Below are 49,496 nucleotides of genomic sequence, written 5' to 3'. Positions count from 1 at the left end.
CCCCTACTCCCCTACTCCCCTACTCCCCTCTTCCGCCGCAGCCTGCCGCAAATCGGCAATCACCGCGCGCCGGTCATGACGCCGCCAGGCGAGATGGAGTGAAACCGTGCGGTCGAACCACGGCAGGTCGCGAAACACGATCCGCGGCGGCGCGGCGGCACGCAGGCTGGCTTGCACCGTCGCCAAGCCGAGACCCGCGCTGACAAGGCCGAGCGAGGTCAGCGGGTCCGCCGTCTCATAGGCGATGTCGGGCAAAAAGCCGGCTTTGGCGCAGGCGGCAAGGAACTGGCCGCGATTGGTGTCGTCCGGCTGGCGCACGACGGTGATCCAGGTGCGACCGTCAAGATGGTGAGGCCCGATCTCTGGCACTTCAACGAGTGGGTCATCTTCGGGGATCGCCAGCACCAGCGGCTCATGCCGCAGCGCCATGGCGGCGACATCCGGATCATCATCGGGTGGCGACGAGTAGACAAAGCCCAGATCCAGCGACCGCTGCCGTAGCCCTTCCAACTGCGCCGCCGAACGCAGGCTTCTCAGCTGCAGGTGGAAATCCGGCCGATCGCGACGGAACTGGCGCAGCATCCCGGCGACAAGCCCGGCATGAACGGCCCCTTCGACATAGCCGATGGCGAGCCGGCCGACGGCGCCGCTGGCCAGGTTGCGGCCGAACTCCTCCACACGTCGCGCATTGGACAGCAGCGCGCGGGCCTCGGTGAGGAAGGCGCGGCCCTCGACGTTGAGATGGATCCGCTGCTTCGACCTTTCAAAGAGGGAAACACCCAACTGCTCCTCGAGCTGGATGATCTGCCGGCTGAGTGGCGACTGGGAAATATGCAGCATTTCGGCTGCGCGCCCGACATTTCCGGTTTCGGCGACCGTGACGAAATAGCGAAGCTGGCGCAGGTCGAACATTTATCCTCCAAGGCTCAAGTCCCCTTAGGTCTCAACTTTAACCTAATCAGTCTTGGACTGTCTGACCAGCCAAAAGCGATAATCGGCCATCCAACCAAAGGAGACCGCCATGCAGTTCTTTGCCCTTCTCGCTCGCAACACCGAAAAATTTACCGATGCCGATTTCGCTCCGCTTCTGCCCGGCGAAGCCGAACAGCGGCGCACGCTCTACGCCGAAGGGGCGGTACGTCAGGTGTGGAACCGAGGCGACATCCCGGGCAGCGGCATGATGCTCGAGGCTGCTGATGATGCTGAGGTTCGCGGCCACCTCGCCACCTTGCCGTTGGTCAAGGCCGGCATGATGGACATTGCCGCAATCGTGCCCCTCAAGCCCTACCCCGGCTTCGGCCCGAAGCACTGACAGGGCACATCCGGGGGTGACGAAGGCGTCACCCCCGGATTGACACGGGGGATCGACAGACTGTGATCGGCTGTCAAGAAACCGTCACACGAAACCGGCTTCGCGCGTGCTGGAATCAGTATCAGGCAGCCGCCGTGCGGCGCCATCTTCGGAACATGCATCTGGCACCGCCCATGGACATCACTCTCGCCCCGGAAGGCACCGATCTGTCGCCCTACCTGCCCGACGAGCACGGACTGTTCTTCATCTATCACTTCACCGCTGAGGGCGTGCGAACCAGGGACGCCGCCGCCGCGCACTGGACATGGCGCAGCTACCAGCTTTCCGACATGCGGGCCCGCCACGAAATCGGCGCCGATCGGGCTTTGCCGGCACCCGTGCGTGAAGCTTTCCTATCCGCCAGCCATGGCTGCCACATCGACCTTGAGGACGACTGGCTCTATGGCGATCTGCCGGACCTGCGCCATGACTATTCGGCGGAAGCGGGCGGGCTTGGCCATTTTCGCTTCGCGCTCAATGACACGATGCTGGTCGGCGCCCGCAAGCAACCGCTGCAATCGGTCGACAACATCCGCAAGGCGATCGAGAATGGATCGCGCAAGTTCCGCTCGCCAGCCGAGTTGATCGAGGCTGTCGTCGGCCAGTCGTTCGATGGCATGGTGGCGGAACTTGCGGCACTCGGCGACAGTCTCGATGGCATCGAAGACCGTATCGTCTGCGACGCATGGCACAATGAACGGCAATCCCTGGTCGACGCGCGCCGGCATCTGGTGGTGATCCACAGGCAGATGGCGACGCTGACCAATCTGTTCCGTCACCTTGATCATTCGCACCGCAACGACCTGCCAGACAGCATCAACGACATGGCCGCGCGCCTTTCACACCGGGCGCAGACGCTGCACTATGACGGGGAGCAGTTGCAGGCGCGCGCCCGGCTATTGCAGGACGAGCTTATGGCAAAGCTGACGACGCAGTCGAACCGGCTGCTGTACGTCCTGTCGGTGATGACGGCGGTGCTGTTGCCGATGACCATCATCTCAGGCCTGTTCGGCATGAACGTTGGGGGCCTGCCGCTGGTCGACACGCCAATGGGCTTTTGGGTGGTGACGGCTGTGTCGATGGTGATCGCGGGCGCGACCTATCTCTTTGTCAGGCGGCTCGGACAGATGTAGCACCCGCCGGCAGCTTTCACGCAGTGGCGCGAAGATCCTCGATGATGGTGCCGGCGGCGGCCACTTCCGCTTCGTGATCGGGCTCGCGCCAGGTCTCGGCAAGCCCAGCCGCATGCCATTCGCGCATCGCCGGCAGAGCAAGCAACTGCGCCGGATACGCTGCAGCCGCACCCTCGAAGGAGAGCCCATAAGACTGTGCGCGGAACGCCACCGGGGCAAAGAAAGCATCTACTGCGGTGAAATGAGCGCCCGCCAGAAATGGCCCGCCGAAACGAGCAAGACCATCATTCCAGAGGTCGTCGAGGCGAAAGAGATCCTGCTTCAGCGCATCGGACATCGGAAACGGCTCTACCCGCACGCCGCAACTCATCGGACAGGCGCTGCGCAATGCGGTGAAGCTCGAATGCATCTCGGCGGCGGCCGAGCGCGCCCAGGCGCGCGCCTTGGCTTCGACGGGCCACACGCCATGGTGGCGTTCGGCCAGATATTCGACGATGGCCAGCGAATCCCAGACCGCCCAGCCGTCGTCGACCAGGCACGGCACGCGGCCGCTCGGTGAGAAGGAACGGTACAGATCCCAGCTCGATCCGGTCGGGAATGGCGTCAGCCGTTCCTCGAATGGGATATCCAGCGCGCGCATCAGCACCCAGGGCCGCAGCGACCATGAGGAATAATTTTTGTTGGCGATATGCAGCAGGTACATCGAACCCCCTTACCGTGCGGGCTGCGGCGCGGCGCGTCGCGCTGTCGTCAACATCGACCAGGAATAGACTGCCAAAGCCGCCCAGATCAGCGCAAAGGCGATGGCCTGGATGGTGCCGAAAGGCTCGTCGAAGATCAGAACGGCGATCAGGAACACCATGGTCGGCGCGATATATTGCATGATGCCGATGGTTGACAGCCGCAGCAGCTTGGCGCCGAAGGCGAACAGCAACAACGGCACCGATGTGACTGGACCGCAGCCGATCAGCAACGCCGTGTCCGTGCCACTGCTGGATACGATGTGGTCCTGTCCGGTCGCGATGAGATAGACTATGTAGCCAAGTGCCGGCACCGACAGCAGAAGGACTTCGAGCAAAAATCCCTGGCTCGGGCCGATCGGCAGCGTCTTGCGGAAGAAGCCGTAGGCGGCGAAGGAAAACGCCAGTGCCAACGACACCCAGGGCAGCTTGCCGCCTTCGATGGTCAGCACGGCGACGGCGACGGCCGCCAGCACCACCGCCGCGATCTGCAGCCGGTCGAGCCGCTCGCCGAGCAGCAGCGCGCCGACAACGACGCTGACCAGGGGATTGATGTAGTAGCCGAGCGCGGTTTCGACGGTGCGGTCGACCGCGATCGCCCAGACATAGATGCCCCAGTTGACCGAGATCAGCGCCGCCGTCAGCGCGGCCATGGCGATGGTGCGCGGCGAACGAAGCGCCGCCTTGAAATCCGCCGTGCGGCCGGCCCAGATCAGAACGGCGGCGGCGATCGGCACCGACCAGACGATGCGATGGGCAATGACTTCCGCGAGCGGCAGATGAGCGACCGCCTTCATGTAGAAGGGCAGCAATCCCCATAGCAGATAGGCGCCGAGCGCCAGCAGAAAGCCGCGCCGGGCCTTGGACTCTGCATCCAGGGTAATTGCTTCAGTGGCCATGGGCCAACGCTATGGCCCAGTCACCTTGGCAAGACCATCGCAAAGTTCTGATGGATCAATGGACTTTCGCTGATGGTTCAACCCTATTCGGCGGCCACCAGTCCGGCCATCTCGCGGTTCTTCATCAGCTTGTAGACGATGGAATCCATCAGCGCCTGGAACGAGGCGTCGATGATGTTCTCGGAAACGCCGACCGTCCACCAGCGCGCGCCGGTGCCGTCATGCGATTCGATCAGAACGCGGGTGATCGCCTCGGTACCGCCATTGAGGATACGCACCTTGAAGTCGGCCAGCTCCATGTCGGCGATCTCGCCCTGGAATTTGCCGAGGTCCTTGCGCAGCGCGATGTCGAGTGCGTTGACCGGGCCATGCCCCTCGGCCACCGACATCTTCTCCTCGCCATCGACCACCACCTTGACGATCGCTTCGGAGACCGTCTTCAACTGGCCGTTGGCGTCGAAGCGGCGCTCGACCATACAGCGGAACGAGGTGACGTTGAAGAATTCCGGCAGGCCGTGCAGCATCTTGCGGGCGAGGAGTTCGAAGCTGGCATCGGCGCCTTCATAGGCATAGCCCTCGGCCTCGCGCTCCTTGACCCCGGATATCAGCGCGTCGAGCCGGTGATCGTCCTTCGGCACCTCAATGCCGCGTCGCCTCAGCTCGGCGAGGAAATTGGCCTTGCCGCCCTGGTCCGAGACCATGACACGGCGGCGGTTGCCGACCGTTTCGGGGGGGACGTGCTCGTAGGTCGCCGGCTCCTTGGCCAGTGCGGAGGCATGAATGCCGGCCTTGGTGGCGAAGGCGGAAGCGCCGACATAGGGCGCTTGCGCCTCTGGCGCTCGGTTCAGGAGTTCGTCGAATGCGCGCGACAACCTGGAAATGCCTGTCAGCGCCTCAGCCGAAATGCCAGTTTCGAAACGATCGGCGAAGGCCGGCTTTAGCGCCAGCGTCGGCACGATCGAGATCAAATTGGCGTTGCCGCAGCGCTCCCCGATGCCGTTGAGCGTGCCCTGGATCTGGCGCACGCCAGCCTCGACAGCGGCGAGGGAATTCGCCACGGCCTGGCCGGTGTCGTCATGGGCATGGATGCCGAGATGATCGCCTGAAATGCCTGATAAAATAACCTTCTCGACGATGGCGCGGACTTCCGATGGCTGCGTGCCGCCATTGGTGTCGCACAGCACCACCCAACGCGCCCCGGCATCATAGGCGGTCCTGGCGCAGGCCAGCGCATAGTCGGGATTGGCCTTGAAGCCATCGAAGAAATGCTCGCAGTCGACCAATGCCTCCTTGCCGGCGGCGATCGCCGCCTCGACGGAGGCCTTGATGGCATCGAGGTTCTCCTCATTGGTGCAGCCGAGCGCGACACGGACGTGGTAGTCCCAGCTCTTGGCGACGAAGCAGATGGCATCCGATTTCGATTGCACAAGAGACGCTAGGCCGGGATCGTTGGACGCCGACACCCCTGCCCGCTTGGTCATGCCGAAGGCGACGAATTTGGCGCGCTCCGTGCGCTTCTCCTGGAAGAAGGCGGTGTCGGTCGGGTTCGCGCCGGGATAGCCGCCTTCGACATAGTCGAGGCCAAAAGCGTCAAGCAGTTTTGCGATGGCGATCTTGTCCTCGACGGAAAAGTCGATGCCCGGCGTCTGCTGGCCATCGCGCAACGTGGTGTCAAAGAGATAGAGGCGCTCGCGGGTCATGGTCATTTGCCTGCAAACTTGTCCGTCGCGCGGATCAGCCGGTCGAGGATACCCGGCTCCGAATAAGCATGGCCGGCGCCCTCGATCAGATGGAAATCCGCCTTTGGCCAGGCCTTGTGCAGCGCCCAGGCATAGCGCGCCGGGCATGGCATGTCGTAGCGGCCATGGACGATGGTGCCGGGGATGTCGCTCAGCCTGTGCGCGTCGCGCAGCAATTGTCCCTCTTCCAGCCAGCCGGCATGGACGAAATAGTGGTTCTCGATGCGGGCGAACGCGACGGCATAGTCGTCCTGCCCAAACGGACCGCTTGTCTCAGGCTCCGGCAACAGCGTGATCGTTTCGCCTTCCCACAGGCTCCAGGCGCGGGCCGCCTCGATCTGCGCCTTGCGATCCGTGCCGACCAGCCGCTTGCGATAGGCGGCCATCATGTCGCCGCGCTCGGCCTCCGGGATCGGCGCCAGGAAGCGCTCCCATTTGTCCGGGAACATTTCCGAGACGCCGAACTGATAATACCATTCCAGTTCCGCACGCGTCAGCGTGTAGATGCCGCGCACCACCAGTTCGCTGACGCGTTCTGGATGGGTCTCGGCGTAGGCGAGCGCAAGCGTCGACCCCCAGGAGCCGCCGAACACCAGCCATTTGTCGAAGCCGGCCATTTCGCGCAGCCGTTCGATGTCGGCGACCAGGTGCCATGTCGTATTGGCTTCGAGCGAGGCGTTGGGCGTCGATTTTCCGCAGCCACGCTGGTCGAACAGGATGACATCGTAGAGCTTCGGGTCGAACAGCCGCCGGTGTTTTGGCGAAATGGTGCCGCCCGGCCCGCCATGCAGGAACACCGCCGGCTTGGCGCCTTTAGTGCCGGAACGCTCCCAGTAGACCTGGTGGCCGTCGCCGACATCGAGCATGCCGGAATCGAACGCCTCGATCTCGGGATAAAGCGTACGCAATTGACTGCTCATAGTTGTAAACCTTTGGTCGGCCAGTCCGGCGTTTCATGGTCTGGGTGCTGGAAGGAGATGATGGATTCCTGCCTGTTGTAATAATCAGGATCCTGGTGGACGGGCTGATCGAAGATCGTCTCCACCCAGGGCAACCGCGCGGCATAGTTGACCTGGATCTGCGGTGCCAGGTCCGAACGGTCGTCGAAGGCACCGATCGCGATTTCCAGCCCGCCGGGCTGCCGATATGTCAGCGGCGTGCCGCAGCGGGCGCAGAAACCACGATCGATGTTGACCGACGACTGGAAGTAACTCGGCTCTTCATGGGTCCATTCGACTCCTTCCCTGGGCACCGTGACCAGCGCGCCGAAGAACGAGCCGAACTGCTTCTGACACATGCGGCAATGGCAGATGGACGGACGGCCGAGCGCTCCATGAACGCGGAAGCGCACGGCGCCACACTGGCAGCCGCCGGTTCTTACCTGATCGGTCATGATCTTTCCTTTGGCGGCCATTGTTCGGTGTCGTGGTCGGGGTGCTGGTAGGAAACGAGATCGGCCAGATAGGAGGCCGACGACATGTCGGCCATGGTGTCCTCGCCCGGCAGTTGCGGGATCGAGTCGACATAGGGCAGCTTTGCCTCGATCCCCCATTGAATCAGCGGCACGATCTCCGCTGGATTGTCGAAGGCACCGATGGCGAGGCCAACCCCGTCCGGCGCGGTGAAGGTCAGCGGCGTGCCGCAATCGGCGCAAAAACCGCGATCGACATGGTTGGACGAACGGAAGTATTTCGGCTCGCCGCGCGTCCAGTCGAGCCTGGCGCCACGCACCGAAACCAGCGGCGCGTAGAACGCGCCGAACGCCTTCTGGCACATGCGGCAATGGCAGACCGAAGCGTCGCCCAAAGCGCCTTCAACGCGAAAGCGCACCGCGCCGCACTGGCAGCCGCCGGTGTAGATCGGTCGGTTGTCGAGGCTCATCGCTGATCACTCCGGCGCATGGCAGACGGCCTCGACGTTGTTGCCGTCGGGATCGAGGACGAAGGCGCCATAGTAGTCCGGGTGATAGTGCGGGCGCAGGCCCGGCCCGCCATTGTCCTTGCCGCCGGCGGCAAGCGCCGCAGCATAGAAGGCTTCGACCTCGGCGCGGCTGCGCGCGGTGAAGGCGACGTGCTGATGGGCCTTCTGACCATCCTCGCCTTCCTGCAGCCAGAATACCGGCCGATCGCGACCGTAGCCACCGACCTTTTTACCGCCGGTGTACTCCAGCGGCACCATATACAACAGCGCGGCACCAAGCGGCGCCATCGCCTTGTCATAGAAAGCCTTCGAAGCGTCGAAATCGGCAACGTTGATGCCGAGATGATCGATCATCTTTTTACCTCCCAGGTGGTGATGCGTTCGCCTGTGACCGGGTCCTTGCCGTCCTTCAACTGTATCCCTTGGGCCAGCAGGTCGTCGCGGATGCGGTCGGCTTCGGCCCAGTTCTTGGCGGCGATGAACGCGAGACGCTTGGCGATGGCCTTGCCGACGTGGCCTTCATCAACCTTCGCCGACGCGACGTCGAAGCCGAGGAACAGCAGCGACGCCTTCAGCGATGCAGCGGCATCGTTGCCGTCCATTGCCTCGCCGGCCAACTGGGTCAGGACCTGGAAGGCGGCATAGGTGGCGAGATCGTCCGACAAGGCGTCGATGATCTCCACGGGCACCTGTCCCGCCGCCGTCGGCGCGAGGTCGGCCCCCCGCTTCCATTTTCGCAGGGTGTTCTCGGCCTCTTCCAGCTTGCGCACGGAAAAGTCGATCGGCTCGCGATAATGCGTCATCAGCATCGCCAGCCGCAGCACCTCGCCCGGCCATTTGCGGCCGCCGAAGGTCTCGGTCTCCAGGAGTTCGTTGATCGAGTAGAAGTTGCCGAGGCTCTTCGACATTTTCTGCCCTTCGACCTGCAGGAAGCCGTTGTGCATCCAGATGTTGGCCATCATTTCGGTGCCATGGGCGCAACGCGACTGGGCGATCTCGTTTTCATGGTGCGGGAAGATCAGGTCGAGGCCGCCGCCATGGATGTCGAAGACCTCGCCGAGATAGGCGGCCGACATCGCCGAGCACTCGATGTGCCAGCCCGGCCGACCCCTGCCCCATGGCGAATTCCAGCCCGGCTCCTCCGGTGACGACAACTTCCAGAGGACAAAATCGCCGGGATTTTTCTTATGCGCGTCGACGGCGACGCGGGCACCGGCCTGCTGCTCGTCGAGATTGCGCTTCGACAGCTGGCCGTAGTCGGGCATCGACGCCGTGTCGAACAGGACTTCGCCCGCAGCAACATAGGCATGGCCGCGTTCGATCAGGCTTTGAATCAAGGTGATCATGTCAACCTTGCCGTCGGCACGGGGCTCGACGAATTCGGTGGCGCGCGGCTCGACCGTCGGCTCCAGGCAGCCGAGAACCGCCACGTCGCTGTGGAACTGGCCGGCGGTCTTTTCGGTGACCCGCCTGATCGCCTCATTCAACGACAGCGTGCCGGAAGCGATCTCGCCGCCGAAATCGCGCAAAGCGCGCGCGTTGATCTTGTCGTCGACGTCGGTGATGTTGCGCACATAGGTGACGTGCGTCTGCCCATAGAGATGGCGCAGCAAGCGGAACAGCACGTCGAAGACGATCACCGGCCTGGCATTACCGATATGAGCAAAATCGTAGACGGTCGGGCCGCAGACATACATGCGCACGTTCAGCGGATCGATCGGGACGAAATCCTCTTTCGTCCGCGTCAGCGTGTTGTAGAGGCGCAGGCCCTGCGATGCGTCGGACATTCGTGCCTTCCCGGTTCAAAACTCAATTCGACGAAGCCAGCCCTGCGCGAAACGCAAATCAGGCTCCAGCCTGCTGGCCGGGGCGTTTGTCCAATCTGGGGAAAGATGAGGCGAAAACGTCCGGACCAGCGCGAGGCTAGCCAATAATGCAAATGCCACAAATGGCGAAAGACGTTTTCATGGGCGGCTTTATCGCCTTGGCTTGTGTTGCCGTCAAGTCGCAAGTTTCGGCAAAACCGTCGCTGGGTCACAGGTAATGATGCACTGAAACATTTTATTAAACATGTCGGCACAGTCATGAAACATTCGCCGGCTAGATCAGCAGGCGTCACGATTTGGTCAGAATCGGCCATCAAACGCAGACACGAAAATGTTACCAGGGAAGAGAGACATGCCCCGAACCAAGCAGGAAGCCAACCGCGCCAAGCAGCCGGCGCTGGCCAACCACTATCGCGCAATCGGCCCGGCCGCGATCGTCGCCGCCCTTCTCCATACCGCCAAGAAGAAAAAGCCGGCGCAGAAGATCGTTTCGCCCCGCGCTGCCTGAAGGGATGGGCGGCCGGCGCCAATGGCGCCAGAAATGAAGGCGCCGACGCGCGCGCCCTCTGCTAGAACAACGTCATCTGACTGTCGTCCGCGCCGGACTTCTGGCGCTTGACCTTCTCGGGCTCCGGCCCGATCTCGCCCCGCTCCTGAATCTCCGGTCCGGTGTTGGCGACCTTGTTGACGAGGTCGGAGACCGGAATTGCCTCGAAGAAATCGAGCTGTGCCGGTCGCAACAGATCGGCGACATCGCGCGGTTCGAGCGTGCGGCAATCCAGCCAACGTGCGAAATCCCTGGGATCGATCACCACCGGCATGCGGTCGTGGATATGCGCGATGTCGGCATTGGCGTTGATGGTCAGGATGGCGCCGGTGTCCATTTCCGAACCGCCCGGCTCGGCATAGGTCTCGATCAGCCCGGCGAAGGCAACCAGCCCGCCATGCCTGGGGCGTATCCAGTGAGGCTGCCCCTTCTTGCCACCGGTTTGCCGCCATTCATAAAAGCCGGACGCCGGCACCAAAGCGCGGCGATGGCGCATGGCGGCCTTGAACGACGCCTTTTCGGCAGCCCCTTCGGAGCGCGCGTTGAACAGCAGCGGAAACTCGCCTGTATCCTTCACCCAGGTCGGGATCAGCCCCCAGCGCACCAGCATTGGCTGCCGGTCCGGCAGATTGGAGCCCGGCGCCCGCGGAGGGCCGGCGACCGCCATCAGGATCGGCTGCGTCGGGGCGATGTTGTAGCGCGCCGGGAAATCCTCAAGCCCCGCCACGTCCAGAAACGCAGCGGTCTGATCCGGCGTCGCGGTCAAGGCGAAACGTCCGCACATGGTCGATTGATGCCCTTCGAAAGCTTCGGTTTCTGAAAGTGGCGATGGAACCGGCGTTGCGCAACCGCTAAAACTTGTCCACGCTGGCCGGTCCACAACTGACCGGCCTTCAGTCTGATTGGGAATCCATGAACGAAGCGCGCAAAATACTTCCGGCAGTCTCGGTCGCCGTCGTGCGGGCAGACACCGTGCTTCTGGTCAAGCGAGCCCGGCAACCGTCGCAAGGGCTCTATGCCTTTCCGGGCGGCAAGGTCGAGCCTGGTGAGACGCTGGAGGCAGCGGCAGAGCGCGAACTTCAGGAAGAAACCGGTTTGCGTGCCACAAATTATCGCCCGCTGCGGGAAATCCACATCGACGGCCGGGATGACAGCCACCCGGTCGATTATCTCCTCACAGTCTTCGGCGCCGCCTATGCCGGCGGCGAGGCCGTGGCCAGCGACGATGCGGAGACGGCGGCCTTCTATACGCTCAGCGAGATGGCGGCGCTGCCGCTGGCAGGCTCGGTATTCGCGGTCGCCGAAGACTTGTTGGCCCCCGGCGGAAACGCCGGACTGCTGTCCTGAAATCAACTTGCGGGCCACAAATTGTTTCGCCACAAAGACTTATGCTGTTTAGCAGAGCCACGCAGCTGGTAGAGAAGGCTTATGAATCGTCCATCCATGCTCCTCGCCGTGTGTCTTGCGGTCGGCGCGACCGTTTCGATACGGCCCGCGCTCAGCGCCGAGTCGCCGTTCGAGCCCGGGTTGATGCGGCTGGCGGAGGTTCTGGGCTCGCTGCATTTCCTGCGCAATCTGTGCGGCGAAAAGGGCGACCAGTGGCGTGTCGAGATGACAAAACTGCTCGATTCGGAAAATCCGGACGCCGAGCGGCGCGCCCGCTTCATTGCCAGCTTCAATCGCGGCTACCGCTCCTTCGGCGGCACCTATACGAGGTGCACGCCCTCGGCGACCGAAGCCATCAGCCGCTACATGAAGGAAGGCGAGACGCTGTCTCGCGACATCGCCTCGCGTTACGGCAACTAATGCATGTCGCCCAAAAGTGGCTGCGGTTTTGGGAGAACGACACGCATAAAAACGAAAACCTAAAGCGCCTCGCCTGAATCCGTTCAAACGCGGCGCGCTTTAGGCACTCGCTCATCGACAACTATCCGAACCATTGCTGGGTACAGCCGATATATCGGCTTGTGCCAGGCGATATCTTGGTGCAATCCTCATGTTGCACTTCTGCAACAGTATTAACGAAACCTTACCGCGCGAAAGCGGAATTAACTCAAACTGAAGGTTTTCGCCCCGCAGGCCGCCCCAATCGGCTAAGTTTGACTCGAACTGAACGCAGCTTCGCACAAGGCAATCGGGCTTTGTAAAAGACGATCAGAAAAATGTCGTATTTACAAATACTTAATTGTCCCTGCGTGTGAAATGAACAGATCAGGCCTGATCCACATCAATGGATCGCAGCTTGAAAGGGTGGACATTCGCTTATGGAACATGGTGTCAACGACATCGACGCGCTGGTCAGGGAAGAAAAACGCTTGACCGCCGTGGAAAGCCACAGCGAGGCCTGGGCGGAAGGTCTCTCCGCCGGGATAGAGCCCGAGATCATTGCCGAAGCAGCGCTCGAAACAGCCTTCGGCGAGATGTTGCGTGCCAATGGCGAGACCTCGGCCCTTGCCCTGCTCGACCGTATGCGTGAAAAGGTGATTGCTGGCGCCTTCGAACCTGAACGGCTGCGGCACTGAACCGACGTCCGGTTCTTTGACGGCAATATGCCGCTCGGGCGTCATGCCCGTAAGCAGGGAGAAACGGGCAGTGAGTTTTTCGATGTCAGGCAAGCCGCGTGGCTTGGTCCTTCGCATCTCTTTCGCCGCTTGCTGTGCCGCGATTCCCCTGGTTGTGTGTCTCGCGAGCAGCCCCGCCTATGCGCTGAGCGAAATCAAGCGCGAAGAGCTCCCCCCGACGGTCACGCCGCCGGCCGACGACATGTCGCCCCCCGGAAGCACCGTGCCAATGCCCAACCCGGTCGGGACGCCGCCGCCGTCTAGCCAGCCGACTGCTCCTGCCGAAGCCGAGCCGGACAGTCCGGCGGATGGCGGCGTGACCAGACCACGCGTCGATCCGGACACGCCGGTGCCCGAGGTCATCTACGATCTCGGCAAGCTGCCGGAACCAGTGCGGCGCATGCATGATTTGATCGTCGAAGCCTGCAAGGGCGGCGATATCGAAAAGTTGCGGCCGTTGATCGGCACGGGCGACAACACAACGCAATTGTCCCTAACCGACATTGATGGCGATGCCGTCGCCTTCCTCAAGGGCCTCTCGGGCGACCCGGACGGCCAGGAAATCCTGGCCATCCTGGAGGAGGTGCTTGATGCCGGCTACGTCCACCTCGATGCCGGCACGCCACAAGAGCTCTATGTGTGGCCGTATTTCTTCGCCCTACCGCTGGACAAGCTGGACGCCAAGCAGCGGGTCGAACTGTTCAAGATCGTCACCGCTGGTGATTTCGACGACATGAAGCAGTTCGGCGCCTATATTTTCTATCGCGTCGGTATCACCCCTAGCGGACAATGGTCGTTCTTCGTCGCCGGGGATTGAGAGCGGCTCTTCCCACCCACGGGGGTGGGGAGCCTAGCGGGGCAATGCCTCAGAAAACTCCACCGCCCTACCCTGGCTTGGCGTGGCGATCTCGCCTTCCCACATCACGCGGCGGCCGCGAATGACGGTGCCGACCGGCCAGCCGACCACTTCTCTCCCGTCATAAGGCGTCCAGCCGGCTTTCGAGCCGGCCTGCGCATTGGTGATGGTCTGGCGCCGCTTCATATCGACGATGGTGAAGTCGGCCTCGTAGCCGGCAGCGATACGGCCCTTTCTCGCCATGCCGAATATCCGCTGCGGGCCGTGGCTAGACAGGTCGACAAAGCGCTGCAAGGTCAGCCGGCCGGCATTGACGTGGTCGAGCATGATCGGCACCAGCGTCTGCACGCCGGTCATCCCCGACGGTGAGGCCGGATAGGGCTTTGCCTTCTCGGCCAGCGTGTGCGGCGCGTGGTCGGAGCCGAGCACATCGACGATGCCTTGCGCAATGCCATGCCAGACGCCATCGCGATGGCGCGCGGCACGCACCGGCGGGTTCATCTGGATCAGCGTGCCAAGCCTGAGATAGTCGTCGGCGCTCAGCGTCAAATGATGTGGCGTCGCCTCGCAGGTCGCGACATCCTTGTGTTGTTCGAGGAACACAATCTCCTCGGCGGTCGAGATGTGTAGAACATGGATGCGGGCACGGGCGTTTCGCGCAATGCGTACCAGCCGTTCGGTACAGCGCAAGGCGGCGATCTCGTCGCGCCAGACAGGGTGCGATGCCGGGTCGCCTTCGATGCGTTCGCCAAGGCGCTCGCGCAGCCGGAATTCGTCTTCCGAATGAAAGGCGGCGCGCCGGCGCGTGTTTCTCAGGATCGACGCCACGCCCTCGTCATCCTCGACCAGCAGGTCGCCAGTGGACGAGCCCATGAAAACCTTGATCCCGGCCGCACCCGGCAGCCGCTCAAGCTCGCCGACATCCCCGGCATTCTCGCGGGTGCCGCCGACCCAGAAGGCGAAATCGCAATGCATGCGCCCCGTGCCGCGCCGGACCTTGTCGGCAAGCGTTGCCTCGCTGGTGGTCAGCGGATTGGTGTTGGGCATCTCGAACACGGCGGTGACGCCGCCAAGCACGGCAGCGCGCGAACCCGTTTCCAAATCTTCCTTGTGCTCCAGTCCCGGCTCGCGAAAATGCACCTGGCTGTCGACGACACCCGGCAGGATATGCAGGCCGCGGCAGTCGATCGTCTCGCCGGCCGAGGCCTGGCGGAGATCGCCGATGGCAGCGATGCGCCCGTCCTTCACGCCGATGTCGCGGGCCCCTTCGCCGTCATGGTTGACCACTGTGCCGCCTGTCAGGATGAGGTCGTAGATCATGGCCATGCTCTCTTGCGGGGGGAGTGCCAGCGGCTTACGTAAAGGCCGACCATTTTGCAAGATCAGGTTGCTTTTCCGCCCATGCCCTGTGCCCAGCTCAAAGACCGCGCCCTCATTTCCGTATCAGGTCCGGATGCCGAGCATTTTTTGCAGAACATCCTGACCACCGATCTCGACATCCTGGCTCCCGGCGAAGCCAAACCCGGTGCGCTGCTGACGCCGCAAGGCAAGATCCTGTTCGATTTCCTGATCTCCCGCACCGGCGAGAATGCATTCCGGCTCGAATGCCGTGCCGACATATCGGACGATTTCGTACGCCGGCTGACGCTCTACAAACTGCGCGCCAAGGTCGAGATTGCCAAATCCGATCAGGCGTTTGTCACCGTCGCGTGGGGACATGAATCAACACCCTCACAATCTGATTCAACGGCGGCCGCCGACACACGCTTTCCGAAGGGTGCCGTCACGCGTTCCTATGGCGAAACGGATGAGCGCGGCGATCTTGCCGCGTGGCAAGCCTTCCGCATTGTCGGCGGCATTGCCGAAAGCGGCAGCGACTACCAACTCGGAGACGCCTTCCCCCACGATGTGCTGCTGGACGAAACCGGCGGCATCGGCTTCAAGAAGGGCTGCTATGTCGGCCAGGAGGTCGTCTCGCGCATGCAGCATCGCGGCACGGCCAGGCGGCGCGTGCTGATTGCATCGGCCGACAGGCCCCTGCCCACGCCCGGCACCGAACTGACCGTCGCAGGCAGGCCGGTTGGCACGCTCGGCTCGACGGTAGACACGACCGGTCTGGCCATTGTGCGCATCGACCGGGTCAAGGCGGCGCTCGATGCCGGCCAGCCGATCATGGCCGGGGACGTTCCGGTAACGCTGGCCATTCCCGGTTGGGCAAAATTCGCCTTCCCGCAGGAAGCCGTTAGCGCGGAGGAGGCCTGATGGCGGCCGACCGCGTCGGCGCGCCGGCACGCGCCTGGCAGCGCATGCTGTCGGGCCGCCGGCTCGATTTGCTCGACCCCTCGCCGCTCGACATCGAGATTTCGGACATTGCGCACGGGCTCGCCCGCGTTGCCCGCTGGAACGGCCAGACCAGCGGCGAGCATGCGTTTTCGGTCGCCCAGCACTCGCTGCTGGTCGAAGCGCTGTTCTGCGACCTGGTGCCCGAGGCTTCGGCCGACGCCCGGCTGGCGGCCCTGCTGCACGACGCCCCCGAATATGTCATCGGCGACATGATCTCGCCGTTCAAATCGGTGATGGGCGGCAGCTACAAGGATTGTGAGTTACGGCTGCAGCGCGCCATCCATCTGCGCTTCTCGCTGCCTCCGGAACCAAGTGCTGCGCTGCGCAAGGAGATCAAGCGCGCCGACCAGATCGCCGCCTATTTCGAGGCAACGCTGCTCGCCGGCTTTTCGACCGCCGAGGCGACCGAGTTCTTCGGCCGTCCGCGCGGCTTCAATGCCGACCGCTTCGATTTCACGCCACGTTCGGTGACCTGGGCGCAGAACGCGTTTCTGAAACGGTTTTCGGCGATCGAGACGTCGCGGCATCAGGTTTCGGCGACCGCAATCGGCTAAAGCGCGTCGCGCTGAAACGGATTCACGCGACGCGCTTTAGGTCTTTGTCTTTATGCATGTCATTCCCCCAAAACCGAGGTCACTTTTGGGCGACATGCATTAAAACGCTAAATTAACCAGCGGCGACCACAGTAGCTTGTTCGATCACGGTCCGCAGGCGCGCTCATGCCCGTCGCTGATGCCAAGGATGGTTCGGCCGTCCCGAAACGGGAGGCCGAAGGCATGGACCGCTCCCGCCACATGGAAGACGAACTGCGGGAGCAGAACCAACGCTTTTCGGCTGCGGTCGAGAACATGTCGCACGGCCTGTGCATGTTCGACGCCGACGAGCGGATGATCATCTGCAACGGCAACTACCTACACATCTTTTGCCTCGACGCCAGGGTGATAAGGCCCGGCATCCGGTTCCTCGACATTCTGCGCCACAGCGTCGATATCGGCGTCGCCTCGCAAACCGCCGACGAACTCTACGCCATCCGCAAGCCCTATATCGATCAGGCAAAGCCCTCGACCTACGAAGAAACACTGTCGGACGGCCGCATCGTCAGCATCTCGCACCGCCCTCTGGCTCTGGGCGGCTGGGTTTCGATCTATGAAGACATCACCGAGCAGCGCCGCGCGCAAGAGGATCTCAAGGAGCAGCACCGCCGCTTCGACGCAGCGCTCGCCAACATGTCGCAAGGCTTGCTGATGTATGACGCCGACGGCAAGATGATCGTGCGCAACCGGCGTTTTCTGGAGCTCTACAAGGTCACCCCGGCGGACTTTCCGCTTGGAACGACGCACCGCGACGCGCTCGAACGGTTGCTGGAACTCGGCATCTATACGAAGATCGATGTCGACAGCGAAGTCGCCAAGACCGAAGCCTGTCTGGCGGCGGCAAAAATGCATTCGGCCTATCGGCATCTTGCCGACGGCAGGACGGTTTTGGTCACACGTCGGCCGATGGATGGCGGCGGCTGGGTGGTGACCTTCGACGACGTCACCGAACGTCGCCGCACCGAAGAGCGCATGACCCATCTTGCGCATCACGACACGCTGACGGGATTGCCCAACCGCTCGATGTTTCGCGAACGGCTCGACCTTGCGCTGGAGGACACGGCGGCCACGCCGCTGGCGATCTTCTCGCTCGATCTCGATCGCTTCAAGGCAGTCAACGACACCTGGGGACATCCGGCCGGCGACTGGCTGCTGAAGAGCGTGGCCGAGCGGCTGCAGCGCTGCCTGCATAATGAAAACGACGTCGTTGCCCGCTTCGGCGGCGACGAATTCGTCATCATCCAGTTCAATTTCAAGGGCATTGCCAATGCTGAAAAACTCGCGAAGCGGATCGTCGAGACAATCGGAAAACCGTTCCGCGACAAGAGCCGCGAGATGCATATCGGCATCAGCCTGGGCATCGCGGTTTTCCCCAACGACGGCGGAGACGCCGACACGCTGCTGAGGAACGCCGATACAGCGCTTTACCGGGCGAAGAGCGAAGGCCGCAATCTGTATCGGTTCTTCGAACCCGGAATGGACGCAATGGTACAGGCACGGCGTGCGTTGGAGGTCGACCTCGGGACCGCACTGTCGCGCCAGGAATTCGACCTCGATTTCCAACCCATCATGAACATCGCCTCCGGCGAGATCGTCGGCGCGGAAGCCTTGATGCGCTGGCATTCCCCAGAACGTGGCATGGTGGCGCCGGACAGCTTCATTCCGGTCGCCGAAGAAACCGGATTGATCGTGCCGCTTGGAGAATGGGCGCTGAGGAAAGCCTGCACGGCGGCGGCACGCTGGCCCGCCGGCCTGCGCGTGGCGGTCAATGTCTCGGCCGTGCAACTTAAAAGCGGCAGCTTCGCCCGCAGCGTCATCTCGGCGCTGGCTTTCTCCGGCGTGCCAGCCGGTCGGTTGGAACTGGAGATCACCGAAACCGTGCTGATGGACGAAAGCGAGGTGGTGCTAAGGACGCTGCGGCAGTTGCGCGAACTCGGCATCCGCATCGCGCTGGACGATTTCGGCACCGGCTATTCGTCGCTCGGCTACCTCAGGCGTTTTCCTGTCGACAAGATCAAGATCGACCGTTCGTTCATCCACGACCTCGGCAATCGCGACACCGCGGCGATCGTTCGCACCGTCATCGGGCTGGGTGCCGAGCTTGGCATCACTGTCACCGCCGAGGGGGTCGAGACCGAGGTGCAACTCGACATCCTGCGCAGCAATGGCTGCACCGAGGCGCAGGGCTTTCTGATCGGCGCGCCGTCAAAGGCGGCCGAGATCCAGCGTCTGTTGAGATCCCGGGCGCCGCACAGCCAGACCGGCTAGGCCGGCCATCGTCAATGCAGCGTCTCGATGTACTTTTCGTGGAAGCTGACATAGCCGGGCTCGACCACCTTGAGATGCCGCTCGATCAGCGCATGAAACCGCGGCAGTTGATGAAACGGCACGCCGGGATAGGCATGATGCTCGGCATGGAACGGCATGTTCCACGCCAGCTTGCGGACCAGCCAGTTGGTCAATGTGGTCCTGGTGTTCTCCAGCATGTTGGCGACGAACGGACAGCGACCATGCTCGGCCAAGAGATAGAGGCGCAGAAACGGCTGCCCCAACAGAGCGGGCAAAATCCAGACATAGACAAGCACCGAGAGCCGGAAATAGACGGCCAGCAGAAGGAGCACGGCATAAAAGGCAATCATGGCGCGTGCCTCGATGCGCACCTTGTCATAGCCCTTTGGCGGAACGTAGCTTTCGCGACCACGATCCGCGGCGTTGGCATAAAGCGTGTTGATGTGGCCCCACCATAACGGGATGCCGGATATGTGGACGAGGTATTGCCGCCATGTCTCCGGCTTGGGGAACGCCAGTTCCGGGTCATTGTCGGGATCTTGCGTGTATCGATGGTGGGCAAAGTGGAAGTAGCGGAACCAGTCCGCCGGCAGCACGATCGCCAGGCTGCACACCCGCGCCACGAGATCGTTCAGCCGCTGCGCCTCAAAGGCCGTGCGATGAACCGTCTCGTGCAGCAGCGTGAACAGGAACACGATGAGGAGACCTTGCGGCAGCATCAGCAGCGGCCAGAACGGCACTTTGGCGGCGATCAGCGATCCGAGGATCACGATCGCACCCCAATGAGCAGCAAGCTGAGCGAGGCCCGCGGCATCAGACTTGGCGGTCAGCCGGTTGCGCTCCTCCTGCGTCAACGATGAAATTACGTCGCGATGATCCACGGGCTTCGATCCAGGCTGGGATTTGATAGAATCCACTGTAGCGCATGAAAAACCTTTCCAAAAATGACGATTTCTGCGATTTAGATAAGCTTAGCTTGTCTATTTGGTGATCATGGCCGTACTTCCCTCTCTCAAAGGACTTCAGGCTTTCGAGGCTGCGGCTCGCACAGGCAGCTTTGCGGGGGCGGCGGAAGAGCTTTCTGTATCCGCCGCCGCCGTCAGCCAGCTCATCCGCACCGTCGAGGAGCAGATGGACCGCAAGCTGTTCCATCGCGTCAACCGGCGCGCCGTCCTCACCGAGGCCGGCGTCGAGATGCTGCCCAGGCTGACCATGGCCTTCCAGGAGATCGGCAGCGTCGCGCGCCAGCTGGGCGGCGATGCGTTCCGCCCGCGCCTCGTAGTGTCGGTGCCGCCATCCATGGCCATGGGTTGGCTTTCGCAGCGCCTCACTGGTTTTGTCTCCAGCCATGGCGCCGTCGACATATCGCTCAGAGGCGAGGATGACCCGGTGCCGTTCGACCGTGAGTTGATCGACATCAGGCTCACTTATGGCCCGCACTATCGCGAGCACCCGACCGAGGACATCGTCCAGGACGCAGTCTATCCCGTGTGTGCACCCGGGCTGGCCGACACGATCAAACCCGAAGGCCTCGCCAGCCTGCCGCTTATCCATACCGGCTGGGGACCGACCGGTGCGTCCTTTCCGTCCTGGCACAACTGGTTCGAGGCGGCCGGCATCGAACCCGGCCGGGCAGCGCAGCGCGGCCTCTCGGCCAACTCGTCGCGCGCGGCACTCGACCTTGCCATTTCGGGATTGGGCGTGGCGCTGGCGCAAGGGATCTACTGTGCCGAGGCGCTGGAGGACGGCCGACTTGTCAGGCCCCTCGCCCAAATGGTCGAGCTGCGCCAGCCCTATTGCCTGACGATCCCGGAGCGCAGCGCCAGACGCGATGTCGTGGACGCGTTTCGCCAGTGGCTGATCGACGAGTGCCGGCGCGCAGTCGGCTCGCCGGCACTGCGTTGACGCGACACGCGGCAATGGTCAGAGGTGCCCGCTCAATGCCTCAGCCATGTCCTTGTTTGTCGCCACGGGGATGATCTCGAATTCCACCAGATCCGCCCATTCGATGACCCAACGCTGCAGCAGCGTGACGTCACCGGCCTCCACCAGCAGGAAGCAGCGGCTCATGTCCGCCGCGATCCAGCTGTGGTGCACGAGCAGCTCGTCCGGTTTCAGGCGGCCGCGGTCGCGAAAGCGGCGATAGATCTCCTTGCGATCACAGCCGGTGAAGTCCTCGATCACGATAAACTGCATGTTCTACCCCCGATCAAATTACCGCCCCGGCCGGTCCAACCGCTCCAGGAACCACTGCGTCAGCCGCACCCAGACCTCGTCCTTCTCACCGGAATCCTCCCAGCCATGGTCGAGGTTGGGATTGTCATTCACCTCGATGACGAAGACGCCGTCCTTGGTCTCCTTGAGGTCGACGCCATAGAGCCCGTCGCCGATGCAGCGCGCCGCCTTCACTGCCGTCTCGACGACATGCGCCGGCGTTTCCTTCAGCGTGAAGGTCTTGATGCCGCCCTGGTCGGGCTTGCCGTTGGCCTTGTGGTTGACGATCTGCCAGTGCTTCTTGGCCATCAGATAGTGCACGGCAAACAGCGGCTGGCCGCCGAGCACGCCGACACGCCAGTCATATTCGGTCGGAATGAATTTCTGCGCGATCAGAAGGTCGGAATCCTCCAGCCATTCGGTGGCGAGCGTCTTCAGTTCCTCGAAGTTGGCGCATTTCTTGACGCCGCGCGAGAACGACGAATCCGGGATCTTCAGCACCAGCGGAAAGCCCAGCGTCTGCGCCGCCAGTTCGAGATCCGAGGTGCCGGCGATCATCACCGTCGGCGGCACCGGCACCTTGTTGTAGGCCATCAGCTCGTTGAGATAGACCTTGTTGGTGCAGCGGATCATCGACAGTGGATCGTCGATCACCGGCATGCCTTCCTGCTGGGCGCGGCGGGCGAAACGATAGGTGTGGTTGGAGATCGAGGTGGTCTCGCGGATGAACAGCGCGTCGTAATTGGCGAGCTTGGCCAGGTCCCGCTTGGTGATCGGCTCGATTTCGACGCCCATCTTCTCGGCGATCTTGGCCCAATAGCGCAGCGACGAGATCTCCGAGGGCGGCAATTCCTCATGCGGGTCGACCAGCGTGGCGAAGGTGTAGCGCGCCGGCGTACGGCCCTTGGTGTCGCGCCACTCCCGGTTGGTGTAGGTTTCCAGGCACTGGATGAAGCTTTTTTCCTCGTCCTCGGTCATCCGCGCCAATGGATGAAAGCCGATCTTGCGGATCGAGGCCCATTCGGCGCTGTCCTTGATGTGGACTTCGAGCGCCGGTGCGCGGAACCAATCGAACAACAGCTTGGCGAAACGGTCCCAGATTTTTGACGGCCCGATGCCGAAGAAGATGCAGACCTTTTGCGGAAAGGCGCCACCAAGATCCTTGCGGCATTTGTTGAGCGCCAGTTCCAGTTCCGGCAGCGCGTGCTCATAGAGCTTGCGTTCCGACAGGTCGATCATCGTCTCGACGGTCGGGATCACCTTGTGGCCGCGCGAGCTTGCCAGCAGCGAGGCATAGTAGCCGCGGCTCTGGTAGGCGTAATTGTTCGACAGGTTGATGACCTTCGGCCGCTGGCCGCGAAACAATGACGGATGCGCGAGATAGTCGCGATTGGTGATGATCTTGTGCGGTGTCGCCACCTGGTCGAGATCGCTCTGCCTGCCGGTAAGGATGACCCAGGTCATTGTCTGTCACGCTTTCCCAGAGTGATGGCGGCACGCAGTCCATCGCGACCGAACTGCGCCATGTTCATGAAGATGCCGTAAGGCACGGGAATGTTGGCTGCATCAAGGATGGTCTCCTGCCTTTCATCCTCGACCCAAGGGTCGTGGATCAGGATATGGTCGCCGTCATCGCCGATCGCCAGCACCCAGTGCGGCACCTTCTTGCCGAACATCAGGAAGCCGCTGATCAGCACCAGCACCAGCTTTCCCCCAGCGATCGCAGCGCGGATATCGTCGATTGTGAATGCACGGTAATTCACCGGGATGCCGTAAAGTTCCGCGCGTCGGCGAAAGTCGACCTGCGCCAGTTCCATTACCCTGCGCTTGTCCTCGCTGCGCACCGATTGCAGGAACAGCGCGCCATAGAAGGAGACGTAGATCTCCACCGCGAGCCCGCTCTCGTAGCCCGAGACAGCGAGGCCGAACGGCTCGCAACCGCCGGGACCCGACATCATGAAGACGGTCGTCGCTTCACGCCACAGGCGGATTTCCATGACCGGATCCGGCACGAAGCCGCGATCGAAATTGGCCATCGCCATCATCAGGCAGCACGGACCGCAGGTGAATTCGCAGGTCTGCGGGTAGAACGGCACCTTGGTGGCGATCGGAATGTCGCCACGCAAGGTTTTTTCGTAGCGAAGTGCCGTTTCGCCATCCTCATAGTAGCCGGGCTCACGCCCGATCTTGCGATAACCGGCCCGTTCGTAGATGCGGATCGCGCGGCTGTTGTCTTCGCGAACTTCGAGACGCAGCATCATGCGGTCGTGCTCGAAGGCGGCATCTTCGGCGGATCCGAGCAGGATGCGGCCGACACCCAGCCCGCCGAAAAACGGACTGGTCGCAATCGAGTAGAGGCGCGCCACGCCGCTGCCTTTGCGAAACAGCACGATCGCATAACCGGCCACGCGGCCGTCGACTTCGGCGACCAGCGTCTCGGCGGTTTCACGCTCGATGAACAGTCGGAAGGAGCGGCGGGAAATACGGTCGCTTGAGAAAACAGCTTTCTCGATGGCGGCGAGATCATCGACGTCAGACGCGCGGGCCGTGCGGATCTCGGCAGGCATGCGGCTTCAGAAAACCTCGATTGGTGGTGGAAATGGCCCTACTCGAACACGTCCATGACGCCAACCAGGGCGTTGGGAAAACCGGCGTCCACCTGGGCGCACGAAGTCCGCTCCACCACCTTGAATCTTCGCCTCGTTTTTCCAAAAACCGTTTCCGATTTTCGGGGCGATGCGACGGCATTCATCAAGCGCTATCGCACCTCGATTAGGGCCGAATTGTGACAAATCCGACGCCGATCCGACGGGCGCAAAAGGTCCTTCGGCCGGATCGGCATTCGCGGATCGACGGCACCGGCAAAAGCGGTGCCATTCAGCTTGCCAGCCCGTTTACAAGTTGCGTGTAGGCGTTCCTGGCGACCTCGTTCAGCCGCTCGCGCGGCAAGGAGCCGACGACGGCGCAGCCATAGCCCTTGTCCAGCCAGTAGACGGCCTCGGGTCCGTCTTGCGTGGCGGCGTAGGTGCCCTTGGCATTCTCCGCCGATTCCGTGGTGACGAACAGCGATATACGCTGCCCATTGCCGTCCTCGTAAAGCAGCATGGCGGCCTTGCTCTCGCCTGCCGGAAGCAACCGGCCGCCGACCAACTGGAAACCGTTCGCGGTCAAGTCGGGTGCCACCAGCTTCAACCCTACCCGGTTGGACAGCCAGGTCTGCAGATGGTCCTTGTCGCTGGCCGGAACCTCGACGGCATGCCGCTTTTCGGCGGCATAGATGACATGGGCCGCGATTGCCTGCTCGGCCAGCCGATCTTCCGCCGGGTCCTCCTGGCCGATGCCGTCGACGCCGGCAAGGTAGCCACCAAGCCCGCCGGCGGCGACCAGCAACACGGCAGCGGCAAGCCACCAGCGTGAGCGTGGCGCGGCAGCCCTCACCGGTGCCTCGCCGAGCACGACCTTGCGCAGGCGCGCGGGCACGGCTTCGTCCAGCACCCCGGCGAAGGCGGCCTGAAGCGCCGTCCGGTCGGCGGTGAAGCGGGCGCTCCTGGCCTTCATCTCGGGATTGGCGTCGAGCCAGGCGTCGTAAGCGGCGCGCTCGTCTGCAGGCAGCTCGCCATCGAGCGCCATGTGGATGTCCCGTTCGGAAAAGTCGCGGCGGATCATTTCTCGACGATCCTTATCGCGCGGCGACGCGCCGTATCGTCCAGCAACCCGCGCAATTCCTCACGCCCGCGCGCAATGCGCGACATCAGCGTGCCAGCGGGGACGCCCAGAATGTTGGCGGCTTCAGCATAGGAAAAACCTTCGATGGCAACCATGACAAGAGCTGCGCGTCGATCGGGGCTGATCGCCTGCAACGCGTCGATGATCTCGCGCGAGGCGATACTCTCCACCTGCTCTGCCGGCTGGGCAACGGCCTCGCCCGCCTCCAGCGGCAACATCGCCGCCTCGCCGCGGCGGTTCACCTTGCGCATCTGGTCGATGAACAAATGATGCATGATCGTAAACAGCCACCTCCGGGGGCTTTCTCCTGTCTGCCAGTTGTCGAGCCGCACAAGCGCCCGCTCGAGGCAATCCTGGACAAGGTCGTCGGCAGCGTCGCGGTCGCGCAAAAGCGAGCGTGCGTAACGGCGCAGGCGCGGTATTTCGCCAAGGATTGCTGCCTTCTTTTCGTCCATGACCGCTGGTTTCGAGGTCGCCCTTGTTGATCTGGATTGAACGCGCCTTCCGGGCGCGGCGCAAGCGGCCAGCGCGAAGCGGTCTCCCGCCCCGGTCACCCAAGCAATGAGATAACGAGCCCATTGGCCGATTTATTCCCGGTCGGGGTGAAATCTTATTGTTCTTGCTTGCCTTTATCCGTTTTCCCTCGCCGCCCGTGTCAAAAGCCGCTGATAGAACAGGCCGATACCGATCAGAGCCGCGCCGAGGCCGATGAAGGATAGCGCCCGGAGTACGCCTTCCAACTCCGACATGTCGAATATGAAGACCTTCAGCACGGCGATCGCGATCAGCGCGGCCGAAGCGATGCGCAGCACCTGCGATTTCAGCCAGACGCCAGCTGAGAGCAGCGCAACGCCAATCACCAGCCAGAGCGCCGAATAGGTGTAGGTTTCCAACTGGCCGAGGCCGCTCCACAGGCCGATGAATTCGCCCTTGAACAGGCGCCTCACCGACAGCGTGGCATAGGCGAAGGCAAGCGCGGCAGCCACCACGGCCAGCATCTGCGCATACCATTTCGGCCGCTTGTCCCTGGCGTAGAGCGCCAGTCCCCCGGCGGCGACCGCCGGCAGGAGATAGGCGAGGAACAACAGGTTGAACACCGGGATACGGCCGGTCGATTCGTCGGTAAGCAAAGGATTCAGCACCACGAAATGCCTGACAACGATGAAAGCGACCGAGGCCACACCGGCGGCCATCGAACCATAGCGCAGCACCGAGCTTGGCGAGCGCATGTCGATGGCGACCAGGATGGCGCCGGCGCCGATGGCGATCAGGGTGTAGATCGACTGTTCGGCGAGCGTCATGGCACCCGTGTCGATGACGCCGCCATGCATGGCGTGGCGCACCAGCATGGCGAGCGTGAGCAGCGCAAACAGTGCCGCTGCCGCCTCCATGGCAAGGCGCGGCCGGCCATTCGTTGTGCGCGCAAGCTGCCAGGCGGCAAAGCCGAAGGCCAGCGCCGGCACGCCGTAGCCGGGCAACAGCCAGTTGAACACCGGCGTCGTCGACAGGAACCCGGCGCCGACAATGGTCGGGTCGAAGGCGACACGGCCAAGCACCGCGATCACCGCGCCGACCGAAATCCAGCCGAGCACCGGATAGACGCGCCAGCGCGTGGCCAGCGCCGGCACGATGACCGCCGCACCGAGCAGGATGGTGGTCCAGCCGGAATCGAAAGCCATATGCATCAGCAGCAGCCCGGCGATGGCCGCGCCGCCCAGGGCAAACGACACGGCGATGCCGCCCTTGAGCGGCGGCTCCTCGGCCCGCGCGATCCACTCGCCGCCGGCGGCGAAAACGACGACCAGCAGTGCCGCTGCGGCGGCGTAGACAAGGTCACGGTCGAGATTGCCGAAGGTGAACCAGAGCGCCAGCAGGATGACCAGCGGGACGATGACGCCCCACGCTGCCCATGAGGCCGCGCGGATTTGCATCCCGGCCGCAAACCTGCGCGCCGCCCAGAAGCCGGCGCCGATGAAGACCAGGCCGAGTGCGATGCCGATGCGCAAGGTCAGCGCGTTGGACGTGGCCACCGGCAGTCCGTCGACGCCCAGGGCACCGCCCGAAAAATCGGAAGCGATCGAGGTTGGCGGGATGATGCCGAGATAGATCATCACCGTGACCAGTCCCGCGGCATAGAGGAGCGGCAGCGCCAGCGGACGATAAAGCGTGACCGCCACCATCGCGGCGATCACCACGGCGCCCGGCAAGGCGTAGCCGGCGGCAGCGAAGGCCGGGTCGACCGACAGGCCCAGCGCCGAGAATGCGACGAACAGGCCAGGCACGATGGACGGCCAGTCGAAAGCCCTGTCTGGCGTGGTTTCGTCGCCACGGCGAGCGAGCCAGACAAGGGCGAGCACGGCCAGCGTGACGGCGTCGATGAGCAGGATCGCAGAGAGGTTCGCCCCCGGCGCATCGGTCATATAGAGAATGGTCCAGACACCGGTGCCGAAAAAGGCAGCCGCCATCAGCAACTTCCAGTCGCGTATGCGGGCGATGACGCCGGTGGCGGCAAGCACGATGGCGAGATAGCCGAACAGCGCCCAGGGATTGGGTGCCTGCGAGGCGACGAGCACCGGCGTCACCATGGCGCCGACAAGGCCGACGCCGGCCAGCGCCTGGCCGTGGACGAGCGCAGCGGCAATGGTTGCCACACCGATGGCCCCAAGCAGCGTGAAGGCGAGCGCCGGCCCGATGAAACCGTAAATGCCATGCGCGGCGTAGACGGTGCCGAACAGGATGAAGGCACCGGCCGCTGTCAAGATCGCCGGAATATAGGCGCCCGCGGCGCCTTGTACGGGCATCTTGAAGCCGGTGCGGCGGACGAACTCGCCGCCCACGACCAGCACAAGGCCGAGCGCGCCGGCCATGGTCAGCCGTACGCCGGGGCCGAAAATGCCGGCTTCGATGGTGTAGCGGATCAGGAACAGACCGCCCAGCGCCAGGGCGATGCCGCCGACCCAGACCGCCCAGCGGGTGCCGAGCGCGGTTTCGACATCGGATTGGCGGGCGGCTTTCGTCGCTCCGGGAAGCTCCGCGGGTTCCACCGCCTTCGGCGCCGGTTCTGGAGCGGTCCACGGCCCGGACACGATCTCGCCGGTCGAGTCTTCCGTTTCCGTGGCTGGCGCCGGTGCGGCGACCGGCTCGCTTGTCGCTGGAGAGGGAATGTCGGCCGCTGCCGCAACGGCTGGAATCACATCGGCGGGAACGTTGTCGGCCACCGCCTGTTCGGACGGCTTGGCCGCAGGCGGCACGGCTCCCGAGAGCACAAGGCTGCGCAGCGCGCCAAGCTCGCGCTCGACAAGGCCGATGCGGCTCTGCTGGCGCGAAATGATGACGAACAAGGCGATGATGGCGACTAGGCCAATCAGGCTTTCAAACATGGCGGTTCCCCCAAACCAGGCCAGTTTTCACTGACATTCGTCGTACTGACATTCAAATGCGGCGGCCAAGCGGCCAGAAAACTCAGCGCGCCGCCAGATTGGCGGCCGGAAAGATCGAGCATGTTTCGGTGCCGAAAGCCAGCAGCTTGCCGCCGCCATCCTTCAGCGTCGCTTCCGACACCGCCAACGTGCGGCCCTTGTGAACAACCCTGCCCTCGCAGACCACCTCGCCGGTCTTCGGCGTGATGGGACGCGTCAAATTCACCTTGAACTCCGCCGTCGTATAGGCCTCGCCCTTTTCGAGCAGCGTCTGCACGGCACAGGCCAGTGCCGAATCGAGCAGCGTCGCCGCCCAGCCGCCATGCACGCTGCCCAGCGGGTTGAGATGGCGCTCGCTCGGCATGCCACGAAAGACAGCGCGCCCTTCCGAGACTTCGGTGAGAGTGAAATTCAGCTGAAAGGAAATCGGCGGCGCCGGATACTTGCCGTCAACGATGCGCTGCAGCAATTCCAGACCGGTGTATTTCAGGATATCGGCGTGCGGAATGGTGCCGAGCCCGAGCGGTGAGACCCGGCCAGGATAAAGTTCGACCTCGCTCATGTGATGATTTCTCTGGTTGCGTCCTCGCCAGCTATGGCCTTGCCGCGCGCGTGATGTTTGCGCAAGGCGGCGAGGAAGCCGGTACGAGCGTCCGGCGGCTCGATGCCGCGCGGCTCATAGACGTGCCGGGTGAAAAAGAAGCCGGTGAGCCGGAAGGCGTCCTCGACATCAGCCGCATCGGCGCGCAGGCCGGAGCCGCGCTGCAGGAAAGCCGGCAGAGCCAGCATCTTGTCGCGCCATGGCAAACCGGCTTCGCGCGATACCGCGCGTCCCGACTTCGGCGAGACATAGGCCAGGTCCTGTCGCGTGCCGGTGGCGGCACATCGACTGAGATCGAGGCCGAAGCCGAGTTCGTCCAGCACCAGAAGCTCGAAGCGCGCCACCAGTTCTCCGGCAACGTCGGCGTCGTCGAGATGGACGATCATCACGGCAAGCGTTTCGTAGAGACCTTCATGCGCGTCGCGCTCGGGCAGCAGGCGCAGATGCGCGGCCATGGTCTGCAAGCCGTAGACGGCGACGGCGCTGTCCATCAACCGGGCAGCATTCATCTCGATCGCTTCGGCCTGGAACGTGCCGAGATGTTCATCAAGGCGCGCACGCCACAACAGGTCGACGCGATTGCCGGGCTGGAGGACGGGCTGCTGTTTGCGCGAACGGCCGCCGCGAACAAGGCCGAGATGACGGCCATGCGCTCGCGTCAGCACCTCGAGAATGGCGCTGGTTTCGCCATGCTTGCGGGTGCCGAGAATGATTCCCTCGTCGCGCCATTCCATTTCAGGAGCTTTTCACCGATCGGGTGGCGAAATCAAGGTATGGGCTTGGCTCCTGGGTAACTCTCACACCAATGCATAAAAAACCGCCCGCAGCGATGTGCTGCGGGCGGGCTGGTGAGGTCAGTCGATCTGCTAGAAATTGCGCTGGAAGCGGACGATGCCGCCGACGCTGCTCTTCTTGTCGGCCTTGGTCCAGTTGTTGAAGTCGAAGTCGTCGAATTTTCCTGCATTGAGGTAATCGACTTCAGTCGTGACCGTAAAGCCGGGCACAATGGTATAGGCAACGTTGGCAGCGACGCCGAGGTTCTTCCAGTCGTCATAGGAAATCTGGGCGTTGAACGAGGTCTTCTCGTTGAACTTGTAGGTGCCGCCACCCCAGACTGCCCAGTTACCGCCCCACGGCTTGTATTGGGTACGGCCTGTGCCGAAGTCGTTGATGTTGTCGTTGGTGCCGTAGCCGCCCATGACGAACAGCGTCAGTTCCTTGCTGACGTTGACGTCCAAACGGACCTTGCCGGCCACTTCCTCATAGTTGCTGTCATAGGCCACGACGCCAGTGATCGCACCCCAGTCGCCCTTGTACTTCAAGCCGCCGACGACATGCGGAACATAGCTGTCGATGGTGTTGGCGGCGGTGCCTTCCTCAAGCGAGACCACGCCCGTGAAGCCGCTGCCAGCGTCGAAGTAATAGCTGATGAGATTGGTATCCTTGACACCATACGGGATGAGCGTGTCCTGGATGACATTGCCGGCATAACCGATGAACTGGTCGTATACCGTTTCATCCTTACCGACGCGCAGACCACCGAGCTGGATCCAGGCGAAATTGAGGGTGGTGGTCTTGTTGCCGGCCTGCCAGCCGGTGCCGTCGCCTGTATAGTCGCCGGAGGAGTTGCCGAACTGGAAGCGAGTTTCGGTAAAGGTCTTCAACGTGCCGAGTTCGGTTTCCTGGCCGGTATAAGTCCTCAGCGTGAAGCGCATGTTCTTGTAATAGGTGTCGTGCCTATCGCCGTCCATGTGATCGGCAACGTTGTTGGCGCCATCGAGCGAGCCGGAATCGCCGACGCCCATGTCGTAGCGGAGATAACCGCCGATGCGCAGGCAGGTCTCGGTGCCCGGAATATAGAAGTAGCCGGCGCCGTAGACGTCGCAAATCTTGACGTATTCGGCCGGTTCCGGTTCGGCGACGACGACAGCGTCGGCGGCGCGCGCGCCGCTGACCGCGATCAGGGCCGCGGCTGAGCCGAGAAGGAGGCTCTTGATGTTCATTTTCTGACCTCTCCAGTCATAGTTATAAATGGCTTCGGATTTGTGGCTGGCGGCAATGTTTTCCCGCCTCACCCCCACAACGAAAAAGGCTCACACCGCTCGCCCTTTTCAGCGGCGAACATACCCATCGATCATCTGCCTTCAATGACGATTTCCGAAATAATGCCAATTCCGTGAACAGATTAATGCTGTGTTGCACAAATAACACTTTGCGTGACGGCGAATGGCACAAGTGGCACAACGTTACATATTGAATATATATACGGTATACTTTCGCGGCTAAATATAATTCAACGTTTTATATTTCTAAAAATACCGCACAATGTGGAATATCTACCTGGTTTTCGCCGACATCGACCTGAATCTTGCCGACCCCTCTATCGCCAGGTGACGCCCATTCGCCAATCTCACTCTGATGCCGAGGCGAAAAGCGGGATGACGCTTCCTGTCTGCTTCTTCCAAGACGATCGAAACCCTGGAGCGCTGTGGCGTCCCCGATTGTGACAGCAGCCAACCGTTCAAAAACGATTCCTCCGTGACGCCTCTCAGTCGACCTTGGCGACACGGGCGACGTGGTCGTCCGCCTCGATCAGGCGGATTGGCACTCCCGGGAAGCATGCGTCGGTCGGAATGTCCCTGGTCGCGCCATGCGACGGCGGATGTTTGGCGACGGGACTGGGTTTTGGTTGGCTAGAGCGGCTTATCGTTCGGCGCTTCACGCTCGCGCGCGCGGTCGGCAAGGACTTCATCGATTGCGTGACAGGATTTCTCAACCTCAACAGGGTTGGCGTCGATCTGTCCAGCGACCGTGATCAGCGCCTTCCAAAGCGTCCAGCCACGACCGCGCGCCCACATCGCCCCGTCGGCCGGAAGGCCGGCACGAAACGCCTCCCGGCTTTTGCCTTCAAACAGCGTCCACGCAATCGCCAGATCGCAGGCGGGATCGCCGACGCCGGAGGTTCCGAAGTCGATCACCGCGCTCAATCGGCCTTGCCTGACCAACAGGTTTCCCCAACTGACGTCACCGTGGAACCAGACCGGCGCACCGTGCCATTGTGCGGCAAGTGCTGCCTCCCACACCGCACTGGCTGCGGCCGTGTCGATCTTGCCTTCGAGGGCGGCAATCGCTTGCCGGGCCTCGCCATCGTAGACGCTGAGTGCTCCGCCGCGAAATAAATTGTGCTGTCCCGGCGCCGGTCCACCGGTGGCATCGATACGCTGAAGGGCGACCAGGAACGCGGCCAGGTCGGTCGCAAATTGCGGCAGGCTGGCAATCCGCTCGCGCTCTGCCGTCTCGCCTTCGATCCAGCGGTAGACGGACCAGTGCCAGGGATAGCTTTCGGCCGGAACTCCCATCGCCAGCGGCACCGGGATCGGCAGCGGCAGCAGAGGTGCGAGCCTCGGCAGCCAGCGATGCTCCTTTTCCACCTGCAGGGAATAGGCCGCGGCGCTTGGCAGTCGCACGGTCATCTCGCCGCCCAGATGAAAGGTCCTGTTGTCCCATCCGCCTGATGCAACCGGCCTGACCGGAAGATCCTTCCACTTGGGAAATTGCTTGGCGATCAATCGGCTGACAAGCGTTATGTCGATGTTCGGCTTGCTGACCATCGAGCCTAGCGCGGAAACTCGAGCCCCATTTCGCGGTAGCGCTCGGGGTCGTCGCCCCAGTTCTCGCGCACCTTGACGAACAGGAACAGGTGCACCTTCTGTTCGAGGATGCCTGCTATCTCCATGCGCGCCGCCTGGCCGATGGCGCGGATGGTCTCGCCCTTGTGGCCGAGAACGATCTTCTTCTGGCTGTCGCGCTCGACATAGATGGTCTGGTCGATGCGCACCGAGCCGTCCGGCTTCTCTTCCCATTTCTCGGTCTCGATATGCGAGGAATAGGGCAATTCCTGATGCAGCCTGAGATAAAGCTTCTCGCGCGTGATCTCGGCCGCGAGCTGGCGCATCGGCAGGTCCGAGATCTGGTCTTCCGGATAGTACCAGGGACCGACCGGCAGAGACTCGGCCAGATAATCGAGCACGTCCTTGCAGCCGGAACCGGTCAGCGCCGACACCATGAAGGTGCGCTTGAACGGCACCCTTTCGTTCGCTGCCGCCGACAGAGCCAGCAGCGCTTCGTGCTTGACGCGGTCGACCTTGTTGAGGATCAGCACCATCGGCTGGCGCACATCCTTCAGCCGTTCGAGGATGGCGTCGGCGTCGCCCCTGATGCCGCGCTCGGCGTCGATCAGAAGCAGTACGATATCGGCGTCCTTGGCGCCGCCCCAGGCGGTGGTCACCATCGCCGTGTCGAGCCTCCGCTTCGGCTTGAAGATGCCGGGCGTATCGACGAAAACGATTTGCGCATTGTCATGCGTGGCGATGCCGCGCACGATGGCGCGGGTCGTCTGCACCTTGTGGGTGACAATCGACACCTTGGCGCCGACCAATTGGTTGACCAAGGTCGACTTGCCCGCATTGGGCGCGCCGATCAGCGCGACAAAGCCGGAATGCGTGGCGGCGGCTGTGGTCGCCGGCTCTTCGGTAGCGGTCATGCCGCGCTCCCTTCACTGGAGGGCCGCGAGCCCCCCGATTTTTGGGCCGATGCGGCGGCCCAGACGCCTTCGCGCACAAGAAATGCCGAAGCCGCCGCTTCTTCGGCCGCCCTGCGCGAGCCGCCGGTGCCGCTTATCGGCGCAAAGCCGCGGACCTGCAAGGATACAGTGAAGACCGGCTGATGGTCGGGTCCCTCGCGCTTGTCGATCACATATTCGGGTCTGATATCGCTGGTCTTGGCAATCCATTCCTGCAGATCGGATTTCGGATTGAGCGGCTTTGCGATCACCGTATGCGAGCGCGGTTCCCAGTAGCGCAGGACGAACCGCCGCGCGGCCTCGATGCCACCGTCGACGTAAACCGCCGCAATCAGCGCTTCGACCGCATCCGCCAGATAGTTTCCGCCCGAGCCACGCGACCGCATCTTCAAGGCAGAATCGGCGCGGACCAGATCCTCCAGCTGCATTTCGATGCCGATTTCGGAGCAGGTCCGCGCATCGACCAGCGCATTGAAGCGCGGCGCGATTTCACCTTCCGGCGCATCGGGAAATTTTTCGAAAAGCATATCGGCGACGACAAGCCCGAGCACGCGGTCGCCAAGAAATTCAAGACGCTGGTTGTTGGTGGCCGCCTTGACCGCACTGGAATGCGTCAAGGCGGTCTCGAGCAAACGGATATCCTTGAAGACGTAACCGGTCTTGGCCTTCACCAAACCGGCCAGTGTTTCGCCTGTCGGGCGCTTCAAAGCCATCAATTGACGAAGTGAAACAGGCGCGAAGCGCGCATCAGCGACGGCCATTTCCAGATTTCGAGAGGGCTCGCCTTGCCGGCGATCGAGAAGAAGACAAGGTTGGCGCGGCCAACCAGATTTTCCGCGGGAACGTAGCCGACAGTGAAACGGCTGTCGGCGGAATTGTCCCGGTTGTCGCCCATCATGAAATAGTGGCCGGGCGGCACGTCGAATTCGCGGGTGTTGTCGCCGATCGAGTTCGAATTCAGGTCAAGCGTGTCGTAGCTGACGCCGTTGGGCAGGGTTTCGCGATAGACATCGATCGGGCGCGATTCCTCGGTGATGTCGGGATTGTCGATCTGCCCTGTTTTCACGCGCGGCACGCCGACGCCGTTGATGAACAGCTGGCCGTCCTTGACCTGGATCTTGTCACCCGGCAGGCCGACCACGCGCTTGATGTAGTCGACGGACGGATCAGGCGGGAACTTGAAAACCGCCACGTCGCCGCGCTTCGGCTCGGAGCCCCAGATGCGGCCCGAAAAAATATCGGGTCCGAAAGGCAGCGAATAGCGCGAATAGCCATAGGACCATTTGGTGACGAACAGATAGTCGCCTTCCAAAAGCGTCGGCCGCATTGATCCCGATGGGATCGAAAAAGGCTGGAACAGCAGCGTGCGGATGACCAGGGCGAGCAAAAGCGCCTGGACGATGACGCTGACGGTCTCGCCAAGCCCGCCGGATTTCTTCTCGGATTTTTCAGCCACGCTCATGTCGTCCTCGATTGTGCGTTGGATGGTATAGAGTCTCGGCGCGCGCTGGGCAACGTCAATGCCGGTCGTCAGAGGCAATCAATGTGGCGCTTCTTCGACGGGCAGCGCCTCGATGATCACAAAGGCTTGAGCGAGCGGGAAATCATCCGTGATGGTGAGGTGGATTGCCGCCCGATGGCCCTTTGGCAGGATTTTGTCCAGCCTGGCCTGCGCTCCTCCCGTCAACGCCATGGTCGGCGCGCCACTGGGCAGGTTGACGACACCCATGTCGCGCCAGAACACGCCCTGCGCCAGTCCGGTGCCCAGCGCCTTGGCGCAGGCCTCCTTGGCGGCGAAACGCTTGGCATAGGAGGCCGCGCGGGCGCGTCGATTGTCCGAACGCGCCTGTTCGATGTCGGTGTAGATTCTCTGGACGAAGCGCTGGCCGTGACGCTCCAGCGATTTCTCGATGCGTCTGATGTCGATCAGGTCGCTGCCGATGCCGATGATCATCGCGCAGTGGAACCGATGCTTGCGCCGGGATGGGACGATTGCGCATGCCGGCTTGCGCGCTCGGCCAGGCGTTTGCGCCGCTGTTCGCGGAAAGCGTTCATACCCCAGCGCGTGATGGCGTAGAACAGCAGCCCGAAGATCAAGCCGAGCGGAACCGCACCGATCAGCATCGGTTCAAGGACCGGTTTCCACAATTGCGCGAAGGAGAGGTTGTGCAACATCTCGCCCAGATGCGCCGGCGGCCCATGTGTCGGCAAACGGTCATGCAGGATGAGCTTGCCCGTTTCCCACGACGCGCCCCATAGCAACGGGAAGGTCAGCGGGTTGCCGAAAAAAACCGCGCCAAGCGCCGCCGCCACCAGATTTCCGGCGATCACCCAGCACAGGATGGCAGCGATGATGAAATGGAAACCGACGGGGAAGAATGAAGCGAAGACACCGGCCGCAACGCCGGCCGCCACCGCATGCGGTGTGGCCTTCAGCCGCAGGATGCGCTTGGAAAAATACTGAAGCGAGCGCGAAAACGAGCGGCGCGGCCAAAGATAGGTACGCACCCGCTCATAAAGGCCATCAGGCTTGCGGCGTCGAAATAGCACTCTGTTCCCGTTCCACAGCGCCCGCAACGGCACCTTCAGCCGGGCGTGGCAGCCACATCTTGCGCTTGACGATCACCCTATGGCAATCGGCAGCTTATATAACAACGCGCTGGCGCAAGAACAACCAAACACCTTTTGTGCCGCGCTTGTCGCCGCCCTTCGGGGCGGCAGGTCTTGCTTCGAACATTGGACAATCGCGGCAAATTTAAGGAACGGCAGTCGCATCGCCGAAAGGCACAGCGCCGCCAGCGGCTACGGCAGGTATTCGCTGACCTCGACCAGATTGCCGTCCGGGTCGCGGAAATAGACCGACATCATTGGACCTCGGGCCCCGACACGTTCAACCGGGCCGAGTTCCACCACCACACCATTGGCCGCGAGCCGCGCACGGACTTCATCCAGTGGCCGCTCGGTGATCAGGCAGAAATCACCTGATCCTGATGTCGGCGACTTCGCCTTTGGCTCGAAAGTCCGGCCGACCTCATGCACATTGATCTTATGGATACCGAAAGCCAGCGCCGTCGGTCGATCGGCCGCGTCGATGCGCTCAAAACCCAGCACGCGCTGGTAAAACTCACAGGTCACTTCCAGCGATGCGACCGTCAGCACGAAATGATCGATGCCGGCGATCATTTCCAATTCGTCTTCACGCATGTCGGCATGCCCCGTCAGATGTTGCGGCTGCCGGGCTTGATCGCCGGGATGGCGGCAAGCTCCGGCGGCAGCCGGTCGGCCGGATAGGCCGGGACCTCATACTCGGCAAGCGCGATGAGCGGCACGCCGACATCAGTCTTGCCGGCCGAACGGTCGATGATGCAGGCCGCGGCAACCACCTCGGCGCCAAGCTCGCGCAGGCACTCGATGGTCTCTCGGATCGACAGGCCGGTGGTGACGATGTCCTCGACGATGACGACACGCGAACCCCTGGCGATCTCGAAGCGGCGCAAGCGGAACTCGCCCCCTTCCCGCTCGACCCAGATCGCCGGCACGCCGAGATGACGTGAGGTCTCATAGGCCGGGATCAGCCCGCCGATCGCCGGGCCGACGACATAGTCGATCTTGCCGGGCACGCCTGCGCGGATCTTCTCCGCCAGCGCCTTGCACAGAAGCTCGGTCTTGTCGGCATGCATGAACACGCGCGCCTTCTGCAGGAAGACCGGACTGCGCAGGCCCGAGGTCAAAATGAAATGCCCTTCCAGAACAGCACCCGCCTCGCGGAAAATGCCCAGCACTTCATCGGTGTTCATGTCTGCCTCTTTTTGATTGACCATGACGTTGTCCGAAACCGGAGCATGGTCTAGCCATTGACGCGTCTTGCGTCGCTGACGCTCGAATTGTCCTTGAGCTGCGATAGCAGCCGGTTGAGGTGCTTGAGATCCCAGACTTCGAGATCGATCAGCATTTCGGTGAAGTCGGGCGCAGTGCGCACCATCGACAGCGTATGGATGTTGGCGTCGTTCGAGGCAACCACCTGCGCTATATCGGCGAGTGACCCCGGCGCGTTGATGGCGGTGACCGATACGCGCGCCGGAAAGCGTTCCTTGGTGCGCTCATCGATGTCCCAGCGCACGTCGATCCAGCGCTCGGGCTGGTCATCGAACGCCTGCAGCGCTGGCGACTGGATCGGATAGATAGTGATGCCGGTGCCCGGCTGGACGATGCCGACGATGCGATCGCCAGGCACTGCCCCTTCCGGCGCGAAGCGCACCGGCAGATCGCCGCGCACGCCGCGGATCGGCACGGCTCCATCGCGTGGCTGGTCCTTGTCCTTGCGCGCGGCACGACCCGGAATCTGGAACAGCATGCCGGCGGCATTGCGGATCTTCGACCAGCCCTCCTCGCGCGGCTTGGGAACGGCCGTGGTGACACGCTCGTCCTTGTAGTCAGGGAATACCGCCTTCATGACATCAGTGGAGGCGAGCTCGCCACGCCCGACAGAGGCCAGCACATCCTCGATGTCCTTGCGCGCCAACCTGTGCAGCACCTGCTTCAGGCTCTCCTTGGTGAAGGTCTTGCCGGCACGCTCGAAGGCGCGTTCCAGGATGCGGATGCCAAGACCCGAATATTGCTTGCGGATGGCGTTCTTGGTGGCACGGCGGATGGCCGAGCGCGCCTTGCCGGTGACGACGACCGATTCCCACGCCGCCGGCGGCACCTGCGCCTTGGAGCGGATGATCTCGACCTCGTCGCCGTTCTTCAGTTCCGTCATCAGCGGCATGATGCGGCCGTTGACCTTGGCACCAACGCAGGTGTCGCCGACATCGGTGTGCACCGCATAGGCGAAGTCGATCGGTGTCGCGCCGCGCGGCAGCGCAATCAACATGCCTTTCGGGGTGAAGCAGAACACCTGGTCCTGGAACAGTTCCAGCTTGGTATTTTCGAGGAAATCCTCAGGGTTGTCGCCTTCGGCAAGCTGCTCGATGGTGCGGCGCAGCCAGGCGTAGGCGTTGGTTTCCTTTGAAATCGCGTGGGCGGCGCCATTCGTCTTGCCGCCGGTATCCTTGTAGATCGAATGAGCGGCGACGCCGTATTCGGCGATCTTGTTCATCTCTCGGGTGCGGATCTGCAGCTCGACACGCTGGCGCGACGGGCCGACAATGGTGGTGTGGATCGAGCGGTAGTCGTTCTGTTTCGGCGTCGAGATGTAGTCCTTGAAGCGGCCCGGCACCATCGACCACGCGGTGTGGATGGCGCCAAGCGCCCGGTAGCAGTCCTCGACCGTGTCGACGACGACGCGAAAGCCGAAGATGTCAGAGAGCTGCTCGAAGGACAGCGCCTTGGCCTCCATCTTGCGGAACACCGACCACGGCTTCTTCTGCCGGCTCTTTACGCTGGCGTTGATCGCATGCTTCTCGAACAGCGTGGACAGTGCCTTTTCGATGTCCGTCAGCACGCCCTTGTTGCGTTCGAAGATTTCGGCAAGCCGTGCGGTGACGGCGCGATAGGCTTCAGGATTAATGAAGCGGAAGGCGATCTCCTCCAGCTCTTCACGCATGCCTTGCATGCCCATGCGCCCGGCCAGCGGTGCGTAGATATCCATCGTCTCCTCGGCGATGCGCAGGCGCTTGGCCTCCGGCATGTGGTCGAGGGTGCGCATATTGTGCAAACGATCGGCGAGCTTGACCAGCAGCACGCGGACATCTTCCGAAATCGCCAGCAGAAGCTTTCTCAGGTTTTCCGCCTGCTCGGCCTTCTTCGAGACCAGATCGAGCTTCTTCAACTTGGTCAGGCCCTCGACCAGCTTGCCCATTTCGGGGCCGAACAGATCGTCGATCTCGGCCCGCGTGGCGGTCGTGTCCTCGATGGTGTCGTGCAGCAGGGCGACCGCGATTGTCGCCTCGTCCATATGCATTTCGGTGAGGATGGCGGCGACTTCGAGCGGATGCGAGAAATACGGATCGCCGGAAGCGCGCTTCTGGTGGCCATGCTTCTGCATGGCATAGACATAGGCCTTGTTGAGCAACGCCTCGTTGACGTCAGGCTTGTAGCGCTGGACGCGCTCGACAAGCTCATACTGACGCATCATGGGCGGAATCTCGCGGTGCTGAAATGATTGATGCGCCGCACTAGCGTACGGCGCATCCCATAGATAGCCACGAAACTGACTGGACGGAAGTGCCGGAAACGTATTCCAGGCAGGTCCAGAACGCTGGCTTAGTAGTCGTCGCTCTTTTCCGGCGGCACCAGGCCCTCGATGCCGGCCAGGAGGTCTTCCTCGGTCATCCGGTCGAAGGTGATGTTCTCCTCGGCGTCGTCGGCGTCGGTGGCGGCAACGGCGGTGCCGGTCTGATCGGCAATCGCCTCGCCATCGGCCTCGGGCTCGTCGACCTCGACATGCTTCTGCAGCGAATGGATCAGATCTTCCTTGAGGTCGTCGGGCGACAGCGTCTCATCGGCGATCTCGCGCAGCGCCACAACCGGATTCTTGTCGTTGTCACGCGGCACTGTGATCGGCGCGCCCTGGCTGATCTGCCGGGCACGATGGCCGGCAAGGAGCACCAGCTCGAAGCGGTTGTCGACCTTGTCGATGCAATCTTCAACGGTTACGCGGGCCATGGATTGCCCCTTTCATGCGATGGATTTGATGGAAAACAGGCGCGGTCCATAACCCGAACGCCGTCAAAATACAAGCATCATGGCAATGGCTGGGTTGCATGGCGTCCAAACCTTGGTTCAAACACCCGATTTGGCAAAACCAGTCTGTGCTATGTGTTCGGTGTCCCGATCACAATTGCTTGCAGTGCCGCACGCGCCCTTGGTTTGCCGCGAAACTGGCGCTATCTCGGATGGCATAGAGGTCAGCCGGTTTATTATGAGCCTGACCGAACGCTATCGCATTTGGTTTAGACGGGTGTTTATTTCGAGAAGGAATATTTTCCATGTTCGACCCTCGTGAAAAAATCGCCCTATTCATCGACGGCGCCAATCTCTACGCGACGTCGCGCGCGCTCGGCTTCGACATCGACTACCGCAAGCTTCTGTCGAGCTTCCAGAAGCGCGGCTATCTGCTGCGCGCCTATTATTACACGGCGCTGGTCGAGGATCAGGAATACTCCTCGATCCGTCCGCTGATCGACTGGCTCGACTATAATGGCTTCAAGGTGGTCACCAAGCCGGCCAAGGAATTCACCGACTCGACCGGCCGCCGCAAGATCAAGGGCAATATGGACATCGAGCTCACCGTCGATGCGCTGGAACTCGCCGATGTCGTCGACCACTACGTCATCTTTTCCGGCGACGGCGATTTCCGCACATTGGTCGAGGCATTGCAGCGGCGTGGCCGCAAGGTATCGATCGTCTCGACCATGGCCTCGCAGCCGCCGATGATCTCCGACGATCTGCGCCGCCAGGCCGACCATTTCATCGACCTGACGACGCTGAAGAACGAGGTTGGCCGTGACCCGTCCGAGCGGCCGGTGCGCAGGCCCGAGCCGGCCGAAGTCGACGAGGACGATTATTGAGGCCGGTCGCCTTGACCGTGCTTTCCGCCTCCGAACCCGGCCGCGATTGCCCGCTCTGCCCCAGGCTGCATGACTTCATCGCCGAGTGGCGGCAGCGCGAGCCGTCCTGGTTCAATGCACCGGTGCCGACTTTTTTACCACCCGAGGGTGACGCGGCGGTTCAGTTGCTGATCGTCGGGCTGGCGCCTGGCCTGCGCGGTGCCAATCGAACGGGCCGCCCGTTCACCGGCGACTATGCCGGCGACCTGCTCTACTCGACGATGATATCGCACGGTTTTGCGCGCGGAGAGTTCAAGGCGCGGCCAGATGACGGATTGGAGCTGGTCGGCACCGCGATCACCAACGCGGTGCGCTGCGTGCCGCCGGAGAACAAGCCGGTGGGCGCCGAGATTGCCACCTGCCGGACATTCCTGGTGCCGACGATCGCCAGGTTCCCGAACCTGCGCGCCGTGCTGGCACTGGGATCGATCGCGCATCAGTCGACGGTGCGGGCATTGGGCGCGCGTGTCGCCGCCTATCCGTTCAAGCATGGCGGGCAGCTGCCGGCCGGCAGCATCACGCTGTTTTCGAGCTATCATTGCTCGCGCTACAACACCAACACCGGTGTGCTGACCGAAGCGATGTTCGTTAGCGTTTTCAGCCAGATAGCGGCGTTCCTGCGGAAATAGAGTCGGGCGCCAGCGGATCAGCTTGATGGCGCAAACAGTGCAGCCAGCACCGCCGGCCCACCCTGCAGCACGTTCATATCGACATCGCCATTGATGCCGTCGACGCGACCCCTGTTGTGGTACTGCCAGTAGACCCAGTCGTCGCGGTCCGGCTCCAGGAGCAACGAGCGGAGCCAGAGCGGACGGGCAGCAATGCGCCCTGCATAGGTCTGCGCTGCCTCATCGGTCAGATAGACGATCGCAGGCTTGCCGAACGTCGCCTCGACTGGAGCGAGGAACGCGGCCAGTTCGGCGTTCAATTGTTCGGGCGTCGGCCGCTGCGGGCAGTTGCCGCCGAATTCGATGTCGACGACCGGCGGCAGCAGCGGCTGGTCGTGCGGCACAACCGAGATGAAATTCTTCGCCTGGTCGGCGCCAGGTCGGCAAAAGGTGAAAAAGTGATAGGCGCCGACGGCGAGACCGGCGGCGCGGGCCTCTTCCAGATTCCTCGCGAAGGCATCGTCGACATGATCGCCGCCTTCGGTCGCCTTGATGACTGCGAAGGCGACATCGTCGGCGGCGACACGCGGCCAGTCGATCCGGCCCTGATGATGGGAAACGTCGATGCCCCTGAGCGGATATTTGTCGCGGTCCGGCGAGAATGCCCTGAAATAGATGTAGCCGCCTGCTGCGACGAAACATACCAAGACCAGACTGGCCAGACCAAAGAGGACAATCCGGTTCTTCAAGCGAATGGCCCCAGCCTACCCACGCTCTTTTAACAGCCGGCCCTTCTCGCGCGACCAATCGCGCTGCTTCTCGCTCTCGCGCTTGTCGTGCAGTTTCTTGCCGCGGCCGACAGCGAGCAGCAGCTTGGCGCGGCCCTGGTCGTTGAAATAGATCTTTAGCGGCACAAGCGTCATGCCTTCGCGGTCGACGCTTTGCGACAGTTTCGCCATCTCGCGCTTGTTGAGCAGCAGCTTGCGGCGCCGCCTGGGCTCGTGGTTGAAGCGGTTGGCCTGCAGATATTCCGGCAGATAGGAATTGATCAGCCAGATCTCGCCGCCTTCGACCGAGGCATAGCTGTCCTGGATATTGGCCTGGCCCTGGCGCAGCGACTTGACCTCGGTGCCGGTCAGCACCAGACCGGCCTCGACCGTGTCGAGCACCTCATAGGAAAACCGCGCCTTGCGGTTTTCCGAAACGGTCTTGTTGTTGGGATCGGCTTTTCTGACTTGATTCATGATGCGGAGAGGTGGCGCCTCATCCCTAATTAATCAAGCCGGCGTGCTTCATAGCCGCATCGATCTTGTCGGCAGTCGACTGTTCGATCGTCACCAGCGGCGAGCGCAGCACGTTTTCGACCTTGCCTAGCTTCGACAGCGCGTATTTGGCGCCGGAAACGCCAGGCTCGATGAAGATCGCCTTGTGCAGCGGCAGCAGGCGATCCTGCAGATCCAGCGCCTTGGCGCTGTCGCCGGCAAGCGTTGCCTCCTGGAATTCGGCGCACAGCCGCGGCGCGACGTTCGACGTCACCGAAATACAGCCGACGCCGCCATGCGCGTTGAATCCAAGCGCCGAAGCATCTTCGCCCGAAAGCTGGATGAAATCCTTGCCGCACGTGGCACGCTGCTCGGAAACCCGTTCGACCTTGCCGGTGGCATCCTTGACACCGACGATGTTCTTGAAGTCGTGCACGAGCCGGCCCATCGTGTCCGGCATCATGTCGATGACCGAGCGCGGCGGGATGTTGTAGATGATGATCGGCAGCTTGGTCGCCCTGGCGACCGCCGCGAAGTGCTCATACAGGCCGCGCTGCGTCGGCCTGTTATAATAAGGCGTGACGACCAGGGCGGCATCGGCGCCGGCCTTCTCGGCATACTGCACGAGCCCGACGGCTTCCTCGGTGTTGTTGGAACCAGCGCCGGCGACGACCGGAACTCGTCCCTTGGCCACCTCGATGCACACCTTGACGACCTGGCGATGCTCGTCATGCGACAGTGTCGGCGACTCGCCGGTGGTGCCGACCGGCACCAGGCCCGTCGTGCCCTCCGCGAGTTGCCATTCGACGAATGCGCGAAAGGCTTTCTCGTCGAAACGCCCGCTCTTTTCGAACGGTGTCACGAGCGCAGTAAGCGAGCCTCTCAGCATATCGTCCAACTCCTTGGCACTTCTGGTGTTTTGTGTCGGTGTTTGTGGTCGCGCCTTCTAACCGAAAGCGAAGCGGCGCACCATAGTCTCGACATGGTTGCGCGGCAAGCATTGCCATGGTGCCAGCAAGCGCAATTCGAACGGCCTCGCTAACTCTTTGTTTACGGGCTCTTCACGACCTAAGTCTAGGCTTCGAGGCATCTTCGCCAGCTTGTGGAATGCCAGGACAAGGAAAGATTTAGGGATCATGCCGGGCGGTCGGCCTCACCTTCTCGCGCTGCTTGGCGCCGCGCTCGCGCTGATGCCGGGCATGGCGATCAGCGGCAGCGTGGACGCACGGGTCACCTCAGCCATTCCGATTCCAGGCGCGGCAATTGCGCTGCCAGACCTGCAGGACAGAACGCGACAGGCGCCCTTGCCCGACGTCGCCCCTCTGAAAAGCGGACTGGATGCGTTGGCGCGGGGTGATAGTCTCCGCGCTCGTGGCGTGCGCGATGCCCTTCCGGCGCAGTCGCTCGACCAGCATATCCTTGCCTGGGCGATCGCGCTTTATGGCGGCGACAAGGTTCCGAGCGACGATATCACTGCTGCGGCCAAGATGCTGCCCAACTGGCCGGGGACCGTAGCCCTGCGCAAGAACAGCGAGCGCGCGCTCTATCGAGAGAACCCTGCCCCCGACATCGTCATCAGGGCGTTCGATGGCAGCCAGCCGCAGACATTCGAAGGCGTGATGGTTCTCGCCCGCGCCTATGTGGCGTCCAGCAATACCAAGGCGGCGCGTTCCGTGCTGTCGCCCTTCTGGCGCACCGCGATCCTGGAGGCCAAGGACGAGGCGGCGCTGATCAAGGAATTCGGCAGCCTGATCCCGGCCGCGGACCACCGCTTTCGCATGGAGCGCATGTTCTATGCCGACCGCGCGAATTCCGCGCTGCGCGTCGCCGGCCTCGCCGGCGCCCAGCAGCTCGCCGATGCATGGGCGGCGGCCGACAAAGGCGACAAGAACGCGCCCAAGCTGCTGAAGGCCGTGCCGGCAATGCAACGTTCGGCCGGCTACTTCTTCGCGCAGGCCGAATATTTGCGCAAGCAGGAGGATTTTGCCGGCGCTGCAGCCATTGTGATGCAGGCACCGACCGATCGCGAAGCTCTGGTCGATCCGGATGCCTGGTGGGTCGAGCGCCGGGTGCTGTCGCGTGAACTGGTCGACCAGGGCGACATGAAGGCCGCGTACAAGATCGTCGCTACACACGCTGCCGAAAGTGCCACCAATGCGGCCGACGCCGAATTCCATGCCGGCTGGTACGCGTTGCGCGGCCTGAACGACCCCAAGCTTGCCGCAACGCATTTCGCTCGCATCGCCGACCTTGCCCAAGGGCCGATGACGCTGTCGCGCGCGTATTACTGGCTCGGCCGTGCCGCCGAAGTCGGCGGCCCGGGCAACGCCAAGGATTATTTTGCGCGCGCCGCTGCCTACGGCACGACATTCTACGGCCAGCTTGCCGCCGAACGTGTCGGCCGGCAGGCGCTCAACATCGTCTATCCCTCGCCAAGCGCAGCCGACCGGCAGAACTTTGCCGGCCGCGAGGCCGTCAGCGCCATCAAGCGGCTGCAGGAGGCGGGCTACGACCGCTATGCCGAGACGCTCTATCGCGACCTTGCCGGGCAGTTGACCAGTCCAGGCGAACTGGCGCTGCTCGCTGTCCTTGCCGAAAAGCAAGGGAACCATTTCATGGCGCTGAAAATCGGCAAGATCGCCGGCGCGCGCGGCATTGATGTCGGCGCATTGTCGCATCCGCTCGGCGTCATTCCCGATTCGGCCGACATTTCCGGCTCAGGCAAGGCGCTGGCCTATGCGATCGCCCGCCAGGAAAGCGAATTCAACATCGGCGCCGTGTCGAGCGCCGGCGCGCGCGGGCTGCTGCAGCTGATGCCGGGAACCGCAAGGCAATTGGCGAAGAAGGCCGGGCTGCAGTTTTCGCAAACACGGCTGACCACCGATGCCGGCTACAACGCGACGCTTGGTTCGGCCTTCCTCGGCGAACAGCTCGACCGCTTCAACGGCTCCTACGTGCTGACCTTCGCCGGCTACAATGCCGGCCCCAACCGGGCCAGGCAGTGGGTGGGCAGATATGGCGACCCGCGCGGCAAGGACATCGACGCGGTCGTCGACTGGATCGAGCGGATTCCCTACACGGAAACAAGAAGTTACGTTCAGCGAGTGATGGAGAATTACGAGGTCTACAAGATGCGTATTTCCGGCAAATACGACATTGTCGGGGATCTGGTGAACGGGCGGAGTTGAGCCTTTCTGTCCTTCTCCACTTGTGGGAGAAGGCAAGAGCGCCTTTTATTGACCATCCCTGCCCTCGCCTGTAGCTGTCCAGATTGATACAGCGAGGTCGCACATTCCGATGGCAAGCGAGCAGCTTTTTTCCGACTTCTTCTACAGCGCACCGGACGGGTTAAAACTCCATGCGCGCGTCTATGGCGAGGCCAATTCCGGACCCTGGCCGGTTGTCTGCCTGCCTGGCCTGACCCGCAATGCCAGGGATTTTCACGAGCTGGCGCTCTATCTGTCGACGCATGCGGCAACTCCACGAAAGGTCATCGCCTTCGACTACCGCGGGCGCGGGCAGTCAGCTTATGATCCCGACGTCAAAAATTACAATGTCGGCGTGGAGGCCGGCGACATTCTCGCCGGGCTGGCGGCGCTGAACATCGGAGAAGCGGCCTTCATCGGCACCTCGCGCGGGGGATTGATCATCCATGTGCTCGGGACGATGCGGCCATCCGTCCTGAAAGCCATTGTTTTCAACGACATCGGACCGATGATCGAGACGGCCGGACTTGCCCATATCCAGTCTTATCTCGAGCGCGACCCGGCACCGAAAACCCGCACACAGGCGGCGGCCGCCCAGCGCAGCGTGCATGGCGAAGACTTCTCCGCTCTTGCCGGCGCCGATTGGGATCGGATGGTATGGGCTCTCTACCGCGAAACGGATGGTGGGCTGGTGCCGGATTTCGATCCGAAGCTGGTGGATACCGTTGCCAGTCTCGATCTGACGCAGAAGCTGCCTGACCTATGGCCGCAATTCGAGGCGTTGGCCGCGATTCCTCTGCTCACCATACGGGGCGTTAATTCGAGATTGCTGTCCACAGACACGCTCAAGCAGATGAGAGAGCGCCATTCCATGATGGAGACGATCACCGTCGAGGGTCAGGGCCATGCGCCGTTCCTCGAGACCGGCAGCCTACCGGGCGACATAGGCGCTTTTCTCGATCAGGCCGAGCGGAAGAATATCCTGAAGTAAATCCCATGACCGAACAAGGTCACGGGATAGCTATGATAGTATAGGCAAGTTTCTTCAGCCTACTTGGCTTTTGAACTTTTCCGAGTCGCTTTCGGCGACTCCTTAGCGGCGGCGGCTGCCCCGTCCCTCTTTTTCCGCTCTGCCGTCGGCGACGAAGGCGTCGTCACGGGCGAAGAAAACATGGGGCCTTCAGCGCAATTGCCGCCCGGCTGAGTCGATCGAGGCGTTTCCAGCACGATGACACAGCCATCGAGATCGTTGGTGGCCAGATGCGCGTAGCGCATCGTCATCGACAGCGTTTGGTGGCCGAGCCACATCTGCACGCGCCTGATGTCGATGCCGCCCTGGACAAGACGCGAGGCGCAGGTATGGCGCAATATGTGCGGCACCACCTGATCGTCGGCGCCGAGGCCGACTTCGGCCTTCGCGTCGTTCCAGATGGCACGGAACTGTGCCTGGCTGAGCTTGGTGAACGGTCCTTTGGGCCGACGACCCTCGGTGGGAGGCAGCTTGATGACCTCCTTGACCCGCTCGGTCATCGGAATGGTGCGGCTGCGGCCGGATTTGGTGATCCAGAAGGAGACGCGATGCTCCTGGATATCGTTCCAGATCAGCCCAAGCGCCTCGCCGAGACGGCATCCGGTGTCGACCAGGAAAACGGAAAGCCTGTAGGCATCCTCGCTGCGGCTCTTGATGGCGGCGAACAGGCGCGCCTCTTCGTCCCTTTCGAGGAAGCGAATCCGACCCGCCCGCTCCTTCTGGCGGCGGAACTCGGGCAGGCTGTGGATATCTCCCATCTTGTGAGCCTTGCGCAGCAGTTTGCTGAGGGCAGCCATCTTTCGATTGATGGTTGCGTTGCTGTTGCCGCGCTGGCGCAGGGTGCCGATAAGGTTGTCCAGGGTACTTTGGTCAAAGGCGCTGAAACGCTCACCAAGGAGAATCTCGTCTATTTCGCCGATGAACGAGCTGACATTATACTTATGCCGCCCATCATCCCATAATATGTCCCGATATGCTGAAAAAAGATCTCCGACCCGATGCGATTTTACTTCTCTAATCTTGTTGTAGGTGTATCGAATCTTCGGACTTTGAGAAGAAAACATCGAAAAATGATCAGAGGACTCGCCCTCTTGAATCGCTTCGTTCGTCATCATTTGCCACACCCCCGAGTGGGATAGGTCAGCCCTACCCGCTTGGAAGCGTCCTTTCAAGAGATTTTAATCACGCAGTTGTGATTTCATCCGCCCATCAGCGGATCCCACGAAACCACCCCACGGATTTATTCAGCTACCGTTACCCCCATCCTTCCGTTTGCCTTGATCCAGTCACGAAACAAAAACAGCCCGGGCGTTTGCGCGCCCGGGCTGGATTTCACCTGTAAGGAACCAGCCCTTAGAACGAGCGCTGGAAGCGGAGGATACCGCCGATGTTGCTCTTCTTGTCGGCATGGGTCCAGTTGGACACGGTGTCGTTGCCGACATTAAGGTAATCGACTTCGGCCGTAACCGTGAAGCCAGGAACGACGTCGTAGGCGATGTTCGCCGCGATGCCGAGGTTCTTGCCCTCGTCATATGACACCTGAGCGTTGAACGAGGTCTTCTCGTTGAACTTGTAGGTGCCACCGCCCCACAGTGCCCAATTGCCGCTCCACTGCTTGTACATGCCGCGACCACCAGCAGGGAAATTCAAGCTTGCGTCGGTGTAGTTGTCGTCGGTGCCGTAACCGCCCATGATGAACAGCGTCAGCTCGTTCGTCGCGTTCACGTCCAAGCGAACCTTGGTGGCGACTTCTTCGTAGTTGCTGTCATACGAAACAACGCCGGTGATTGCACCCCAGCCCTGCGTCCACTTCACACCGCCGACGACATGCGGAACATAGCTGTCGATCGTGTAGGCGCCATAGCCTTCTTCGAGTGAAACCACAGCCGAGAAGCCGTTGCCAGCATCGAAGTAATACTGGATGACGTTGGTGTCGAAGCCGCCATAGGGAACCAGCGTATCCTGGATGACGTTGCCGGCGTAGCCGACGAACGTATCGAAGGCCGATTCGTCCTTACCGACGCGCAGGCCGCCGAGCTGGATCCAGGCGAAGTTCAGCGAGACGTCCCGGTTGTGGGCGGCGTTGACGTCCTCGAAGGCGTTGTCGTCGCCGAAGTTGAAGCGGGTCTCGGTGTAGGTCTTCAAGGTGCCGAGTTCGGTTTCCTGACCGGTCCAGGTCTTCAGCGTGAAGCGGGCTCTCTTGCGCCAGGTGTCGTTGCTCTCACCGATGTCCTGATGATCTGCGCTTCTTGCACCATCGAACGAGCCGACGTCGCCGCCACCGATGTCATAACGGATATAGCCGCCGATGCGCAGGCAGGTCTCGGTGCCGGGGATGTAGAAGTAGCCAGCGCCGTAGACGTCGCAAATCTTGACGTATTCAGCGGGTTCCGGCTCGGCGACGACGACGGCGTCGGCGGCGCGCGCACCGGAAACTGCGATCAGGGCCGCAGCGGAGCCGAGGAGAAGGCTCTTAATGTTCATTTTCTGACCTCCAGTCA

At 62.4% G+C, this 49,496-nt stretch carries 51 protein-coding genes; 15 read left to right on the top strand and 36 right to left on the bottom strand.

Annotated features, from left to right (window positions below; genetic code table 11):
- Positions 1–3: 3 nt before the first annotated feature.
- Complete coding sequence (locus tag AC0L2D_RS30595) at positions 4–912, bottom strand: LysR substrate-binding domain-containing protein (protein WP_473543904.1); 909 nt, start codon at positions 910–912, stop codon at positions 4–6.
- Positions 913–1,021: 109 nt separating this feature from the next.
- On the opposite strand from AC0L2D_RS30595, the gene AC0L2D_RS30590 reads away from it, so the two are divergent.
- Both AC0L2D_RS30590 and AC0L2D_RS30585 read left to right on the top strand, forming a co-directional pair.
- Complete coding sequence (locus AC0L2D_RS30590) at positions 1,022–1,312, top strand: muconolactone Delta-isomerase family protein (RefSeq protein ID WP_013532552.1); 291 nt, start codon at positions 1,022–1,024, stop codon at positions 1,310–1,312.
- A gap of 173 nt (positions 1,313–1,485) precedes the next feature.
- On the top strand, positions 1,486–2,484 hold the full coding sequence (locus tag AC0L2D_RS30585; protein ID WP_024503048.1) for a transporter: 999 nt from the start codon (positions 1,486–1,488) through the stop codon (positions 2,482–2,484).
- Positions 2,485–2,500: 16 nt separating this feature from the next.
- Here the strand turns inward: AC0L2D_RS30585 and AC0L2D_RS30580 are convergent, their stop codons facing one another.
- The 8 genes from AC0L2D_RS30580 to cysS all read right to left on the bottom strand — a co-directional run bounded on the left by AC0L2D_RS30580 (position 2,501) and on the right by cysS (position 9,569).
- The gene (locus tag AC0L2D_RS30580; protein ID WP_063171780.1) at positions 2,501–3,187 is read right to left on the bottom strand and encodes a glutathione S-transferase family protein; all 687 of its coding nucleotides are present in this window, start codon (positions 3,185–3,187) and stop codon (positions 2,501–2,503) included.
- A 9-nt stretch (positions 3,188–3,196) separates the two neighbouring features.
- Positions 3,197–4,123, bottom strand: a complete 927-nt coding sequence (rarD, locus tag AC0L2D_RS30575; protein WP_013532555.1) for an EamA family transporter RarD — start codon at positions 4,121–4,123, stop codon at positions 3,197–3,199.
- Positions 4,124–4,206: 83 nt separating this feature from the next.
- Positions 4,207–5,829, bottom strand: a complete 1,623-nt coding sequence (cimA, locus tag AC0L2D_RS30570; protein WP_473543901.1) for a citramalate synthase — start codon at positions 5,827–5,829, stop codon at positions 4,207–4,209.
- A complete protein-coding gene (gene pip / locus AC0L2D_RS30565) occupies positions 5,826–6,782 on the bottom strand; it encodes a prolyl aminopeptidase (RefSeq protein ID WP_063171779.1) in 957 nt (318 codons plus the stop codon). The genes cimA and pip overlap by 4 nt, the downstream gene beginning before the upstream one ends.
- On the bottom strand, positions 6,779–7,255 hold the full coding sequence (locus AC0L2D_RS30560) for a GFA family protein (protein ID WP_473543899.1): 477 nt from the start codon (positions 7,253–7,255) through the stop codon (positions 6,779–6,781). The genes pip and AC0L2D_RS30560 overlap by 4 nt, the downstream gene beginning before the upstream one ends.
- Complete coding sequence (locus AC0L2D_RS30555) at positions 7,252–7,743, bottom strand: GFA family protein (protein WP_013532559.1); 492 nt, start codon at positions 7,741–7,743, stop codon at positions 7,252–7,254. Before AC0L2D_RS30555 ends, AC0L2D_RS30560 begins: the two co-directional genes overlap by 4 nt.
- A gap of 6 nt (positions 7,744–7,749) precedes the next feature.
- Positions 7,750–8,136 carry a VOC family protein gene (locus tag AC0L2D_RS30550; RefSeq protein WP_473543898.1) on the bottom strand — a complete coding sequence of 129 codons (387 nt, stop codon included), beginning with the start codon at positions 8,134–8,136 and terminating at the stop codon, positions 7,750–7,752.
- The gene (gene cysS / locus AC0L2D_RS30545; RefSeq protein WP_473543896.1) at positions 8,133–9,569 is read right to left on the bottom strand and encodes a cysteine--tRNA ligase; all 1,437 of its coding nucleotides are present in this window, start codon (positions 9,567–9,569) and stop codon (positions 8,133–8,135) included. The genes AC0L2D_RS30550 and cysS overlap by 4 nt, the downstream gene beginning before the upstream one ends.
- A 391-nt stretch (positions 9,570–9,960) precedes the next feature.
- Here cysS and AC0L2D_RS30540 point away from each other — a divergent pair, with 391 nt between their 5' ends.
- On the top strand, positions 9,961–10,116 hold the full coding sequence (locus AC0L2D_RS30540) for a hypothetical protein (protein WP_013532562.1): 156 nt from the start codon (positions 9,961–9,963) through the stop codon (positions 10,114–10,116).
- A gap of 61 nt (positions 10,117–10,177) precedes the next feature.
- On the opposite strand, the gene AC0L2D_RS30535 is transcribed toward AC0L2D_RS30540, so the two are convergent.
- Positions 10,178–10,939 (bottom strand): SOS response-associated peptidase, encoded by a 762-nt coding sequence (locus AC0L2D_RS30535; protein WP_473543894.1) that lies wholly within the window; start codon positions 10,937–10,939, stop codon positions 10,178–10,180.
- Positions 10,940–11,067: 128 nt separating this feature from the next.
- Here AC0L2D_RS30535 and AC0L2D_RS30530 point away from each other — a divergent pair, with 128 nt between their 5' ends.
- From AC0L2D_RS30530 to AC0L2D_RS30515, 4 genes are all read left to right on the top strand, one after another.
- A complete protein-coding gene (locus tag AC0L2D_RS30530; protein WP_024503054.1) occupies positions 11,068–11,502 on the top strand; it encodes an NUDIX hydrolase in 435 nt (144 codons plus the stop codon).
- 81 nt (positions 11,503–11,583) lie between these two features.
- Positions 11,584–11,961 carry a TIGR02301 family protein gene (locus AC0L2D_RS30525; RefSeq protein WP_013532565.1) on the top strand — a complete coding sequence of 126 codons (378 nt, stop codon included), beginning with the start codon at positions 11,584–11,586 and terminating at the stop codon, positions 11,959–11,961.
- 458 nt (positions 11,962–12,419) lie between these two features.
- The gene (locus tag AC0L2D_RS30520) at positions 12,420–12,677 is read left to right on the top strand and encodes a hypothetical protein (protein ID WP_008874920.1); all 258 of its coding nucleotides are present in this window, start codon (positions 12,420–12,422) and stop codon (positions 12,675–12,677) included.
- An 82-nt stretch (positions 12,678–12,759) separates the two neighbouring features.
- On the top strand, positions 12,760–13,533 hold the full coding sequence (locus AC0L2D_RS30515; protein ID WP_013532566.1) for a hypothetical protein: 774 nt from the start codon (positions 12,760–12,762) through the stop codon (positions 13,531–13,533).
- 33 nt (positions 13,534–13,566) lie between these two features.
- On the opposite strand, the gene AC0L2D_RS30510 is transcribed toward AC0L2D_RS30515, so the two are convergent.
- Positions 13,567–14,898, bottom strand: a complete 1,332-nt coding sequence (locus AC0L2D_RS30510) for a dihydroorotase (protein WP_473543892.1) — start codon at positions 14,896–14,898, stop codon at positions 13,567–13,569.
- A 75-nt stretch (positions 14,899–14,973) separates the two neighbouring features.
- Between AC0L2D_RS30510 and ygfZ the strand changes: the two genes are divergently transcribed.
- The 3 genes from ygfZ (at position 14,974) to AC0L2D_RS30495 (ending at position 18,776) form a co-directional block, all read left to right on the top strand.
- Positions 14,974–15,834 (top strand): CAF17-like 4Fe-4S cluster assembly/insertion protein YgfZ, encoded by an 861-nt coding sequence (ygfZ, locus tag AC0L2D_RS30505; protein WP_473543890.1) that lies wholly within the window; start codon positions 14,974–14,976, stop codon positions 15,832–15,834.
- Positions 15,834–16,469 carry an HD domain-containing protein gene (locus AC0L2D_RS30500; RefSeq protein WP_013532569.1) on the top strand — a complete coding sequence of 212 codons (636 nt, stop codon included), beginning with the start codon at positions 15,834–15,836 and terminating at the stop codon, positions 16,467–16,469. The genes ygfZ and AC0L2D_RS30500 overlap by 1 nt, the downstream gene beginning before the upstream one ends.
- A gap of 165 nt (positions 16,470–16,634) precedes the next feature.
- On the top strand, positions 16,635–18,776 hold the full coding sequence (locus AC0L2D_RS30495; RefSeq protein WP_473543888.1) for a putative bifunctional diguanylate cyclase/phosphodiesterase: 2,142 nt from the start codon (positions 16,635–16,637) through the stop codon (positions 18,774–18,776).
- An 11-nt stretch (positions 18,777–18,787) separates the two neighbouring features.
- Here the strand turns inward: AC0L2D_RS30495 and AC0L2D_RS30490 are convergent, their stop codons facing one another.
- Positions 18,788–19,678 (bottom strand): fatty acid desaturase family protein, encoded by an 891-nt coding sequence (locus tag AC0L2D_RS30490; protein ID WP_275953609.1) that lies wholly within the window; start codon positions 19,676–19,678, stop codon positions 18,788–18,790.
- A gap of 112 nt (positions 19,679–19,790) precedes the next feature.
- Here AC0L2D_RS30490 and AC0L2D_RS30485 point away from each other — a divergent pair, with 112 nt between their 5' ends.
- On the top strand, positions 19,791–20,702 hold the full coding sequence (locus tag AC0L2D_RS30485; protein WP_064993160.1) for a LysR substrate-binding domain-containing protein: 912 nt from the start codon (positions 19,791–19,793) through the stop codon (positions 20,700–20,702).
- An 18-nt stretch (positions 20,703–20,720) separates the two neighbouring features.
- Here the strand turns inward: AC0L2D_RS30485 and AC0L2D_RS30480 are convergent, their stop codons facing one another.
- The 19 genes from AC0L2D_RS30480 to rpoZ form a co-directional block, all read right to left on the bottom strand.
- Entirely contained in the window at positions 20,721–20,993 is a 273-nt protein-coding gene (locus AC0L2D_RS30480) for a DUF3303 domain-containing protein (RefSeq protein WP_473543885.1), read from the bottom strand.
- Positions 20,994–21,011: 18 nt separating this feature from the next.
- Positions 21,012–22,475, bottom strand: a complete 1,464-nt coding sequence (locus AC0L2D_RS30475; RefSeq protein ID WP_013532574.1) for a RimK family alpha-L-glutamate ligase — start codon at positions 22,473–22,475, stop codon at positions 21,012–21,014.
- Entirely contained in the window at positions 22,472–23,578 is a 1,107-nt protein-coding gene (locus tag AC0L2D_RS30470; RefSeq protein ID WP_013532575.1) for a peptidase C39 family protein, read from the bottom strand. The genes AC0L2D_RS30475 and AC0L2D_RS30470 overlap by 4 nt, the downstream gene beginning before the upstream one ends.
- A gap of 310 nt (positions 23,579–23,888) precedes the next feature.
- Positions 23,889–24,677: an anti-sigma factor family protein gene (locus tag AC0L2D_RS30465; protein WP_473543883.1), complete on the bottom strand. Its 789-nt coding sequence runs from the start codon at positions 24,675–24,677 to the stop codon at positions 23,889–23,891.
- The gene (locus AC0L2D_RS30460; RefSeq protein ID WP_013532577.1) at positions 24,674–25,192 is read right to left on the bottom strand and encodes an RNA polymerase sigma factor; all 519 of its coding nucleotides are present in this window, start codon (positions 25,190–25,192) and stop codon (positions 24,674–24,676) included. Before AC0L2D_RS30460 ends, AC0L2D_RS30465 begins: the two co-directional genes overlap by 4 nt.
- A gap of 174 nt (positions 25,193–25,366) precedes the next feature.
- Positions 25,367–28,117, bottom strand: a complete 2,751-nt coding sequence (locus AC0L2D_RS30455) for a DUF2339 domain-containing protein (protein WP_473543881.1) — start codon at positions 28,115–28,117, stop codon at positions 25,367–25,369.
- 82 nt (positions 28,118–28,199) lie between these two features.
- Positions 28,200–28,718 (bottom strand): PaaI family thioesterase, encoded by a 519-nt coding sequence (locus tag AC0L2D_RS30450; protein ID WP_013532579.1) that lies wholly within the window; start codon positions 28,716–28,718, stop codon positions 28,200–28,202.
- Positions 28,715–29,491: a DNA repair protein RecO gene (recO, locus tag AC0L2D_RS30445; protein ID WP_473543879.1), complete on the bottom strand. Its 777-nt coding sequence runs from the start codon at positions 29,489–29,491 to the stop codon at positions 28,715–28,717. The genes AC0L2D_RS30450 and recO overlap by 4 nt, the downstream gene beginning before the upstream one ends.
- Before the next feature lie 132 nt (positions 29,492–29,623).
- A complete protein-coding gene (locus AC0L2D_RS30440; protein ID WP_473543877.1) occupies positions 29,624–30,760 on the bottom strand; it encodes a porin in 1,137 nt (378 codons plus the stop codon).
- A 690-nt stretch (positions 30,761–31,450) separates the two neighbouring features.
- Positions 31,451–32,368 carry an aminoglycoside phosphotransferase family protein gene (locus AC0L2D_RS30435; RefSeq protein ID WP_473543875.1) on the bottom strand — a complete coding sequence of 306 codons (918 nt, stop codon included), beginning with the start codon at positions 32,366–32,368 and terminating at the stop codon, positions 31,451–31,453.
- Positions 32,369–32,373: 5 nt separating this feature from the next.
- The gene (era, locus tag AC0L2D_RS30430) at positions 32,374–33,300 is read right to left on the bottom strand and encodes a GTPase Era (protein ID WP_024503067.1); all 927 of its coding nucleotides are present in this window, start codon (positions 33,298–33,300) and stop codon (positions 32,374–32,376) included.
- Positions 33,297–34,052: a ribonuclease III gene (gene rnc / locus AC0L2D_RS30425; RefSeq protein ID WP_013532584.1), complete on the bottom strand. Its 756-nt coding sequence runs from the start codon at positions 34,050–34,052 to the stop codon at positions 33,297–33,299. The genes era and rnc overlap by 4 nt, the downstream gene beginning before the upstream one ends.
- Positions 34,052–34,801 carry a signal peptidase I gene (lepB, locus tag AC0L2D_RS30420; RefSeq protein WP_013532585.1) on the bottom strand — a complete coding sequence of 250 codons (750 nt, stop codon included), beginning with the start codon at positions 34,799–34,801 and terminating at the stop codon, positions 34,052–34,054. Before lepB ends, rnc begins: the two co-directional genes overlap by 1 nt.
- Before the next feature lie 78 nt (positions 34,802–34,879).
- Positions 34,880–35,293, bottom strand: a complete 414-nt coding sequence (gene acpS / locus AC0L2D_RS30415; protein WP_024503069.1) for a holo-ACP synthase — start codon at positions 35,291–35,293, stop codon at positions 34,880–34,882.
- On the bottom strand, positions 35,290–35,889 hold the full coding sequence (locus tag AC0L2D_RS30410) for a DUF2062 domain-containing protein (protein ID WP_013532587.1): 600 nt from the start codon (positions 35,887–35,889) through the stop codon (positions 35,290–35,292). Before AC0L2D_RS30410 ends, acpS begins: the two co-directional genes overlap by 4 nt.
- A 252-nt stretch (positions 35,890–36,141) precedes the next feature.
- Positions 36,142–36,522 carry a VOC family protein gene (locus AC0L2D_RS30405; RefSeq protein WP_224620996.1) on the bottom strand — a complete coding sequence of 127 codons (381 nt, stop codon included), beginning with the start codon at positions 36,520–36,522 and terminating at the stop codon, positions 36,142–36,144.
- 35 nt (positions 36,523–36,557) lie between these two features.
- Positions 36,558–37,136, bottom strand: a complete 579-nt coding sequence (gene pyrE, locus AC0L2D_RS30400) for an orotate phosphoribosyltransferase (protein ID WP_013532589.1) — start codon at positions 37,134–37,136, stop codon at positions 36,558–36,560.
- A 50-nt stretch (positions 37,137–37,186) separates the two neighbouring features.
- Positions 37,187–39,415, bottom strand: coding sequence for a RelA/SpoT family protein (locus AC0L2D_RS30395; protein ID WP_013532590.1), 2,229 nt, complete (start codon positions 39,413–39,415; stop codon positions 37,187–37,189).
- A gap of 128 nt (positions 39,416–39,543) precedes the next feature.
- Complete coding sequence (rpoZ, locus tag AC0L2D_RS30390; RefSeq protein ID WP_013532591.1) at positions 39,544–39,945, bottom strand: DNA-directed RNA polymerase subunit omega; 402 nt, start codon at positions 39,943–39,945, stop codon at positions 39,544–39,546.
- Between the two features lie 323 nt (positions 39,946–40,268).
- Between rpoZ and AC0L2D_RS30385 the strand changes: the two genes are divergently transcribed.
- Both AC0L2D_RS30385 and AC0L2D_RS30380 read left to right on the top strand, forming a co-directional pair.
- The gene (locus AC0L2D_RS30385; protein ID WP_010915096.1) at positions 40,269–40,850 is read left to right on the top strand and encodes a LabA-like NYN domain-containing protein; all 582 of its coding nucleotides are present in this window, start codon (positions 40,269–40,271) and stop codon (positions 40,848–40,850) included.
- Positions 40,851–40,861: 11 nt separating this feature from the next.
- A complete protein-coding gene (locus AC0L2D_RS30380; RefSeq protein WP_473543872.1) occupies positions 40,862–41,518 on the top strand; it encodes a uracil-DNA glycosylase in 657 nt (218 codons plus the stop codon).
- A 17-nt stretch (positions 41,519–41,535) separates the two neighbouring features.
- Here AC0L2D_RS30380 and AC0L2D_RS30375 read toward each other — a convergent pair whose 3' ends face one another.
- From AC0L2D_RS30375 to dapA, 3 genes are read right to left on the bottom strand one after another with little or no spacing between them, the layout of a single operon-like run.
- A complete protein-coding gene (locus AC0L2D_RS30375) occupies positions 41,536–42,246 on the bottom strand; it encodes a glycoside hydrolase family 25 protein (RefSeq protein ID WP_473543870.1) in 711 nt (236 codons plus the stop codon).
- Between the two features lie 15 nt (positions 42,247–42,261).
- Positions 42,262–42,741 carry an SsrA-binding protein SmpB gene (gene smpB, locus AC0L2D_RS30370; RefSeq protein WP_013532594.1) on the bottom strand — a complete coding sequence of 160 codons (480 nt, stop codon included), beginning with the start codon at positions 42,739–42,741 and terminating at the stop codon, positions 42,262–42,264.
- A 25-nt stretch (positions 42,742–42,766) separates the two neighbouring features.
- Positions 42,767–43,648 carry a 4-hydroxy-tetrahydrodipicolinate synthase gene (gene dapA / locus AC0L2D_RS30365; protein ID WP_013532595.1) on the bottom strand — a complete coding sequence of 294 codons (882 nt, stop codon included), beginning with the start codon at positions 43,646–43,648 and terminating at the stop codon, positions 42,767–42,769.
- A gap of 247 nt (positions 43,649–43,895) precedes the next feature.
- On the opposite strand from dapA, the gene AC0L2D_RS30360 reads away from it, so the two are divergent.
- Positions 43,896–45,947: a lytic transglycosylase domain-containing protein gene (locus AC0L2D_RS30360; RefSeq protein WP_473543867.1), complete on the top strand. Its 2,052-nt coding sequence runs from the start codon at positions 43,896–43,898 to the stop codon at positions 45,945–45,947.
- 109 nt (positions 45,948–46,056) lie between these two features.
- Positions 46,057–46,956 carry an alpha/beta fold hydrolase gene (locus AC0L2D_RS30355; protein ID WP_013532597.1) on the top strand — a complete coding sequence of 300 codons (900 nt, stop codon included), beginning with the start codon at positions 46,057–46,059 and terminating at the stop codon, positions 46,954–46,956.
- Between the two features lie 59 nt (positions 46,957–47,015).
- On the opposite strand, the gene AC0L2D_RS30350 is transcribed toward AC0L2D_RS30355, so the two are convergent.
- A complete protein-coding gene (locus AC0L2D_RS30350) occupies positions 47,016–48,110 on the bottom strand; it encodes a tyrosine-type recombinase/integrase (protein WP_013532598.1) in 1,095 nt (364 codons plus the stop codon).
- Positions 48,111–48,348: 238 nt separating this feature from the next.
- The gene (locus tag AC0L2D_RS30345; protein WP_473543864.1) at positions 48,349–49,479 is read right to left on the bottom strand and encodes a porin; all 1,131 of its coding nucleotides are present in this window, start codon (positions 49,477–49,479) and stop codon (positions 48,349–48,351) included.
- Positions 49,480–49,496 lie beyond the last annotated feature (17 nt).

The sequence above is a fragment of the Mesorhizobium sp. WSM4833 genome, from assembly GCF_055811095.1.
The sequence above is the reverse complement of the archived record's forward strand: the minus strand, read 5'-3'. Positions and strand labels throughout refer to the sequence as shown.

Excerpts from the sequence above, each read along its gene's own strand:
- AC0L2D_RS30595 (WP_473543904.1), bottom strand. The coding sequence starts at position 912 with ATGTTCGACCTGCGCCAGCTTCGCTATTTCGTCACGGTCGCCGAAACC.
- AC0L2D_RS30590 (WP_013532552.1), top strand. The coding sequence starts at position 1,022 with ATGCAGTTCTTTGCCCTTCTCGCTCGCAACACCGAAAAATTTACCGAT.
- AC0L2D_RS30585 (WP_024503048.1), top strand. The coding sequence starts at position 1,486 with ATGGACATCACTCTCGCCCCGGAAGGCACCGATCTGTCGCCCTACCTG.
- AC0L2D_RS30580 (WP_063171780.1), bottom strand. The coding sequence starts at position 3,187 with ATGTACCTGCTGCATATCGCCAACAAAAATTATTCCTCATGGTCGCTG.
- rarD (WP_013532555.1), bottom strand. The coding sequence starts at position 4,123 with ATGGCCACTGAAGCAATTACCCTGGATGCAGAGTCCAAGGCCCGGCGC.
- cimA (WP_473543901.1), bottom strand. The coding sequence starts at position 5,829 with ATGACCATGACCCGCGAGCGCCTCTATCTCTTTGACACCACGTTGCGC.
- pip (WP_063171779.1), bottom strand. The coding sequence starts at position 6,782 with ATGAGCAGTCAATTGCGTACGCTTTATCCCGAGATCGAGGCGTTCGAT.
- AC0L2D_RS30560 (WP_473543899.1), bottom strand. The coding sequence starts at position 7,255 with ATGACCGATCAGGTAAGAACCGGCGGCTGCCAGTGTGGCGCCGTGCGC.
- AC0L2D_RS30555 (WP_013532559.1), bottom strand. The coding sequence starts at position 7,743 with ATGAGCCTCGACAACCGACCGATCTACACCGGCGGCTGCCAGTGCGGC.
- AC0L2D_RS30550 (WP_473543898.1), bottom strand. The coding sequence starts at position 8,136 with ATGATCGATCATCTCGGCATCAACGTTGCCGATTTCGACGCTTCGAAG.
- cysS (WP_473543896.1), bottom strand. The coding sequence starts at position 9,569 with ATGTCCGACGCATCGCAGGGCCTGCGCCTCTACAACACGCTGACGCGG.
- AC0L2D_RS30540 (WP_013532562.1), top strand. The coding sequence starts at position 9,961 with ATGCCCCGAACCAAGCAGGAAGCCAACCGCGCCAAGCAGCCGGCGCTG.
- AC0L2D_RS30535 (WP_473543894.1), bottom strand. The coding sequence starts at position 10,939 with ATGTGCGGACGTTTCGCCTTGACCGCGACGCCGGATCAGACCGCTGCG.
- AC0L2D_RS30530 (WP_024503054.1), top strand. The coding sequence starts at position 11,068 with ATGAACGAAGCGCGCAAAATACTTCCGGCAGTCTCGGTCGCCGTCGTG.
- AC0L2D_RS30525 (WP_013532565.1), top strand. The coding sequence starts at position 11,584 with ATGAATCGTCCATCCATGCTCCTCGCCGTGTGTCTTGCGGTCGGCGCG.
- AC0L2D_RS30520 (WP_008874920.1), top strand. The coding sequence starts at position 12,420 with ATGGAACATGGTGTCAACGACATCGACGCGCTGGTCAGGGAAGAAAAA.
- AC0L2D_RS30515 (WP_013532566.1), top strand. The coding sequence starts at position 12,760 with ATGTCAGGCAAGCCGCGTGGCTTGGTCCTTCGCATCTCTTTCGCCGCT.
- AC0L2D_RS30510 (WP_473543892.1), bottom strand. The coding sequence starts at position 14,898 with ATGGCCATGATCTACGACCTCATCCTGACAGGCGGCACAGTGGTCAAC.
- ygfZ (WP_473543890.1), top strand. The coding sequence starts at position 14,974 with ATGCCCTGTGCCCAGCTCAAAGACCGCGCCCTCATTTCCGTATCAGGT.
- AC0L2D_RS30500 (WP_013532569.1), top strand. The coding sequence starts at position 15,834 with ATGGCGGCCGACCGCGTCGGCGCGCCGGCACGCGCCTGGCAGCGCATG.
- AC0L2D_RS30495 (WP_473543888.1), top strand. The coding sequence starts at position 16,635 with ATGCCCGTCGCTGATGCCAAGGATGGTTCGGCCGTCCCGAAACGGGAG.
- AC0L2D_RS30485 (WP_064993160.1), top strand. The coding sequence starts at position 19,791 with ATGGCCGTACTTCCCTCTCTCAAAGGACTTCAGGCTTTCGAGGCTGCG.
- AC0L2D_RS30480 (WP_473543885.1), bottom strand. The coding sequence starts at position 20,993 with ATGCAGTTTATCGTGATCGAGGACTTCACCGGCTGTGATCGCAAGGAG.
- AC0L2D_RS30475 (WP_013532574.1), bottom strand. The coding sequence starts at position 22,475 with ATGACCTGGGTCATCCTTACCGGCAGGCAGAGCGATCTCGACCAGGTG.
- AC0L2D_RS30470 (WP_013532575.1), bottom strand. The coding sequence starts at position 23,578 with ATGCCTGCCGAGATCCGCACGGCCCGCGCGTCTGACGTCGATGATCTC.
- AC0L2D_RS30465 (WP_473543883.1), bottom strand. The coding sequence starts at position 24,677 with ATGATCCGCCGCGACTTTTCCGAACGGGACATCCACATGGCGCTCGAT.
- AC0L2D_RS30460 (WP_013532577.1), bottom strand. The coding sequence starts at position 25,192 with ATGGACGAAAAGAAGGCAGCAATCCTTGGCGAAATACCGCGCCTGCGC.
- AC0L2D_RS30455 (WP_473543881.1), bottom strand. The coding sequence starts at position 28,117 with ATGTTTGAAAGCCTGATTGGCCTAGTCGCCATCATCGCCTTGTTCGTC.
- AC0L2D_RS30450 (WP_013532579.1), bottom strand. The coding sequence starts at position 28,718 with ATGAGCGAGGTCGAACTTTATCCTGGCCGGGTCTCACCGCTCGGGCTC.
- recO (WP_473543879.1), bottom strand. The coding sequence starts at position 29,491 with ATGGAATGGCGCGACGAGGGAATCATTCTCGGCACCCGCAAGCATGGC.
- AC0L2D_RS30440 (WP_473543877.1), bottom strand. The coding sequence starts at position 30,760 with ATGAACATCAAGAGCCTCCTTCTCGGCTCAGCCGCGGCCCTGATCGCG.
- AC0L2D_RS30435 (WP_473543875.1), bottom strand. The coding sequence starts at position 32,368 with ATGGTCAGCAAGCCGAACATCGACATAACGCTTGTCAGCCGATTGATC.
- era (WP_024503067.1), bottom strand. The coding sequence starts at position 33,300 with ATGACCGCTACCGAAGAGCCGGCGACCACAGCCGCCGCCACGCATTCC.
- rnc (WP_013532584.1), bottom strand. The coding sequence starts at position 34,052 with ATGGCTTTGAAGCGCCCGACAGGCGAAACACTGGCCGGTTTGGTGAAG.
- lepB (WP_013532585.1), bottom strand. The coding sequence starts at position 34,801 with ATGAGCGTGGCTGAAAAATCCGAGAAGAAATCCGGCGGGCTTGGCGAG.
- acpS (WP_024503069.1), bottom strand. The coding sequence starts at position 35,293 with ATGATCATCGGCATCGGCAGCGACCTGATCGACATCAGACGCATCGAG.
- AC0L2D_RS30405 (WP_224620996.1), bottom strand. The coding sequence starts at position 36,522 with ATGATCGCCGGCATCGATCATTTCGTGCTGACGGTCGCATCGCTGGAA.
- pyrE (WP_013532589.1), bottom strand. The coding sequence starts at position 37,136 with ATGAACACCGATGAAGTGCTGGGCATTTTCCGCGAGGCGGGTGCTGTT.
- AC0L2D_RS30395 (WP_013532590.1), bottom strand. The coding sequence starts at position 39,415 with ATGATGCGTCAGTATGAGCTTGTCGAGCGCGTCCAGCGCTACAAGCCT.
- rpoZ (WP_013532591.1), bottom strand. The coding sequence starts at position 39,945 with ATGGCCCGCGTAACCGTTGAAGATTGCATCGACAAGGTCGACAACCGC.
- AC0L2D_RS30385 (WP_010915096.1), top strand. The coding sequence starts at position 40,269 with ATGTTCGACCCTCGTGAAAAAATCGCCCTATTCATCGACGGCGCCAAT.
- smpB (WP_013532594.1), bottom strand. The coding sequence starts at position 42,741 with ATGAATCAAGTCAGAAAAGCCGATCCCAACAACAAGACCGTTTCGGAA.
- dapA (WP_013532595.1), bottom strand. The coding sequence starts at position 43,648 with ATGCTGAGAGGCTCGCTTACTGCGCTCGTGACACCGTTCGAAAAGAGC.
- AC0L2D_RS30360 (WP_473543867.1), top strand. The coding sequence starts at position 43,896 with ATGCCGGGCGGTCGGCCTCACCTTCTCGCGCTGCTTGGCGCCGCGCTC.
- AC0L2D_RS30355 (WP_013532597.1), top strand. The coding sequence starts at position 46,057 with ATGGCAAGCGAGCAGCTTTTTTCCGACTTCTTCTACAGCGCACCGGAC.
- AC0L2D_RS30350 (WP_013532598.1), bottom strand. The coding sequence starts at position 48,110 with ATGATGACGAACGAAGCGATTCAAGAGGGCGAGTCCTCTGATCATTTT.
- AC0L2D_RS30345 (WP_473543864.1), bottom strand. The coding sequence starts at position 49,479 with ATGAACATTAAGAGCCTTCTCCTCGGCTCCGCTGCGGCCCTGATCGCA.